The sequence below is a fragment of the Nocardia anaemiae NBRC 100462 genome (assembly GCF_001612725.1).
GTDB classification, from domain to species: domain Bacteria; phylum Actinomycetota; class Actinomycetes; order Mycobacteriales; family Mycobacteriaceae; genus Nocardia; species Nocardia anaemiae.
The window spans coordinates 55,940-100,579 of record NZ_BDAZ01000010.1 but is presented as its reverse complement, the minus strand read 5'-3'; the positions used below and the strand labels follow the sequence as shown (position 1 = coordinate 100,579).

Annotated in this window: 42 protein-coding genes (1 of these 42 running past the window's edge); 15 read left to right on the top strand and 27 right to left on the bottom strand. The window is 66.0% G+C overall.

Annotation, left to right across the window (positions count from 1 at the left end; genetic code table 11):
* Positions 1–83: 83 nt before the first annotated feature.
* Positions 84–1,373: an isocitrate lyase gene (aceA, locus tag NA5_RS08120; protein ID WP_062983610.1), complete on the bottom strand. Its 1,290-nt coding sequence runs from the start codon at positions 1,371–1,373 to the stop codon at positions 84–86.
* Positions 1,374–1,802: 429 nt separating this feature from the next.
* Here aceA and NA5_RS08115 point away from each other — a divergent pair, with 429 nt between their 5' ends.
* Positions 1,803–2,924, top strand: coding sequence for an alpha/beta hydrolase (locus NA5_RS08115; RefSeq protein WP_062983555.1), 1,122 nt, complete (start codon positions 1,803–1,805; stop codon positions 2,922–2,924).
* On the opposite strand, the gene puuE is transcribed toward NA5_RS08115, so the two are convergent.
* From puuE to uraD, 9 genes are all read right to left on the bottom strand, one after another.
* Positions 2,921–3,817, bottom strand: coding sequence for an allantoinase PuuE (gene puuE / locus NA5_RS08110; protein ID WP_371856381.1), 897 nt, complete (start codon positions 3,815–3,817; stop codon positions 2,921–2,923). The two genes, NA5_RS08115 and puuE, sit on opposite strands and share 4 nt — an antisense overlap.
* Positions 3,818–3,822: 5 nt before the next feature.
* Positions 3,823–4,806, bottom strand: coding sequence for an allantoicase (alc, locus tag NA5_RS08105; RefSeq protein WP_062983551.1), 984 nt, complete (start codon positions 4,804–4,806; stop codon positions 3,823–3,825).
* A 53-nt stretch (positions 4,807–4,859) separates the two neighbouring features.
* The gene (locus NA5_RS08100) at positions 4,860–6,047 is read right to left on the bottom strand and encodes a DUF6986 family protein (protein WP_062983608.1); all 1,188 of its coding nucleotides are present in this window, start codon (positions 6,045–6,047) and stop codon (positions 4,860–4,862) included.
* Between the two features lie 41 nt (positions 6,048–6,088).
* Positions 6,089–9,034: a molybdopterin-dependent oxidoreductase gene (locus NA5_RS08095; RefSeq protein WP_062983549.1), complete on the bottom strand. Its 2,946-nt coding sequence runs from the start codon at positions 9,032–9,034 to the stop codon at positions 6,089–6,091.
* Entirely contained in the window at positions 9,031–9,888 is an 858-nt protein-coding gene (locus NA5_RS08090; RefSeq protein ID WP_062983546.1) for an FAD binding domain-containing protein, read from the bottom strand. Before NA5_RS08090 ends, NA5_RS08095 begins: the two co-directional genes overlap by 4 nt.
* 464 nt (positions 9,889–10,352) lie before the next feature.
* Complete coding sequence (locus NA5_RS08085) at positions 10,353–11,714, bottom strand: 8-oxoguanine deaminase (RefSeq protein ID WP_062983540.1); 1,362 nt, start codon at positions 11,712–11,714, stop codon at positions 10,353–10,355.
* A gap of 5 nt (positions 11,715–11,719) precedes the next feature.
* The gene (gene pucL, locus NA5_RS08080; RefSeq protein ID WP_062983539.1) at positions 11,720–12,625 is read right to left on the bottom strand and encodes a factor-independent urate hydroxylase; all 906 of its coding nucleotides are present in this window, start codon (positions 12,623–12,625) and stop codon (positions 11,720–11,722) included.
* Positions 12,626–12,632: 7 nt separating this feature from the next.
* On the bottom strand, positions 12,633–12,950 hold the full coding sequence (uraH, locus tag NA5_RS08075; protein WP_062983538.1) for a hydroxyisourate hydrolase: 318 nt from the start codon (positions 12,948–12,950) through the stop codon (positions 12,633–12,635).
* The gene (uraD, locus tag NA5_RS08070) at positions 12,947–13,450 is read right to left on the bottom strand and encodes a 2-oxo-4-hydroxy-4-carboxy-5-ureidoimidazoline decarboxylase (protein ID WP_062983607.1); all 504 of its coding nucleotides are present in this window, start codon (positions 13,448–13,450) and stop codon (positions 12,947–12,949) included. Before uraD ends, uraH begins: the two co-directional genes overlap by 4 nt.
* A gap of 140 nt (positions 13,451–13,590) precedes the next feature.
* Between uraD and NA5_RS08065 the strand changes: the two genes are divergently transcribed.
* Entirely contained in the window at positions 13,591–14,178 is a 588-nt protein-coding gene (locus tag NA5_RS08065) for a nucleotidyltransferase family protein (protein WP_062983537.1), read from the top strand.
* 14 nt (positions 14,179–14,192) lie between these two features.
* Positions 14,193–15,230: an XdhC family protein gene (locus NA5_RS08060; RefSeq protein WP_063813253.1), complete on the top strand. Its 1,038-nt coding sequence runs from the start codon at positions 14,193–14,195 to the stop codon at positions 15,228–15,230.
* A 2-nt stretch (positions 15,231–15,232) separates the two neighbouring features.
* On the opposite strand, the gene NA5_RS08055 is transcribed toward NA5_RS08060, so the two are convergent.
* The 4 genes from NA5_RS08055 to NA5_RS08040 form a co-directional block, all read right to left on the bottom strand.
* Entirely contained in the window at positions 15,233–16,324 is a 1,092-nt protein-coding gene (locus tag NA5_RS08055; protein ID WP_062983532.1) for an ABC transporter substrate-binding protein, read from the bottom strand.
* Positions 16,325–16,401: 77 nt separating this feature from the next.
* On the bottom strand, positions 16,402–17,139 hold the full coding sequence (locus tag NA5_RS08050) for an ABC transporter permease (RefSeq protein WP_245672143.1): 738 nt from the start codon (positions 17,137–17,139) through the stop codon (positions 16,402–16,404).
* A gap of 175 nt (positions 17,140–17,314) precedes the next feature.
* On the bottom strand, positions 17,315–18,061 hold the full coding sequence (locus NA5_RS08045; RefSeq protein WP_062983531.1) for an ABC transporter permease: 747 nt from the start codon (positions 18,059–18,061) through the stop codon (positions 17,315–17,317).
* 49 nt (positions 18,062–18,110) lie between these two features.
* A complete protein-coding gene (locus tag NA5_RS08040; RefSeq protein WP_062983528.1) occupies positions 18,111–18,920 on the bottom strand; it encodes an ABC transporter ATP-binding protein in 810 nt (269 codons plus the stop codon).
* Between the two features lie 206 nt (positions 18,921–19,126).
* Between NA5_RS08040 and pnuC the strand changes: the two genes are divergently transcribed.
* From pnuC to NA5_RS08025, 3 genes are all read left to right on the top strand, one after another.
* Positions 19,127–19,810 (top strand): nicotinamide riboside transporter PnuC, encoded by a 684-nt coding sequence (pnuC, locus tag NA5_RS08035; protein ID WP_062983526.1) that lies wholly within the window; start codon positions 19,127–19,129, stop codon positions 19,808–19,810.
* Between the two features lie 75 nt (positions 19,811–19,885).
* Positions 19,886–21,400, top strand: coding sequence for an MFS transporter (locus NA5_RS08030; protein WP_245672142.1), 1,515 nt, complete (start codon positions 19,886–19,888; stop codon positions 21,398–21,400).
* Positions 21,397–22,401 carry a sigma-70 family RNA polymerase sigma factor gene (locus NA5_RS08025; protein ID WP_084483967.1) on the top strand — a complete coding sequence of 335 codons (1,005 nt, stop codon included), beginning with the start codon at positions 21,397–21,399 and terminating at the stop codon, positions 22,399–22,401. The genes NA5_RS08030 and NA5_RS08025 overlap by 4 nt, the downstream gene beginning before the upstream one ends.
* A gap of 62 nt (positions 22,402–22,463) precedes the next feature.
* Here NA5_RS08025 and NA5_RS08020 read toward each other — a convergent pair whose 3' ends face one another.
* Positions 22,464–23,612 carry an FAD-dependent monooxygenase gene (locus tag NA5_RS08020; protein WP_062983522.1) on the bottom strand — a complete coding sequence of 383 codons (1,149 nt, stop codon included), beginning with the start codon at positions 23,610–23,612 and terminating at the stop codon, positions 22,464–22,466.
* Positions 23,613–23,701: 89 nt separating this feature from the next.
* Between NA5_RS08020 and NA5_RS08015 the strand changes: the two genes are divergently transcribed.
* Both NA5_RS08015 and NA5_RS08010 read left to right on the top strand, forming a co-directional pair.
* Positions 23,702–24,277, top strand: a complete 576-nt coding sequence (locus tag NA5_RS08015) for a TetR/AcrR family transcriptional regulator (protein WP_062983520.1) — start codon at positions 23,702–23,704, stop codon at positions 24,275–24,277.
* A gap of 118 nt (positions 24,278–24,395) precedes the next feature.
* The gene (locus NA5_RS08010; RefSeq protein WP_062983518.1) at positions 24,396–25,187 is read left to right on the top strand and encodes a DeoR/GlpR family DNA-binding transcription regulator; all 792 of its coding nucleotides are present in this window, start codon (positions 24,396–24,398) and stop codon (positions 25,185–25,187) included.
* A gap of 6 nt (positions 25,188–25,193) precedes the next feature.
* Here NA5_RS08010 and NA5_RS08005 read toward each other — a convergent pair whose 3' ends face one another.
* From NA5_RS08005 to NA5_RS07985, 5 genes are read right to left on the bottom strand one after another with little or no spacing between them, the layout of a single operon-like run.
* Complete coding sequence (locus NA5_RS08005; protein ID WP_062983603.1) at positions 25,194–26,066, bottom strand: alpha/beta fold hydrolase; 873 nt, start codon at positions 26,064–26,066, stop codon at positions 25,194–25,196.
* Positions 26,067–26,111: 45 nt separating this feature from the next.
* The gene (locus tag NA5_RS08000; protein WP_062983516.1) at positions 26,112–26,765 is read right to left on the bottom strand and encodes a TetR/AcrR family transcriptional regulator; all 654 of its coding nucleotides are present in this window, start codon (positions 26,763–26,765) and stop codon (positions 26,112–26,114) included.
* 42 nt (positions 26,766–26,807) lie between these two features.
* Positions 26,808–27,713 (bottom strand): carbohydrate ABC transporter permease, encoded by a 906-nt coding sequence (locus tag NA5_RS07995; protein ID WP_084483965.1) that lies wholly within the window; start codon positions 27,711–27,713, stop codon positions 26,808–26,810.
* A complete protein-coding gene (locus NA5_RS07990) occupies positions 27,710–28,618 on the bottom strand; it encodes a carbohydrate ABC transporter permease (protein ID WP_062983514.1) in 909 nt (302 codons plus the stop codon). Before NA5_RS07990 ends, NA5_RS07995 begins: the two co-directional genes overlap by 4 nt.
* Before the next feature lies 1 nt (position 28,619).
* The gene (locus tag NA5_RS07985; RefSeq protein WP_063813246.1) at positions 28,620–29,870 is read right to left on the bottom strand and encodes an extracellular solute-binding protein; all 1,251 of its coding nucleotides are present in this window, start codon (positions 29,868–29,870) and stop codon (positions 28,620–28,622) included.
* Positions 29,871–30,028: 158 nt separating this feature from the next.
* Between NA5_RS07985 and NA5_RS07980 the strand changes: the two genes are divergently transcribed.
* The 6 genes from NA5_RS07980 (at position 30,029) to NA5_RS07955 (ending at position 36,474) form a co-directional block, all read left to right on the top strand.
* Entirely contained in the window at positions 30,029–30,943 is a 915-nt protein-coding gene (locus NA5_RS07980; RefSeq protein WP_062983506.1) for an SIS domain-containing protein, read from the top strand.
* A 30-nt stretch (positions 30,944–30,973) separates the two neighbouring features.
* Positions 30,974–32,011, top strand: coding sequence for an ROK family protein (locus tag NA5_RS07975; RefSeq protein WP_084483964.1), 1,038 nt, complete (start codon positions 30,974–30,976; stop codon positions 32,009–32,011).
* Positions 32,008–33,156: an N-acetylglucosamine-6-phosphate deacetylase gene (locus tag NA5_RS07970; RefSeq protein ID WP_062983504.1), complete on the top strand. Its 1,149-nt coding sequence runs from the start codon at positions 32,008–32,010 to the stop codon at positions 33,154–33,156. Before NA5_RS07975 ends, NA5_RS07970 begins: the two co-directional genes overlap by 4 nt.
* Positions 33,153–34,103: a 1-phosphofructokinase gene (locus NA5_RS07965; protein ID WP_063813244.1), complete on the top strand. Its 951-nt coding sequence runs from the start codon at positions 33,153–33,155 to the stop codon at positions 34,101–34,103. The genes NA5_RS07970 and NA5_RS07965 overlap by 4 nt, the downstream gene beginning before the upstream one ends.
* Positions 34,100–34,930: a class II fructose-bisphosphate aldolase gene (locus NA5_RS07960; protein WP_062983502.1), complete on the top strand. Its 831-nt coding sequence runs from the start codon at positions 34,100–34,102 to the stop codon at positions 34,928–34,930. The genes NA5_RS07965 and NA5_RS07960 overlap by 4 nt, the downstream gene beginning before the upstream one ends.
* A 128-nt stretch (positions 34,931–35,058) precedes the next feature.
* Entirely contained in the window at positions 35,059–36,474 is a 1,416-nt protein-coding gene (locus tag NA5_RS07955; protein ID WP_062983500.1) for a glycosyltransferase 87 family protein, read from the top strand.
* A gap of 103 nt (positions 36,475–36,577) precedes the next feature.
* On the opposite strand, the gene NA5_RS41615 is transcribed toward NA5_RS07955, so the two are convergent.
* From NA5_RS41615 to NA5_RS07925, 6 genes are all read right to left on the bottom strand, one after another.
* Positions 36,578–37,192, bottom strand: a complete 615-nt coding sequence (locus NA5_RS41615) for a hypothetical protein (protein WP_062983498.1) — start codon at positions 37,190–37,192, stop codon at positions 36,578–36,580.
* Between the two features lie 138 nt (positions 37,193–37,330).
* Positions 37,331–37,687, bottom strand: coding sequence for a DUF3349 domain-containing protein (locus NA5_RS07945; RefSeq protein ID WP_062983496.1), 357 nt, complete (start codon positions 37,685–37,687; stop codon positions 37,331–37,333).
* Between the two features lie 12 nt (positions 37,688–37,699).
* Positions 37,700–37,981 (bottom strand): hypothetical protein, encoded by a 282-nt coding sequence (locus NA5_RS07940; protein WP_062983494.1) that lies wholly within the window; start codon positions 37,979–37,981, stop codon positions 37,700–37,702.
* 11 nt (positions 37,982–37,992) lie between these two features.
* Positions 37,993–39,240 carry an inorganic phosphate transporter gene (locus NA5_RS07935; RefSeq protein ID WP_062983493.1) on the bottom strand — a complete coding sequence of 416 codons (1,248 nt, stop codon included), beginning with the start codon at positions 39,238–39,240 and terminating at the stop codon, positions 37,993–37,995.
* A 90-nt stretch (positions 39,241–39,330) separates the two neighbouring features.
* Positions 39,331–40,617: a lipase family protein gene (locus NA5_RS07930; RefSeq protein WP_245672141.1), complete on the bottom strand. Its 1,287-nt coding sequence runs from the start codon at positions 40,615–40,617 to the stop codon at positions 39,331–39,333.
* A gap of 173 nt (positions 40,618–40,790) precedes the next feature.
* Entirely contained in the window at positions 40,791–42,302 is a 1,512-nt protein-coding gene (locus NA5_RS07925) for an ATP-dependent DNA ligase (RefSeq protein WP_062983491.1), read from the bottom strand.
* A 93-nt stretch (positions 42,303–42,395) separates the two neighbouring features.
* Here NA5_RS07925 and ramB point away from each other — a divergent pair, with 93 nt between their 5' ends.
* Positions 42,396–43,802: an acetate metabolism transcriptional regulator RamB gene (gene ramB / locus NA5_RS07920; RefSeq protein WP_062983490.1), complete on the top strand. Its 1,407-nt coding sequence runs from the start codon at positions 42,396–42,398 to the stop codon at positions 43,800–43,802.
* A gap of 207 nt (positions 43,803–44,009) precedes the next feature.
* On the opposite strand, the gene NA5_RS07915 is transcribed toward ramB, so the two are convergent.
* A protein-coding gene (locus tag NA5_RS07915; RefSeq protein ID WP_062983489.1) for an MFS transporter crosses the window boundary here: on the bottom strand, positions 44,010–44,640 show its 3' portion. 602 nt of this gene lie beyond the right edge of the window; 631 of the gene's 1,233 nt are visible here — the last part of the coding sequence; its start codon lies beyond the right edge, outside the window; its stop codon occupies positions 44,010–44,012.

Here is a 44,640-nt window from a genome sequence, read left to right as displayed (position 1 = left end):
CCGGGGTCGGTTCAGCGGCGAACGCTGGTACACCCCGGTGTTCGACCGACTCCGACCGAGCGATGGCCATCGTTTGTGTCAGCTCAGTGGAACTGTCCCTCTTCGGTGGAACCCTTCAGGGCCGCCGTCGAGGTGTTCGGGTCCACGGTGGTTGCGATGGTGTCGAAGTATCCGGCACCGACCTCACGCTGGTGCTTGATGGCGGTGAAGCCACGCTCGGCGGCAGCCTTGAACTCGCGCTCCTGCAGGTCGACGAAGGCGGTCATACCCTCGCGGGCGTAGCCGTAGGCCAGGTCGAACATGCCGTAGTTGAGCGAGTGGAAGCCGGCCAGGGTGATGAACTGGAACTTGAAGCCCATCGCGCCGAGCTCACGCTGGAACTTCGCGATGGTCGCGTCGTCCAGGTGCGCCTTCCAGTTGAAGGACGGCGAGCAGTTGTAGGCCAGCAGCTGGTCCGGGAACTCGCCGCGGACGGACTCGGCGAACTTGCGCGCGACCTCGAGGTCCGGCACGCCGGTCTCCATCCAGATCAGGTCGGCGTAGGGGGCGTAGGCCTTGGCACGCGCGATGCAGGGCTCGATGCCGTTCTTCACACCGAAGAAGCCCTCGGCGGTACGGGTGCCGTCCAGGAACTCCCGGTCGCGCTCGTCCACGTCCGAGGTGATCAGGGTGGCGGCCTCGGCGTCGGTGCGGGCGATGATGACCGAAGGCACGTCGGCGACGTCGGCGGCCAGACGCGCGGAGGTCAGGGTGCGGATGTGCTGCTGGGTCGGGATCAGCACCTTGCCGCCCAGGTGGCCACACTTCTTCTCGGAGGCCAGCTGGTCCTCCCAGTGCACACCAGCGGCACCGGCGGCGATCATGGCCTTCTGCAGTTCGTAGGCGTTCAGCGCGCCACCGAAGCCCGCTTCGGCGTCGGCGACGATCGGGGCCAGCCAGTTGGACACCGAGGTGTCGCCCTCGACCTTGGCGATCTCATCGGCACGCAGCAGCGCGTTGTTGATCCGGCGGACCACGGACGGCACCGAGTTGGCCGGGTACAGCGACTGGTCCGGGTAGGTGTGGCCGGACAGGTTCGCGTCACCGGCGACCTGCCAACCGGACAGGTAGATGGCCTTCAGTCCGGCACGGACCTGCTGAACCGCCTGGTTACCGGTGAGGGCACCGAGGGAGTTGATGTAGTCCTCGTTGTTGACGAGATCCCAGAGGATCTCCGAGCCACGACGGGCGAGGGTGGCCTCTTCGACGACGGTGCCCTGCAGCTTCGACACCTGGTCGGCGGTGTAGTTGCGGGTGATGCCCTTCCAACGGGGGTTGGTGTCCCAATCCTGCTGGATCTCCGCAGCGGTCTTCGGGGTGCCGACGTTCGACATCTCTGACTCCACTTCTTCGTTTCGGTGCCCCACGGTCGAGCGTCGCTCGAACTGCTGTGGCGGCAATTTGCAGGCTTGCTAGGCCCATGGGGTGTACTTCCACACGATGGCACACCAGGAAATAGCCGTCTACCTGTTGCAAGTGTGAATCCGAGCTAGGTTTCGATCGGCGTTTGCCAACTTTGCGAAATTTGCCTGCGAATTGCGCGCATGCAACCTACCCGCCGGTAGCTCTGACGTGCGGTTTTAGCGTAACGCTCGTACTGTTTGCGATCGCCCCGCGGTCCGCCTCCGACGCGCCCGGAATTCCGGTGTGTGAGCACCTTCACAAGCGTTCGTGTGGCCTGCACCACCTCCAGATCGGTGTGATGGTTCGATTGACGGACCAGTCCATCGCGGACAGATATTCAGCGTCCGATAGGAGCTTTTATGCGGAAACTGTGGCTCACCGTTGCCGTCGTATGTGGTCTCGGCCTGCAGCTGCCCGCGGCGAGCGCCGATCCTGGCACGGTGGAATCCGTCGCGCCGCTGGCCGCGGTGGCGACGCCGCCCGGTGCGGTCGATTCCAGCCGCATCCTCTACACGACCTCCACCGCGAACGATGTGCCGACGGTAGCCAGCGCCGCGGTCTACTTCCCGCCCGGTGCGGCGCCCGCGGGCGGCTGGCCGGTGATCGCGTGGGCGCACGGCACGGTCGGACTGGGCGACGACTGCGCCTACAGCATCGCCGGGCCGAGTGCGGTCGAGCGGGACTGGGCGTATCTCAGCACCTGGCTACAGCAGGGGTACGCGATCGTGGCCGCGGATTACGCCGGACTCGGCTCGCCGGGCGAACATCCCTACGTCAACGGACGCGTGGAAGCGCACAATGTCGTGGACGCCGTCAAGGCCGCCACCGGGCAATACCCAACCCTGGCGAAGAAATGGGTGGTCGTGGGCCAGTCACAGGGCGGCGGAGCGGCCGTCTACACCGCGCGCTACGCGACCGAATTCGGCGGACCCGAACTCGACTACCGGGGTGCGGTCGCCACCGGTGCGCCCGCCTATATCGAGGATGTCGTGCCGCTGCTGGGGCCGCACGTGCCGCCGGTGAAGCTGTCGGATTACACCACCGCGTATGTGCTGTACATCCTCAATGGCCTGCGCACCACGTACCCGGAGCTGGACATCGAGTCGTACCTGAACGATTCGGGTCGCGACTGGCTCGTGCGGGCCCGCGAGGCCTGTGTCACCCCGCTGCGCGACGAACTCGCGGCCAACGGCGTGGTGGCCGGTGACCTGTTCGCGCGCCCGCTGCTGCAGATTCCGGATCTGCACGGACTGCTGACCCGCTATCTCGGCCTGCCCGAATCCGGTTACGACAAGCCACTTTTCCTGGGGCAGGGACTGTTCGACACCGATGTGGTCACACCGGAGACGCTGCGGTTCGCGGCGGTGCTCGCGGCCAATCGGCAGCCGGTCACGCTGCATGTCTATCCGGATGATCACAGCGGGGCGGTCAATGGTTCGCTGCCGGATTCGCTGCCGTTCGTGCGGAATCTTTTCGCCTAGCCGATCGCCGGATGCACCCGACGCCAGTGTTCGGCGATATCGATGCGACGCGCGACCCACACGTCGGCATGCGACTGGACGTGGTCGAGAAAGCGTTCCAGCGCGGCCATGCGCGCGGGGCGGCCGACCAGCCGACAGTGCAGACCGATCGACAGCATCTTCGGACTGCCCTCCGCGCCTTCGCGATAGAGCACGTCGAAGGCGTCGCGCAGGTGGGCGAAGAATTGCTCGCCGCTGGGGAAGCCCGCGGGCGAGGCGAAGCGCATGTCGTTGGTGTCGAGGGTGTACGGGACGACGAGGTGGTTGCGGCCGTGCACGGTGACCCAGTACGGGAGATCGTCGGCGTAGGAGTCCGAGTCGTAGACGAAACCGCCGTGTTCGACCACCAATTCCCTGGTGTGCGGGGAGTCGCGGCCGGTGTACCAGCCGAGCGGGGCCGCGCCGGTGAGTTCGGTGAGAATGCGCACGGCCTCGGCCATATGCTCGCGCTCGGTGTCGCGGTCGGTGAGCTGGTAGGACTGCCAGCGCAGGCCGTGGCCGGCGATTTCGTGACCGAGTTCCCGAAAGGCGGCCACCGCCTCCGGATTTCGCTGCATGGCGCGGGCGACGGCGAAGATGGTCAGCGGTAGGTCGCGGCGTTCGAAGGCGCGCAGGACACGCCACAGTCCGGCGCGGGAGCCGTATTCGTAGAGCGATTCCATGCTCATGTGACGGTTCGGAAAGGCCTGTGCCGGAGTCATTTCCGAGAGAAACGTCTCGGAGTGCGCATCGCCGTCGAGCACATTGTTCTCCGCGCCTTCCTCGTAATTGAGGACGAATTGGACCGCGATCTTCGCACTACCCGGCCACTGTGGATCCGGCGGCGTCGCGCCATAGCCCACGAAATCCCGCATCCCGCTCAGCCCCCGAGTTCGCCGTAGAGCCGCAGTCGTGCGAGCCCGCCGTCCGGGTAGATATCCAGGCGGACCTCCTCGACCGAGGCCGCCATCGGCGCGATCGCGAAGCGGTGCCTGGTATCGGGCAGCAATTCGGTGCGCGGCAGCAATTCGAGTTCGGTGCCGTCGGTGGTGCGACCGGTGAGCCGGGCCGAACCAGGGCTATTGCCGAGAAAGTAGGACGTATCGATCTCGGCGAGGCGGATGAGGCCGGGTCCGGCCAGCCGGATCTGCACCCAGTCGTTGCTGTCGTCGCGGCGGCGGGCGGTTTCCCAGCCGTCGCCCATTTTCCGCGCCAGCCCCGGATAGAGCAGCTGATTCGGCGAACTGTAGAAGCGGTTGGAGCAGTCGAGGACCAGGGCCCCGTTTTCCAGTGCGGCCAAGTCCAGGGGGCCGAGGCCGAGCAGCTTCGGGTCGGGCCTGCCCTCGCCGTGTACCCGCAGCCGGGCTACGCCACCGTCCGGGTGCATGGTGAGTTTCACGTGGGTCCAACGTTTTTCGTTCTCGATCGAGAACGGATTGCGGCTGTCGCCGGATACCGGGGCACGGTCGATCAGTGGCACCCAGTCGTCGCGCTCGGCAATGGTTTCCGCGGGCGGATAGCCGTCGATCTCCAGCGCGGAGACCGAAACCGCGGGCGGATAGTTGCCCTTGAACCAGGCGGTATCCACCACGATGCCGCGGATCACGCCGGGTACGCCGAGGCGCACGATGGCGGCATCGTCGCCGGGGCGGCCGCGATGCCTGCGGGTTTCCCAGCCGTCGTAGATCTGGCCCTTGTGTCCGAAGGTCGACGGTCGGTATTCCGACGGACCGGGATTGATCAAATTCTCCTTCTCGGCGAAGAATTCGTCATTCGCCCAGATGACCGAGCCGCCGAGCGGGCGGACCGCCAGATCCGGCAGCAGTGTGAAATCCGCTGCGTCGCGCCGACCATCGCTACTCATAACACCTCCTGCGTACCCGACCCCCCTCATGGAATCGCTACCCGAAGCTGCACTCATTTCGCCTCCTGCGGAATCGGCTCGCGCGCGACGAGCGCACGCAGCACCTCGGGAGTCAGTACCGGAGCGAGCGCACGCAATTCATCGGCGGTGCGTGCGCCGCAGTTCACGCCGCGTAAAACGGTGGCCGCCAAGGCTTCCGCGGTGGCGGGCTCGTCCATCACGCCACCGGAGCGCCGGTCGAGGTAGGCGACCAGGCGTGGCACCGCGACATCGATGGCTCGACGGAAGAATTCGTAGGTGGCCAGCCAGCGGGTGATCAGGTGGCCCGGATGCATATCCCAGCCCTGGTAGTAACCCAGGCGCAGCGCCCGGTCGACGAGCCGATGATGGTTGCGCAGTGCGGATTCCGGATCGCGGTCCGGCACGATCTGGGTGGAGCCGTCACAGATCCACACCCCCGTTTGGGCCGCGGCCACCTGCATCACCGACTTCGCATAGTCCGCCGCCGGATGGTCGAGCGCCTGATCGGGCGCGGCGATACCGCACGCGGCGGTGTAGTCATAGGTGCCGAAATGCAAAGCACTGCAACGTCCTTCGGACAGCCGGATCATCTTGGCGACCGGGGCGCTGCCGTCGGCGGCGATAATCGCCTGCGGGCTTTCGATCTGCAGTTCGAATCGCAGGGTGCCCGCATCGAGTCCGGACCCACGCTCGAGTCCGTCGCACAGCGCGACGAGCGCCGAAACTTGTTCGGCCGCACGAATTTTCGGGACGGTGAAGACGAAACCCGGCGGCACACCGCCCGCGGCATCCAAGACCAGCTCGAGGGTGCGCAGGGCGCGAGTGCGTTCGATACCCGCCAAGCCCTTCATCCGGATGCCGAGGCTGGTCGGCCCACCGGGTTGTTTCACCCAGTCGGAGAGTGCCGCGCCCGCATCGGCGGCGGCCCGGTCCTCCTCGGCGTCGGCGCGGAAACCGTAACCGTCCTCGAAGTCGATGCGCAGATCCTGGATGGGTCGCTGCTCGAGTTGTTCGCGCACGGCGGGCAGCGCGTCGGTGCCGTCGATTCCGGCGAGCAGGTCGTGGTGGCGATCGAGCAACTCGATCGCCACCGCACCCCATTCGGCAGGGGTCGTTGCGGTGGCCCGGTCGGCCGGAACGTAGGCGGTGTGGATCGGCTGGACCCGGCCGTCGGGGCCCGGGTACCGGGTCCGCAACTCGGCGTCGACGGTGTCGAGCATCGCGTCGATGCGAGCGCGGACATTCTCGGGTAGCCGTGTGCTCACCCCTGGTCTCCTTCCTGAAGGGCGCGCCAGATCCGGTCCGCCGTCATCGGCAAACCGGTCTGTCGTACCCCGACAGCATCGCGGATGGCATTCGCCAGCGCGGGGGCGACCGGGTTGTACGGGGATTCGCTCATCGACTTGGCGCCGAGCGGGCCCAGGTCATCGGCGGTTTCGGCGAAGTAGACCTCGGTATGCGGCAGGTCGGCGAGCTGCGGGATGTGATAGTGCCGCAGCGTCCGCGTGGTTACCTCGCCTCGCACGGAGCGCATGTTTTCGTAGAGCGCGGTGCCGATCGCCTGTGCGACGCCGCCGACCACCTGGCCGCGGCACTGCGCCGGATTCAGCACCGTGCCCGCGTCGGCGGCCTGGACGGATTGCAGGATGCGCACCAACCCGGTCTCGGGATGCACGGCGACCCGGAATGCCTGCACATTGAAGCTGACCGAGCGCGGGCTGCCCGCGTGTTCGCCGTATCCGGACAACTCACCGTCGGCCAGGAGTTCGGTGGCACCGATCAGTCGATCGCCGCAGCGGACGCCATCGGCCACCGGGACGCATTCCGCTTCGGCGCGACCGGTCAGCTTGGCGGCCCGGACCAGTATGTGCTCGCGCAGTGCCACCGCCGCGGCGTAGGTGGCGTTGCCCGCGACGGTGATGCCGGTGGATCCGAAGGCGCCGGTGTCGTGGCCGACGACGTCGGTGTCCGACTGGCGGATCACTATGCGGCGCACGTCGGTGTGTAACGCTGCCGCCGCGAGTTGGGCGTGCACCGTCGTGGTGCCATTGCCGAATTCGACTGTGCCGACGCGGAGTTCGTAGCGTCCGTCGGGAAGCAGGGTGACGGTCGCCTCGGAGCGGTGGCCGCGCGGCGGGATGGTGGCAATCATGGCCAGTGCCATACCGGTGCCGACCTGCCAATCCGGCCCTGGAGCGCGAACAACGTTGCCGCGCAGCAAAGCTCGTTCGGCGAGGTCGATACATTGATCGAGGCCGTAGCTGCCGAAGTCCAGGTCGCTGTCGCTCACTTGCGCACCGACGAATGCGTCGCCGGGGACGATGACATTGCGGCGGCGGAAATCGAACGGGTCGATATCGAGCGCACGCGCCAGTTCATCCATGGCCGATTCGACGCCGAATATGATCTGACCGAGGCCGTAGCCGCGAAATGCGCCGGAGGGAATGTTGTTGGTATACACCGTCTTCGCCTCGACGCGCTTATTGGCGCAGCGGTAGACCTCGATGGATTCGCCGACCCCGTGGAACAGCACACCCGCGCTGTGATTGCCGTAGGCACCGGCATCGGCGAGCACGTCGATCGACAGTGCGGTCAACAGGCCGTCGGCATTCGCGCCCGCGGTGACCGCCACCCGCATCGGATGACGACAAGTGGCGCTGGTGAATTCGTCGGAGCGGGTGAATTCGTACTGCACGGGTCGGCCGGTGCGCAATACCGCCAGAGCTATCAGGTCCTCGGCCAGCATCTCCTGTTTGGCGCCGAACCCGCCGCCGACGCGCTTGGCGAATACGCGCACGCGGTCACGCGGTAGCCCGAATATTTGACACAACTCGTCGCGCACCAGGAACGGCACCTGAGTGCTGCAGCGGATGACCAGCCTGCCGTCCGCGTCCAACCAGCCGATACCGCCGTGGGTTTCCAGGTGCACGTGCTGGCCCCGCGGCGAATGCCAGACCCCGCTGACCACCTGTGCCGCCGCGGCGAGGCCCGCCTCGAGGTCGCCGACCTCCCCGTTGATCTCGGCGATCAAGTTGCGTTCGGTATCGGCGATGCGAGCCGAAGCCGGTTTACCGCCGTGAAGTTTCGGCGCTTGCGGCAGTAATGCCTCGGCCGGATCGAATACCGCTGGCAGGATGTCGTATTCGACCTGTATCGCCCGGCAACCCGCGCGGGCGATATCCAGGCTTTCCGCGACTACGACGGCGACCCGCTGTCCGATGAATCGCATCGTGCGATCCAGCACGTAGGTGTCATCGGGATCGTCGGCCCGGATTTCATGGCGTGCGGTGGAAAAGGCGATATCGGGAGCGTCGGCGTAGGTGAGCACTGCGTGCACGCCCAGCAGTTTTTCGGCGGCGGAGGTGTCGATGGACGCGATTCGCGCGTGCGGGTGTGGGCTCGGTAGGACGGCGATATGTAGTGGGGCCGTGGGCGGCGCATCGGAAGCATCCGAGTCCATCGCGGTATCTCGCGGCAGGACGTCAAAGGTGAACGGCTCTGTGCCTGTGACGATGCGGAGACCGGCGGGCGCGCCGACCGAACTGCCTACCCGACCTGAGGACGCGTCTACACCCGGGCCGACGCTGGTCGCGATCCGCGGCCCGGCGACTGCACCTTCGCCGCCTGCCGACGCAGCACCCGAGTCGACGCATGGCGCCGAATCCGCGCCGTCTCCCGAGTCCACGCCATCCACCGAGACAGCGCCCCGCTCGAGGCCCGACGCCGGATCGCCGCCCGCCGATGGGCCGTCGACTACGACCTCCGGAGTCGTGCCATTCAGCGCATCGGAGATGACGCGGTAACCGGTGCAGCGGCACAGATTTCCCTTCATCAGCTCCGGTAGCGCCTCGGGATCCGGAGCGGCCGGGCCGCCACAACCGAGGCCCGCGGCGGTGACCACCATGCCCGCGGTGCAGAAGCCGCATTGGAAGGCAGCGGAGTCAAGAAAACGTTGCTGCACCGGGTGCGGCTCATCGGGGGTACCCAGTCCGGCGGCCGTGGTTATGGTGCGGTCGGCGGCACGGTAGGCGGGAATGATGCACGAGTGCACCGGGATTCCGTCGAGTTGCACGGTGCACGCACCGCAATCGCCCGCATCACAACCCTTCTTCACCGCGAAATGGCCATGCTCACGCAACAATGTGCGCAGGCATTGCCCAGGACGCGGCTCGGCTTGCACCGACCGACCGTCGACCTCGAATCTCATTGCCCGTCACCGACTTCGGCGCGTAGCTCGGCCGCCACCTCACCGGCGAGCACACCGGCGACATGCCGACGCCAGTCCGGCGCTCCGTGCGGATCGTCGAACCACAGCGACGGATCGATGTCCGCCACCGCACCCCGGACCTCGGCAGCACCGGGCATCGCATCGAAATCCAGCACCATCGGCTTGGTCGTCGCGGCGGTGATGGTCAGCGCACAGCGGCCGTCGACCTCACGCCGACCCATGACAACCGCACCGGAGCGACCTAGCGGAGCCAGCGCGATCTTCCGGAATGCGGTGCGCGCGAGCAGACTTCGAGTCGGAACGGTGATCGATCGCAACACCTCCCCCGAGCCGAGAACGTTGCTTCCGGGCCCGAGCACGAACTCCCGCAAGGGAATTCGCCGATCGGAACCATCCGGGGACCACACCAGCGCGACACCGTCCAATGCCACCAGCGCCCCCAACACCGCCCCGGCGGGCAACGACAGACACACATTCCCACCCACCGTCGCGGTCCGCCATATCTTGTGCGACGCCACCAGCGCCCGGCACGCCCGCGCGAACAACGCCGTCCCCGGCCACTGCGCCCGCAACACCTCCGCGCCCAACTCCTGCCCGACCCCGGCCCCCGCCAACTCCGCCAACGTGCAGGTAGCCGCGATCTCCAACCCCTGCGCCGTCTCCGTCAACGCGGGCCACCCGAGTGCGGTGATATCGACCAGCCGATCCAACTCCTGCTGCGGCTCCGAGAACAAGAACGTCCCCCCGGCGAGCACCCCGCACGCTCCGCCCAAAAGGCCGAGGTCACCCCGCCCCCGAGCCACCACCACATCCCGAATCGTGTCCAGATCCACGCCACACCTCGCTCCACTACCGCTGCCGCCACAGTAGAAGCTGTGGGTTGCCGCAATGTTGCGCAACACCCGCCCCAGGTTGCGCGGCCGTTACCCGCCGAATAGAGCACCCGTGCCCTCGGCCGCCGAGCCACGCAGTCCGAGACGTCTCTGTTCCAGTATCCAGCAATACCGTCTGATCAGGACCTTCGCAGCCACGGAGCGAATTCGATCGGCCTGTCCGGCTCTTGCGTTCGACGCTGGCTCCCATCACCACCGGATTCTGGTCCGTCATGCAGACTCGTGGTGCAGGCATCCCACACGCTCGGCGTGAAGACCTGCGCTGAGGCAGTCGGGTTCTCAGAGTCGAACGCCGTCGCTCAGCCAGGCGACTTCCACGCATTCCCCAGTCCACTGGCTGTAGCTGATCTCGAGCCACCGGCTGGCGCTTCGATGCCTCCTGGTCGAATCGCCGCGCGACGGCGCTACCCCGCCTTCGCTACCAGCGCCGCCTGTGCTCGAGCGACCTCGCCGCCGATTTTCTCCTCGTCGACAGTGCGCACCTCGCCATCCCGAACTATCGTGCGCCCGTTGACGAGCAATGCGGTCAGCGGCGGCGCGGAACCGAGAATCAATGCGGTCACGGGATCATCGATGCCCGCGTGTGCGGGTGTATCGAGCCGCCAGAGCGCGAGATCAGCGAGTTTGCCCGGTTCGATAGACCCGATTTCGGCCGCTCGCCCCAGCACCCGTGCGCCGCCGATGGTGGCCAGCTCCAAGGCTTTTCGAGTACTGATCGCGCGCGGTCCGCCCTTGGCCCTTGCGTAGAGCAGCGCATTGCGCGGCTCCTCGATCATCGAACTGGATTCATTGCTCGCCGCACCGTCCACACCGAGCCCCACCGGCACGCCCGCCGCAATCAGATCCGCCGTGCGCGCGGTGCCCGCCCCGATCCGGGCATTGGAAGTGGGGCAATGTGCCACTCCGGTACCGGTTTTCGCCATGGTGTCGATGGCGGCATCATCCAGGTGGATGCCATGTGCGTACCAGACATCCGAGCCGAGCCAGCCGAGCCGCTCCATGTACTGCGCGGGTGTGCAGCCGAATTTATCCGCACAGAACCGCGCTTCATCGATCGTCTCGGCCAGATGCGTATGCAGGCGAACGCCGAGGTCGCGTGCCAGCACGGCGGATTCGCGCAGCAATTCGGTGGTCACCGAGAACGGCGAACACGGCGCGAGCGCGATCCGCAGCATCGAATCGAACGACGGATCATGCCAGCGCGCAACGGCATCCGCGCTCGCGGCGAGAATGGCGTCGAGGGTCTCCACCACCTCGTCGGGCGGCAGCCCACCCGAACTCTGCCCGAGATCCATCGAGCCGCGGGTCGGATGGAATCGCAACCCGACCTCGGCGGCCGCGCTGATCTCCGCGCCGAGCAGGTCGCCGCCGTCGCGCGGGAATACGTAGTGATGGTCGGTGGACGTGGTGCAACCGGTGCGGGCCAGCGCGGTGAGCGCACCGGTCGCGGCCACCCGAACCGCCTCCTCATCGATGCCAGCCCAGATGGGATAAAGCGTGGTGAGCCATTCGAACAGGGTGTTATCCGCCGCAAGGCCCCGGGTGATCCACTGGTAGAGATGGTGATGGGTATTCACCAGCCCGGGCGTGAGCAGGCAGCCACGGCCATCGATGCGGTGCACGTCCGCGCCGAGATCGGGCGCATCACCGGCACCGACCGCGGTGATCCGATTGCCCCGCACCGTTACATACCCGCGGCGGTATTCGGTGCCGTTCGGATCGACGGTCGCCACGGCGCACCCGTCGATGACCGTCGTTGTCGTCATGGCACCTACGGTAGCCATGCGGGCCCGGCTTCCGGGGCGTCTTCCCGCCGCACTGTGGCATGGATGAGTCCGTACGGCCGGTCGTCGGCGTGAAAGACCTCGCCGTTGTTCTCGATGCCGAATCGAGCGAGGTCGTAGTCGAAATGATGCTTATTCGGCGCGATCAGCCGGATTTCGGCGAGCACAGGAAAGGCCTCGAGCGCGGCCTTGCCCATCTCGAACAGCGTCTGCTGCATAGCCTTCGAATGCAGCGTCGCGAAGACCTCGACCATCCGCTGCCGGACGCCCGCGTACACCGCATCCCAGTCCACGCCGGTCGTTGCGGCGAACCGCCACTGCGCCACCAGGGAGGTCGCGAGCATCCGGTCGTGCGTCGGCGCGAGCACGGTGAAATCATCGGTGAGGAAGTCGGCGAACTCCGAGCCGGTCGACTTGAGGATGACCAGATCCTTGACCCCGCCGATGACCCAGGCCTGCTGCCGTTCGCCCTTGCCCGCCACCGTGACGGTCGCGGTCCGTACCTCGGAACCCTGCCGCACCCAGGTGTGATCGTGCTCGCTGCCGTCGACGGTAAGGCGCTGCCAGGCATACTCCTCGACCTCGATGCGCGCACTGTCGACCGGCGCGATCTCGTCGACGAAATGCGCGGCGAGGGTGTGCGCGTAGTCCTCGATCGGTTGCAGCCCAGGCTTTTTCGCGTACGCGTAGGCAGTCTGCTTCTGGGTATCGGTGGGCAGCACCTTCGACTGGTCACCGGCGACATAGGCATCGGCGAAATCGCCACGCAGCACCGTGGATACGTTCACATCGCGGATCTCGTGGCGCGGCTGGTCCCGGTAGATCCGGACAATGCGGTTCTCCGCCTTTCCGTACCGGTTGTCGGACAGCACGATCGGCCCGGTCAGCTCCATGGATGGCTCAGCTCCCTCGGTAGGTGGAAAAGGCGAAGGGCGACAACAGCAATGGGACGTGGTAGTGCCGCTCTTCGATGACAACGAAGGTGACCGCGACCTCCGGATAGAACGATTCGACCGCGCGCTCGGCGAAGTATGCGCCGGTATCGAACACCAGCCGATACGTGCCGGGCGGCAATGCCGCGGCGAGCGAGGCGATCCGGCCGTCGTCATCGGTGGTTGCGGAACCGAGCACCTCGGTATCCCGATAGAGCACCACCGCGATACCTGCCGCGGGCGCACCCGCGACGGCATCGAGCACATGGGTACTGAGCGTGCTCATTCGCCGCCCCCGACCAGCCGGGCCAACCGAATCCGATTGATCTTCGCCAATTCCGTTCGCATAACCCGCCTTTCGGTCTCCGGATCGTTTCCGAGCCGGGCGGTCAGCAAATCCAGCAGCTCGTCGCCGGACTTACCGGTCGCGCACACCAGATAGATATGGCCGAACTTCTTCTCATAGGCCAGATTGCCCTCGGCCAGCCCCACCCGCACCGCATCCTCGGCCCCGGCTACCCCCGCCTGCTCACGTGCCGATGCCGCGGTATCGGGGCGGGCGCCGATGCGCGGATGCCCGTCGAGGGCGCGATCGATTTCCACCTCGGACAACTCGGCCAGCACCGCATCGGCCCTGTCGAATAGGGCATCGACATTCGCGTACGGCCGCGCGGCGGCGAGTGCCCGCGCCCATTCCGGCGAGGCGCAACACACGAGCAAGGCCGCATTCGCCTCGGCTTCGGACAACGCGTTGAATTCCGCGAGGCCCATCCCGTCGTATGTCATCGGACCAGCATCGAATACGACCGACCCGGTCGCCAGTCGAACGGGACAGATCACTTCCGGCGTGTCGTCGGCGTCCGACTGTCGACGTCAGAGCGCTTTTGCGTAACCCACTGGCTACGCGACCGGGCTACCGTCTTTTCATGGCGGCATCACCCGAACCGGTCTGCGCGGGCATTGTCCTGGCCGCGGGTGCCGGAACGCGCTACGGGATGCCCAAGGCATTGGCCGAGGGCGGCGCCTGGCTGCGTTCGGCGGTGGCGGCACTACGCGAGGGCGGCTGCGATCCGGTGATCGTGGTGCTCGGCGCGACCGGACCGTCACCGGCCGCGGTCGATCTACCCGACGGTGTCGATCATGTGTGGGCGGCCGACTGGGCCACCGGACTCGGGGCCTCAGTGCGGGCGGGTTTGCGAGCCGTCGCGCGAACGCCCGCCGAGTACGTCGCGATCATGCCGGTGGACACCCCCGATGTCGGGGCCGATGTGGTCGCACGGGTGCTCACCGCGGCCTTCGCGGCACCGACCGGCCTGGCGAGAGCTGTGTTCCACAACACACCAGGCCATCCGGTTGTGATGTCACATAAGCATTGGACCTCGGTGTATCAAGCCGCCGTTAGAGATTCCGGCGGGCGCACCTATTTAGCCGGTAATAACGATATGGTGTGCGTCACGTGCGACGATTTGGCGACAGGCGATGATCGTGACTTCCCGGCCACGCCGCACGCGTGAGCGGAGCTGAACAGATGCGGGACATCGTCGACGACCTATTGCGGGTGTGGCATTCGGGCCGGACGGGTGGACTGGCCACCGTCGTGCGAACTGTTGGTTCCGGACCGCTGCCGGTCGGCACATCGATCCTGGTAGATGCCAATGGTGCGGTCTATGGTTCGCTGCTCGGCGGCAGTGTCGAGACGACCGTGATCGAGGCGGCCGCCGATGCCGCGCGCAGCGGCCGACGCGGTCTGCACCGTATCGGCGTCCCACCCGGCGAGCCCGGATTGGACTCCGGCGGCATGGTCGATGTTTTCCTCGAGCCGTTCTCGCGGCGGGACTTTCCGGAGTTCCCCTCCATCGCCGCGGAAATCGCCGCGCACCGCAGGGTCACCCTCTTCACCGTGGTATGGAATCCGGATCCGGATCTGATCGGCCAGCATCTGATCACTCCGCAGCGGCATGCGACGGAATTGGTCGCGCTGCCCGAATCCGATGTATTCGTGGCCTCGTTCCCGCCGCCGCCGCGGCTGATCATCTTCGGCGCCAATGCCTTCGCCGCGGCGCTGACCGTTCAGGCCAAACTGCTCGGCTACCGCGTCACGATCTGCGATTCCCGCGACACCTTCGCAACGCCCGATGCCTTCCCGGGGGCCGAGGTGGTCGTCGACTGGCCGCACCGGTACCTGAACACCCTGTCGGCGGCGGGCGAAATCGATAGCAGCACGGCAATCGTCGTGCTCGGACACGATCCGACCTTCGAAATCCCGCTGCTCACCGTGGCACTGCGACTACCGGAACTGGGTTACCTCGCCGCGAACGGCTCCTGGTCCGCACATCTGAGACGCGTCGAAGATCTGAGAGCGGGCGGTTTCGACGATGCCACGCTCGCCCGCCTGCACTCCCCCGCCGGTCTCGACATCGGGGCACGCACCGCCGCCGAGGTCGCCGTCTCGATCGCCGCCGAACTGCTTGCCGCCCGGTCGGGAGCCGGCCGACAGCACACCGAAAACCGGAGCGCCGAACCGGAATTCAGGGAATTACCGGCCAACGCCCCGGTGGCACTCTAGCTCTACTTCAGGCCCGGATTCTCCGCGTACACCTCGCGCAGCACCGAGAGGTCGAACAGCTGATCGGCCTTGATATCGATCTTGGCATTGCGCAGCGCGGCGATATTCTGCTCGATCAACTGATCGGTCATGGTCAGCAAACCATTGGCGGTCGAATCAGCGGAGACGACGAGACCGTTCTGCGCGGTCGCCTCCTGGGTCTGTTCGTTCAGATCGAGTTTCTGATCCTTGCCGTATACCTCGACCGCGAGCCGCGCCGATTCGGCCGGATTCGCGACCGCGTCCTTCCAGCCCTTGATCTCGGCGATCAGGAAGGCCTTCAGTTTGTCGCGTTCCTTATCGATGGTGGACTGCTTGACCGTCAGGGTCTCGGCCACCAGCGGCAGGTTGTAGTCGGCGAAGAGGAAGTTGGTATTCGGGAACCCTTTGGCGGTCAACGTGATCGGCTCATTGGTGACATAGCTGACCCAGCCGTCCACCTCACCGTTGGCCAGCGGTGTCGGATCGTATTGCGCGGGCACAATGGTCACATCGCTCGGCTTCATGCCATTGGCGTTCAACAGTGCGTTGAAGATCAGCTGATTGGTGTCCTGGACGCCGATCTTGCGGCCCTTCATATCCTGCGGAGTCTTGATCGGCTTGGCGGCCGAGCTGACGATGCAGAACGGATTCTTCTGATAGGTGGTCGCGACGATCTTGGCCGGTAGTCCCTCCAGGATCGCGGGCGCCGTGGTCTGCGGGGCCGAGGTGCCGAGCCAGACCTTGCCGGTGTCCAGACCGGCCTCGACCGAGGTGCTCGCGGCGCCACCGGCGATCAGATTCACCGAACCGAATCCGGCCTCCCTGTAGTAGCCCTTGGCATCGGCGAAGTATTCGCCCGCGAATTCGATGTTCTTGAGCCAGGACAGTTGGATGGCGACGGAACCGTACTTGGATCCATCCGCCACCGACCCGCCCGACGAGTCTTTCGAATCATCGCCACATGCGGCCAACAGGCTGGCACCGCCCAATGCGGCACTGGCCAGCGCGGAGTAACGAAGCAGGGATCGCCGGTTCAGGTTCGGCCCGAACGTAGAGCGTTGTACGGGGTTCATGGGCCGAATCTAGGGGGATTCCGTTTCGATTTCTTTACTTTGACGTTCCGAGCATTGATTTGCGAAAAACTGACCGGTCAGCGGCGGCCCGCCTCGGGGCCGAATCGGGCGAGCACCAGATTTTCGATGACACCGACGATGGCGTACAGCAGCACCGAGACAATGGTGACGATCACGATCGAGGCCCACAGCTTGCTGTATTGGAAGGTCGGAATGGCGCGAATCAAACTGGCCCCCAACCCGGTTCCACTGCCCAGCCATTCACCGAGCAATGCGCCGATCAGCGCGCCGGGCACCGAGATCCGCGCCGCCGCGAAAACCGAGGGCAGGGCGGCGGGCACGGCGACCATGCGCAGTCCGGTCCAGCGGGAGCCGCCGTACGCGGCCACCAGATCCATCGCCTGCCGCGGTGCGTTGCGCAAACCGGCCATGATCATGACCAGTGCCGGGAAGAACACCACGATCGCCGCGAGCACCGTCACACCGGCCAGTCCGCGTCCGAATACCAGCACGATGATCGGGGTCAGCGCCACCAGGGGCACCGAACGCAACAGCATGGCGACCGGCATGAACGTCTGCTCCACCACCGAGAACGAGACGAACAGCGCCGCGACGACGAGTGCCGCCAGCATGCCGACCCCGAAGCCGATCGCGGCGTCGCGCAGGGTGATCTGCAGGTCGTCGAATATCGCCTGACGTGCCGTATGTGCGCCGGAGGAATTGAACAGGTACTTCCAGATATCGCTGGGCGTTTTGCCTACTCGCGGGCCGACTTGGGGGAAGGCCTTCAGGAAGACGTACCAGATCACCAGCATCAGCAGGAGCGCGGTGACCAGGGGGAACAGGAAGCGGCCGATCCTCGTCAGCACAGCGACTGTCCCCGCGGCGGCACCGCGCTGGGGTCGCGTGCTCTCCATGGCGGTCGGTTCGGGGGCAGTCACGTTGTCCACCGGCCCGAGTTCCTCAGTCATCGCACTCCTCCAGCGTGGCTCATCTCGACTCCTGCGCGGTCCATGGGGCGATCAGTCGGGCGGCCAGCGCGACAATCGCGTAGCCGAGGCCCGCGAGGGCGGCGGCGGCCAGTGCCATCCCCCAGGTGCGCGGCACGTTATAGGCGGTCTGCGCGGCGGTCAGCGCCACACCGATCCCACTGTCCACGCCACCGAGATACTCGCCGATGATCGCACCGAGCACGGCCGACGGTGCGGCGATCTTCAACGCCGCGAACAGATTCGGCAGTGCCGCGATGGCCTGCACCCGGTAGAGCTGCTGCCAGCGACCGCCGCCATAGGCGCGGATCAGGTCGAGGCTGGTGACATCGGCCGAGCGCAATCCGGTGACCGTGCCGACCATGGTGGTGAAGAAGCAGTACATCGCCGCGAGGAATACCGTCGGGGTGCGCCCGCCGAACACCACCAGGATGATCGGACCGAGGGCGAGCAGCGGGATGCAGTAACTGAGAATAGCGAGTTGGGTCGCCAGCGGTTCGATCCACGGAATCAGCACGATCAGCATCGCCAGCGCGATGGCCAGCGCATTGCCCCAGATGAAGCCCTTCAGCGCGCCGAGCGCGGTGATCCGGAAGTTGGGGCCGTACAGATCCCAGCCGTCGGTGTACATGGTGTGCAGGACGGTCCACGGACTCGGAATCGTGCCGCCCGCGACCTCCAGCGCGGCAAGCAGCCACCAGATCGCGATCAATCCGAGAACGCCGACCAGTCCACCGATTCGTTTCATGCCGCACCCCCCGGGTGGTCACGGACCGATGCGGTCCAATCGCGATCGCTCATGCGACACCGCCCTTGCCGGACTTCCCGAATAGCAGCTCGGACAGGTAGTCGTGCAACTTGTGGAACTCCGGCGTGCGCATCATCTCGGGCGTGCGCGGGCGCGGCAGATCGATCTTCACCAACTCCAGCACCCGGCCCGGCCGCGGACTCATCACCGCGACGACATCGGAGAGGAATACCGCCTCGGCGATGCCGTGCGTGACCATCAGGGTGGTCGCGGGCTTCTCGGTCCAGATCCGCAGCAGTTCCAGATTCAGCCGCTGCCTGGTCATATCGTCGAGCGCGCCGAACGGTTCGTCGAGCAGCAGCACGGTCGGCTTCACGACCAGGGCGCGTGCGATCGAAACACGTTGGCGCATACCGCCGGACAGCTGCGCCGGTTTGGCCTTCTCGAAGCCTTCGAGGCCGACCAGCCGGACCAGATCCGCGATCAGTCCCGGATCCGGCGAAATGCCCGCGACCTGCAGCGGCAGCTTGATATTGGATTCCACCGAACGCCACGGCAGCAGCGCGGAATCCTGGAAGGCGATGCCCAGTTCGTGGCGGCTGCGCAATTGGGCGGGCGTCTCACCGTCGATGAGCGCCTTGCCCGCGGTCGGTGTCTCTAGTCCGGCCAGGATGCGCAGCACCGTCGATTTGCCACAGCCCGATGGGCCGAGCAGGGACAGGAATGCGCCCTGTTCGGTATGCAGCTCCACATCGTCGAGCGCCTGCACCGTCTTCCGGCCGACCCGGAATGTCTTCGTCAAACCGCTGATGTGGATGCCCGTCCCGCCGATGGGCTCCTCGGTACCGCTCGCCGTCATGACCAAAACACTAGGAGCAGGTCGTTGCACGGATATTGCGAATCGCGATCCCAGATTGCGCAATCGTTACGCGGCACACCTCGCAGACCTTTCTCAGACCTCGCACACCGGCTCGCCGCGCGAAACGCCGTCGCCGGAACGCGAAGGTATGCGTGAAGGGCAGTGGCTTCGGGATGAGAAGTTGGGGTGGGCGGGTTGTAGCGGGGGTGAGCCCTTTGGTTGCGTTGCTCGACGCCAAGTTGGATGTCGGGGGGTCGGAGATTCTTTGGCGGGAGGTCATCGGCAATGGGTTCGGGCTGGCGTCCGCGGTGGGCGGTATGCGGCGGCGGGTGTGGGCGTGGCCGATCGGGATCGCGGGCAATGCGCTGTTGTTCACCGTTTTCGTCGGTGGGATCTTCAACACGCCACAGCATTTGAATATGGCCGGACAGGCCGGGCGTCAGCTGATGTTCATCGCGGTCAGCGTGTACGGCTGGTGGAGTTGGTATCGGCATGCGCGCGCCGAAACCGGACTCGAGCACCGCGGTGTCGCGCCGCGCTGGGCGAGTGGGCGTGAACGGCTGGTGCTGGTGGCTGCCATGTTGGTCGGTACGGCCGCATTCGCTCGATTGTTCGCGCTGATCGGTTCCTACGGGCCGTGGGCGGAGGCCTGGATCTTCACCGGGTCGGTGCTAGCGACCTACGGGATGGCGCGCGGGCTCGCCGAATTCTGGCTGATCTGGATAGCTGTCGACCTCGTCGGCGTGCCATTGCTACTGAAGGCGGGGTATTACCCGTCGGCGACGCTGTATCTGATCTATGCGGGCTTTGTCGCGTGGGGGTTCGCCGTCTGGGTGCGCACCCTGCGCAAAGCCCCTGTCGTCGCTGATCTAGCGCCTTCGCGTCCCTAGAGACTTTTTTCGCAACCTCCGATGAATCGGCGCCGCGGCGCCGGTATGTACCCGCACAACCCATCGGAGGAAGCAATGAAGATGACTAACGGGCAGCGCTGGGTGCTGGCGCTGACATCACTGGCAGGCTTGATGATCGTGCTCGACGCACTGGTCGTCACGACCGCTATGCATGCGATCCAGCTCGATCTGCACGCATCGATCGGCGAGCTGGAATGGACCATCAACGCCTACAACCTGAGTTTCGCGGTGCTGTTGATGGCGGGCGCGGCGCTCGGTGACCGCTACGGCCGCAGGCGGGTGCTCGTCGGCGGGCTGGCATTGTTCAGCGCGGCGTCGGCCGGATGTGCGCTGGCACCGAATCTGGGTCTGCTGATCGCCGCAAGGACGGCACAGGGCATCGGTGCCGCCGCCATCATGCCCGTCGCGGTGGCCTTGCTTTCGGCGGCATTCCAGCCGGAGCAGCGGACCAAGGCGCTCGGATTATTCGCGGCGGCAACCGGATTGGCCACCCTCGGCGGCCCACTCGTCGGCGGTGCGGTTGTGCAAGGACTGGCCTGGCAGTGGATCTTCTGGTTGAACCTGCCGATCGGTGCGGTGCTGATACCGCTGGTGCGCACGCGGCTGGCCGAAAGTATCGGCGAGGCGCGCAAATTGGACTTTCGCGGGATCGCATTGGTGAGCGTCGCCGCGTTCGGCATTGTCTGGGGACTGATTCGAGGCAATGAATCGGGTTGGACCAGTGCCGAAGTCGTGGCCGCCTTCGTTGCGGGGGCGGTGGCACTGATCGGATTCGTGCGCTGGGAACTGCGCACCACCGCGCCGCTGATTCCGATGCGCTTCTTTGCCTCGCGCGCCTTCTCCGCGGGCAATGCGGTCGGATTCCTACTGGCCGCCTCGATTTTCAGTGGTGCGTTCTTCTTCGCCCAATTCCTGCAGATCGTGCAGCAGCAGGGTCCACTCGGCGCCGGACTGCGATTGGCGCCGTGGACGGTGACGCTGTTCCTGGTGGCACCGATCGCGGGCAAGCAGGTCAACCGGTTCGGTGAACGTCCGCTGGTTATCACCGGCTTGCTCATGCAGGCGGTCGGCTACGGGTGGATCGCCGTCACCGCAGGACCGGACCTGTCGTACGCCGCGATGATCGCGCCCTTCGTCATCTCCGGTGTCGGTGTTTCGATGGCGATTCCGGCCGCGCAGGGTGCGGTACTGCGGGCCGTTCCGATGCCCGCCGTCGGGGCCGCATCCGGGACCTACAACACCCTGCGCCAACTCGGCGGCGCATTCGGAATCGCCGTTCCCGCAGCTGTTTTCGCGGCCGTGGGCTCCTTCGCAAGCCCGCGGGCCTTCAGTGCCGGTTTCGCCGCCGCCATCGGGACCGCGGCTCTGCTCGCGCTCCTCGGTGCTGCGATCGGCCTGCTGATTCCGGCCGGTGCGCCCGTACCCGGGCCGAACACCACCGAGCCGGTTTCGACCGACCCCGCGGAACCACCCAGCGACTGGTTGGCCTCCGCCCCCGCGGTCACACCGAGCGACGGGTTGACCGCCGACTCGGCAGGTCGCGATGACCGCACCGGGGTGCAGGCATGACCAGCGCCACAGATTCCTCGGTAAGTTGTGCACCCATGACGGTCAGTGCGGATTTCGCGGCGCGCACCGCGCCCTACCGGCCCGAACTGCTCGCGCACTGCTATCGGATGCTCGGCTCGATCCACGATGCCGAGGATCTGGTACAGGAGACGATGCTGCGGGCCTGGCGCTCGGCCGACCGTTATGACGAGGACCGGGCGTCGCTGCGCACCTGGCTGTATCGGATCGCCACCAACGCCTGCCTGACCGCGCTCGAACAGCGCGGCAGGCGGGCGCTGCCCAGCGGACTTGTCGGGCCGAGCGATACCGTGGTCACCAAACCGCAGCGTCATCCCGAAATCCCTTGGCTGGAACCGATTCCCGACGCACTGCTCGGCACCGCGTCCGACGATCCGGCAACCGTGGTCGCGGCCCGCAGCGGCATCCGGCTCGCATTCATCGCGGCCCTGCAATACCTACCCGCCCGCCAGCGCGCGGTATTGATCCTGCGCGACGTACTCGCCTGGTCCGCGGCCGAAGTCGCCGACCTGCTCGAAACTTCCACCGCCGCAGTCAATAGCGCACTGCAACGCGCCCACGCCCAATTGGAGAAAGACGCCCCCATGCTCGACCGCATATCGGAATCGTTGAGCCCGGTCGAACGCGCGATGATCGACCGATACGTCACCACCTTCGGCAACGCCGACATGGCTGCTTTCGCCGAGCTCCTGCGTGACGATGTGGTCCTCGAAATGCCACCCGCCCTGCTCTGGTTCGCCGGACGCGCCCACGTACTCGCCTTCTTCACCGACAAATGCGGTTCCACCCCCGACCTCTGGCGCGCAATCCCGACCTCCGCCAACACCCAACCCGCCATCGCCTACTACCGCCGCGACGAAACCGACACCTACCAGGCACATTCCATCCACCTACTCACCCTGCGCGACACCGCGATCGACCGAATCACCGTCTTCCTCGACGCCACCCTCTTCCCGGGCTTCGGGCTCCCCACCTCCCTCTGAACAGGGACGCGAAGAACTGAGGGGTAAGCGGGTGCGAAATTCGTGGTGGCAAACGGTGACCGTCAAGCGGTGCATCTCGCACGGTCGCGAAGCGCCGTAACAGCAGGATGGATGCGAGTCGCGGTATTGCGCAGCGCGATTCCCGCCTTCGTCGCCGGAATGAGCATCGATGCCGCGGTGGCAACGCCGTTGAGTTTGGGGTCGACCAGTACGCGGTGCCGCGTCTCGTAGCGCTGGAACGCCGTTTCGTGGTCCTCGGGTGTAGCCGCCAGTTCCTCCGCCAACGTGTACGCCCCCGCGATCGCGAGGGTGGAGCCGTCGCCGAACAGTGAGACACAGGATGCGGCGTCACCGAGCAGCGCGATGCGTCCGTCCGACCAGCTCGGCAGTTCGCCCTTGCTGACAGAGTCGAAGAACAAGTCGTCGGTATCGCGCACGCGGTCCAGCAATTCGGGAACCCGCCAGCCCTGGTCGGTGAAGGCCTCGATGACCAGGCGCTTGTGCAGTTCGGTGTCGCGATGGTCGAAACCGGGAACGCCGTTGTGGCGGAACATGAATGCCGCGAGGGCGCGACCCTTCGTCGGGTGCACCGACAGTGCCCGTCCCGGCGTGTTGTAGATGAGGACTTCGCTGTTGCTGCCGAATGGTGCATCGATCCGAATGGTGGCGATGTAGATGCCCATATGCCGGACGAATTCGGATTCATCGCCGAAGGTCAGGCGGCGCACGACGGAATGCAGTCCGTCCGCGCCGATCACGAAGTCGAAGCTGCGCGGATCGGCGTGTTCGAAGGCGACGTCGACGCCGTCGGCGTGCTGGCTCAGGCCGGTAATGGTGTCGCCCCACAGGAATTCGGCGCTGTCGCGGCTGGCGTCGAGCAGGATCGCGGCGAGATCGGCTCGGGGGATCTCGACCTCGCGGTCGCCCGCCGATCCCTGGAAGGCCTTCAGATCGACCCGCGCGACGCGGCGGCCGCTGGCGTTGACGAAATTAATCTGGGACACAGCGGAATTCGCGGCGCGCAGCTGCGGCATGATGCCCATGCGCTCGACCACATCGATGGCAGGTCCCTTCACGTCGACCGGGTTTCCGCTGGAGCGTTGGTCCCTCGCCCGCTCGACCACCGTGACTCGGAAGCCGCGGTCGGCCAGCCAGTACGCCAGGGTCGCACCGCCGATGCCCGCGCCGGAGATCAGCACCGTCTTGTTCATGACAACACCTTTCGACTAAGTGGACGAATTTCGTCCGGTTAAGCGGAGAGTACAGTAACCGGAAGGATTTCGTCCACTTAACTTTGGAGGTGAGGACGACGACCGGTCCGAAGAGGGCTGATGCCAGGAACAACCGGGATCAGATCATTGCCGCGACGCTGGTGACCTTCCGCGAGCAAGGTGTCGATGTGCCGATGAAGGAGATCGCGGATCGGGCCGGTGTGGGTGTCGGCACGCTGTATCGGCACTTCCCGGATCGGGATGCATTGATCGCCGAAACTGCCCAGTCCTACCTCGCCGAGCTGGCTCAGTTGGCGGCGACCGCATTGGCGCAGGAGGGGGCGGCGTGGCCCGCGCTTTCGCGTTTTCTGCACGAGTGTGCGCAGCGGCGGGTCGGAGCGCTGGCATCGGCGATCGAGCCGAATCTGCATGCCGAGATTCAGGCCGATCCACGGTTGCACGAGGTGCGGGGGCGGATTGTCGAATCGGTCTCGCGAATGACCATGCAGGCGCAGCAGGCCGGTGTCATGCGCGCCGATATCGAGCCGGGCGAGGTGGCCGCGCTGATGACCCTGCAGATCTATGCCCGGACCGGTGAGTCGTACGCGGACGCGGTCCGCCGGGTGGTCGATCTGGTGCTCGATGGATTGCGGGCACGGCGATGAAGGTGTCCGACTTGGTAATACGGCGGCCGAATCTCTACGGTCGGGCACGTGCCTGTGCTCAGATTGTTCGCGTGCATGGAAAAACAGCAGGTCGCTCGCGTGGACGGGAAGGTTTGACATGACCGCACCGACGGACCGGCCGCAGCGATGGAACCGACTGCTGGAACTGCTCGCCGACACCGGGCGGCTTTCGGTGGAGGAGGCCGCCGAACGCCTCGGGGTTTCCCCGGCGACGGTGCGCCGCGACTTCACCGCACTCGCCGAACAGCAATTGGCGACCAGGACACACGGCGGTGTGGTCGCGACTTCGGTCGCCTACGACCTGCCCGCGCGCTACCGGCAGGGCGCGGATGAGCCCAAGCAACGGATCGCCGAACACGCTGCGGGACTTATCGAACCGAGTGCGGTAGTCGGAATGAACGGTGGCACAACGACGACCGCCGTCGCACGCGCATTGGCCGGGCGAACCGATCTGGCCACTGCCGCCGGTGACCCACTGACCATCGTCACCAACGCGCTCAATATCGCGGGCGAGATGGTGTTGCGGCCACATATGCGCACCATCGTGCTCGGCGGAGTGGCGCGCCGGGAGTCCTATGAGTTGCATGGACCGTTGGCCGAGCGCGCGCTGGCCGAATTGCGTTTGGACGCACTGATCCTCGGCGTCAATGCGATATCCGCCGAGGGCGGCGCGCAGTGTCGGCATATCGACGAAGCCGGGGTGACCACCGAGATGGTCCGGCGGTCCGGTCAGGTGATGGTCGTCGCCACCGCGGACAAACTGGAGCGCTCAGCACTGGCCCGAATCTGCGGGATCGAGCAGGTCGATGTACTGGTGACGGATTCGGATGCGGATCCGAGTGCGGTGGCGACGATTCGGGCGGCCGGGGTTCGGGTGGACGTGGTTTAGCGCATATCAGAGGAACGCCAGAAGGTGGCGAGCGGTCTCCTCCGGGGCTTCCTCCGGTAGGAAATGTCCGACGTCGAGCGGTCCACCACGGACATCGTCCGCCCAGCGGCGCCATACCTCCAGCGGCCGATGCCAACTGCCGACAGCGCCTGTGGCACTCCACAATACGAGAACCGGACAGGCGATCCGCCGCTGCCCCCGGTCGGCTTCGTCATGCGCGTAATCGAGGGTCGCGGCGGCCCGATATTCCTCGCAGATCGCATGCACGGTATCCGGGTCGCGGAATTTCTCGATGTATTCCGCACGGATGTCATCCGAGAACACGCTGGGATCCTCGGCCCAGCTATCGAGCATATGGTTCACGAGAATCGCCGGGTCACCGGCAATGAGCTGTTCCGGAATCGGTTCCGGTGCGGCGAGGAACGACCACACCCAGAATCCGAGGCTGAAGTCCATATCCGCCGCACGGAAGCTGTCCGCGGTCGGCACGATATCCAAAACCGCCAACCGCGTGATGCTTTCCGGATGATCCAGCGCCATGCGATACGCGCACCGCGCGCCACGATCATGACCGGCCACGCTGAACCGATCATGGCCGAGGCTCGCCATCACCTCGACCTGTTCGGCGGCGATGGCTCGCATGCTGTGTGGACTGTGGTCCGGCCGACTCCGCGGCGAGGCGCTGTCGCCGAACCCCCGCAGATCCGTTGCCACGACGGTGAACCGCTCGGCCAACCGCGATGCGACCTTATGCCACATGAGGTGCGTCTCGGGTATCCCGTGCAGTAGCAGGACGGGCGGCCCGTCACCACCGCGGCGCCCATGCACGCGACCTTCGGCGGTCTCGATATCGAACTCGACGAATCCCTCGAACATCATCTCTGCCACCATAGCGTTTGGGCCCGAACCATTTCGGTTCGCCGGTTAGGTCAACGCAAGTCCAGAATTCACGAAATATGCGATCTCCTTGCATATTTCGTCGAGGGACACCTCGGTATCGGGATGGGTGGTCCGCACCAACTCCTGGGCCAGCGAATTCACCGCGCCGATCACCGCGAGCGCGAACAGATCGAACCGCCGCGGTTTGGTCTCGCCGCGCTCGACGGCTCGCTCCGCCTCACTGATCAACAGCGATGAGAGCAGGCGGCGCTGCTGACGGCGCCAATCCTCCACCGCCGGACTGACCCCGACCAGTTCGACGTAACACACTCGCGCCGAACGATGATCGGCACAGGTCACCTCGAGATAGGCACGGAAAGCATCGACCACCCGGGTGGAAAGCGGTTGCCCTGCGGTCTTCGCCATACTTTCCAGCGCACGTTCGACCGCGTGCGAGGTAATGCGATTGACCAGTGCAATCAACAATGCCTCGCGGCTGCCCATATCCTCGTAGAAACTGCGCGTGGAAACATTCGCGACGGTACACAGCCGTTCGATCGATGTGGCCGAATAGCCCTGGGTGCCGAATAATTCGAGTGCGGCATCGATGAGTCGTGTCTGCCGCTGGGCTACCCGCTGTTGCTTGGACAGCCCGCCGTAACTGCGGCCCTCCTTGGTTTCGTCATCCTGCCGTGCCACGGATTCGATGCTACCGGTCGGAAGCGCCTGCCCCGAGGCCGATTACTTGACGCTGCCCGCGGTAAGCCCCGCGACCAGACGCTTCTCGATGAATGCGAACAGGATGACCACCGGAACTATGCCGACCGTCGAGATCGCGAAGACGTACTGCCATGCAGTGTCGTACTGCCCGACAAATTTGGTCAGCGCCACCGACAGCGGCTGATTCTCCGGGGTGGTCAGCACCACCAGGCTCGCCGCAAATTCGTTCCAGCAGGCCACCACCACGAAAATCGTCGCGGTGACGATGCCCGGCCAGACCAGCGGCAGACTCACCCGGACCAGGATCTGCCAGCGACTCAGACCGTCGAGCTGCGCGGCCTCCTCGATCTCCACCGGAATGGCGGCGAAGAAGCTGTGCAGAATCCACACCGCGAACGAGAGGTTGAACGCGGCGTTCACCAGGATCATGGCCAGCCAGGTGTCATTGATGCCGAGGGTGAAGAACTCCCGGATCAGGCCGGTCACCAATACCGTCGGCTGCAACATCTGGGTAACCAGCACCAGCGCGAGGAATATCGCGCGACCCGGAAACTTGTGCCGCGCCGTGTAATACGCGGCCGGAATGGCCACGAAAAGCACAAGCAAGGTGGCACACACCGAGATGATGATCGTGCTCGCCAGATTGAACGACAGTGGCGTCTCCGGGGTGTCCCACATGGTGGCGTAGTTGTCCGGATGCCAGGTCTCGGGCAGATATGTCGGTGGGATGCGCAGGATTTCGGCGCGGCTCTTCAGCGAGCCGAGCACCATCACCACGAACGGGGTCAGGAAGATAACGGCGAGCACCACGCCCACCGCGGTGAGTTCCCAACGCCGCCGCCGCGGTCGCCTGCTCGGGGGCTCGGCAACCGTGGTGTCCGGCGGGATTTGCACACCTTCGATGAGAATTTCGGCCTGCGTCGTCATGCGTCCACCTGCTGGGTCGGCTTGATGACCTTCACATAGATCGCGATGATGACCACGATCAGCGCGAAGTTCAACACGCTCATCGCGGCCGCGGTATCGAGCTGCTGATTCTGCCGAATCAGCTTGAACGTCAAGGTCGTCGTCGTATCCGCACCGAAGCCCGCGATACCGCCGGTGATCACCTGCAGAATGGGCAGTGAGTTGAATACATTGATGATGTTGATGATCGTGGCCACCGCGATCGCCGGACGCAATTGCGGCAGTGTGAGATATCGATAGCGCTGCCACGCACTGGCGCCGTCGACCCGGCCCGCCTCCTCTATCTCGGCCGGAATCGATTGCAGCCCGGCCAGAATCGTGTAGGTGGTGAACGGGATCGAGACGAAGACCGCGACGCCGATCGCCACCAGGAAGGCGGGCGTCGGCTGTTTGGTGAAACCGTAGCCCCGATCCAGCAGCCCGATATCGACCAGGAACCGGTTGGCGATGCCGACATCGGGATCGAGCATGTAATAGAAGATGGTCGTCGTCATCACCACCGAGGCCGCCCACGGCACCAGAATCGCCATGCGCACCGCGGTGCGTCCCGGGAAATCCTTGTTCAGGAACTGTGCGAGACCCGCCGAGAGCACCAGGGTGATCAGCACGACGGTGACCACCCAGACCACGGTGTGCGCCAGTACCGATCCCAATTCGCTGATATCGAACAGGTTTCGGTAATTGGCCAGTCCGGCGGGACCGCGGTCCTGGCCGTAGGCGCTCAGGTCCCGGGTGCTGGTCCAGACCATATAGCCGACCGGGAACGCGACGATGGCCGCGATCAGCACCAGGGACGGCCCGATCCAGGGGACGGCCCGCAGTGTCGAATTCTTCCCCGCGAGTACCCGGGAACCTGGACGCCCCACGCTACTTCGCTGCTTCCTGAATCCGCTGCAACACCTGAGCCGGGTCCGCGCCCTGCGCGATGGTGCCCATCTGCTGATGCATGGCACCCTGCGCCGCGGCCCATTTCGGGTTGTTGCTCGGGTAGAACTTGGCCACCGGCAGGGTCGCCGCGAACGCCTTGGTCACCGGATCGTCGGCGAGCACCGCGGTGGCACTGGTCGTGATCGGGATGAAGTGCTCGTTCTTGACGAAGTTCGCGTACACATTGGCCGAGTAGAAGAAGTCGAGGAACTTCTTGATCGTCTCGGCCTTCTTGCCGTCCTTCTTGAATGCCATCAGATGATCGGCCACCCCGAGCGTGACGGGCGCACCGTCCTTGGTCGGCGAGGGCGCGGTGGCGTACTTCAGGCCCGGATTCTTATCGGCGATCTGGGCGATGGTGGGCGGCAGCCCTTCGATCATCCCGATCTTGCCCTGGATGAACGAATTGATGACGTCCTTGCGGTTGGTCGCACCCGGATTCGGCTGGGTGACACCGGCGTCGAAGATCTCCCGCATGGCCTTGACCCCCTCCAGGTTCTGCGGGGTATCCACGGTGATCTTGTCGCCATCGGACCAGTTGCCGCCCGCGCCGAAGGTCCACAGCGACGTCTCGGCCTGCGATTCCTCACTGCCGAGCGGCAGACCGTAGCCGGAGACACCGCCGCCGAGCGCCTGTATCTTCTTGGCGGCATCGGTCAGCTCCGCCCAGGTCTTGGGCGGCGTACTCACCCCGGCCTTCGCGAAGAGGTCGGTGTTGTAGAACAGGGTGCGGGTGGAGGCGAACAGCGGCATCGCATACTGCGTGCCGTTCAGCGAAGCGTTCTTGGCGAAGCCGGGCTGCACGTCCGCCAGCACATTCGGGGAGACGACCTCGGACACCGGATAGAGCATGCCGTCACCGGCGAAGCTGGCGTAGGCGTCGATATTCAGCAGATCCGGGGTGGTGGACTTGGACTGCAGTTTGGTCTTCACCACATCGTTGATCGACTCCCAGGACTCCATCTGCAGGTTGACCTTGTAGTCCGGATTCTGCTTCTGGAAGTCGTCGATGATGCGATCCCACAGCGCCTTCGTGCCATTGGCACCGTCGCTGTAGGTGGGGGCCAGGAAGTTGATCGTCTTATCGGAGTCGGCTGAATCCTTGGAGCCGAAACCACATGACGAGACGGCGAGCGCGAGGCCGGTGACCAGCGCGATCCCCGCGAGGACGCCGTGCAGGGGTCTTTTCACGAGCAGAACCTTTCAAATTTTCGCTCCGAGCGCTACCGCAGCGCCGATGATGGAGCGAACGAATCGCTTGACCAACAGGCTAGACCCAATCTTGATCATATGTGACTGATTCGCTCGTAAATTTGACATGAACGATCACATCGGGTGATTCTGTTGTTGTGCCCATCTCCGCTCACTCCACCCCCGTGACTCATCTGGCCGCCGAAGTCGCCACCCAGCCGGACGACTGGGTACGCGCCGAGACCACCGCCGCCGAACACCGCGCCGTACTGCCCCAACCGGGTGAGCGTGTCGCCGTTATCGGTTGCGGCACGTCACTGTTCATGTCCCGCGCCGTCGCGGCACTACGCGAGAGTTCGGGTCAGGGCATTACCGACGCCTGGCCTGCCAGCGAGGTTCGCAGCCGTCGCGATTACGACCGCTACCTCGTCATCTGTCGCTCCGGCACCACCACCGAGGTGGTCGACGCCATGCGGGCGATACCGGCACACATTCCGCGCACCGTCATCTGCAGCAGTCCGGGCACCCCGGTACTCGAGCTGGGCGATCCGATCCTGATCGACGAGGTCGACGAACAGTCGGTGGTGCAGACCCGCTTCGCCACCACCGCGCTGGCGATCCTGCGCTGGCATCTGGGCGAGCAGCTGCGTCCGGCGATCGAGCAGGCCAGGGCCGTACTCGCCGAAGACCCGGCGACGGCACTGGCCGCTGTGCGTCGTGCCGAGCAGATCAGCTTCGTCGGGATGGGATTCGCGGCCGCGATCGCCGAGGAGGCGGGGCTCAAGCTGCGCGAATCCTGCCAATCCTGGACCGAGTCGTATCTGCAGACCGAATACCGGCACGGTCCGATCAGCATCTCCACCCCCGGCCGCGCCGTGTGGGCCTTCGGAGCGCTGGTCCCCAATTTCGCGGAGGATGTGGCCGTCACCGGCGCGCATTTCGAACACCGCGATATCGATCCGATGGCCGATCTGGTCCGCGTGCACCGGCTCTGTGTGCTGCGCGCCGCCGACCAAGGACTCGACCCGGACCATCCGCGCAACCTGAACCGTTCCGTCGTTCTGGATCGGTGACCGGTCACTACCAGGAACTACTGTGCGGATATGGGAACCGAACAGCCCCCGACCACCGTGCACCGCGACGATCTCGCGGCACGTATGGACCCGGCGGTGCCGGACGCCGCGGCGGCGCCGGGGCCGGTTGCCCAGCAGCCGGTCACGGCGTTGACCGACGACCTGCTGGTGCTCGGCCTCGATGTCGGCGGCACCACGATGAAGGGCGAGGTCACCGATGCCGCGGGCACGGTGCTCGCCGCGGGTGTGGTGGCCACCCCGCAGGGTGAGGCGGCCTTCGAAACGATGGGGGCACTCGGTGATCAGCTACTCGCCGAGTTGACCGATGACCAGCGCGACCGCGTCGCACGCGCGGCCGTCGTGCTGCCGGGCATTGTCGATCCGGTCCGTTCGATCGCGGTATTCAGCAGCAATGTCGGTTGGCGCGATGTGCACATCGGCGATCGGTTCGCCCCTCGCTGGGGTATGCCGGTGCTGATCGAGCACGATGTCGCGGTGGCGGGCTGGGCCGAATGGCGCTTCGGCGCCGGGCGCGGCCACGATGACGTCTGTGTGGTCATTCTGGGCACCGGCATCAGCGGCACCCTTTCCGTCGGTGGCCGTCTGATGCGCAGCGCCTATGGGCAGACCGGCGAATACGGACATATCCCGGTTCGGCACGCGGACGGATTGCGTTGCCCCTGCGGCAATATCGGCTGTGTGGAGACGGTGGCATCGGGTGCGTCCATCGCCCGCGCCTACGCGAAGCGAACCGGTCACGAAACGGCCAGCGCGGCGGATGTTTTCGCGATACTCGATACCGATTCGGACGCCAAAGCCGTTGTGGACGAGGCGATCAGCGCGCTCGCCGACGGACTGCTCGGACTCATCCACGCGGCCTGCCCCGAACTGATCATTCTCGGCGGCGGCCTGGCCGGTGCCGGTTCCGCGCTCACCGAACCCCTGCACCACACCATTGCCGAACGTCTGCGCGTGGTGCCCGCACCGCGGGTGGTGCTCGGCGAATTCGGTGCCCGCGCCGGACTCATAGGCGCGGCCCTGTTCGCCAGACAGGGAGCGCTGATATGAGTCGCGAGATTCGCGGACGGATCGTTTCGGCGACATCCGAATTCGACGACGGCGTCGTGTCCATCCGCGCGGGTCGGATCGATCGAGTGCGGTCACTCGCGGACTGGGTTGCCGCACATCCGGATTCGACCGTGCCCCCGTTCTCCGGCACCGTGCTGCCCGGACTCGTCGATATCCACAACCACGGCGGATGCGGCCACCGGTTCGACACCGTCGACGGTGACGAGGCGCGCGCGGCCGCCGAGTTCCATCACACACACGGCTCCACCACCGTGCTGGCCAGCGTTGTCACCGGCGCTGCGACCGACATGCTCGCGCAGGTCGAGACGCTGCGCGCGTTGGCCGCGGAAGGCACCATCGCCGGAATCCATGCCGAGGGACCATTTCTGGCCGCCGCACGCTGCGGTGCGCAGGATCCCCGATATCTGCGCGATCCCGACCTAGAGCTGACCGAACGCCTGCTCGCCGCCGCCGACGGCCATCTTCGGGTCATGACGCTCGCCCCGGAGCTGCCGGGATTCGACAAGGTCGCCCAACGTCTTTCCGACAGCGATGTGGTGGTGTCACTCGGCCACAGCGATACCGATTTCACTGGGTTCGGACAGTCCTTGCGCCCCAAAGGTTTCGCCAGTCTGGTTACCCACTTGGCGAACGGAATGCCACCGCTGCATCACCGAACACCCGGTCCGGTGGCCGCCGCTCTCGTCGCCGCGGCGCAGCGGCAGGTCTTCGTCGAGCTGATCGGTGACGGAGTACACGTCGACTCCGGCTTCGGCGCATTGGTTTTCGCGACCGCGCCCGGACAGGTCGCGCTGATCACCGATGCGATGCAGGCCGCGGGCATGCCCGACGGCGAATATCAGCTCGGTCCGCAAGTCGTCCATGTCGCCGATGGCGTGGCCCGGATATCCAATGGATCCATCGCGGGCGGCACCGCCCACCTGCTGCGCTGCCTCGCCTGGGCGGTTAACGAATGCGGTGTGCCCTTGCGCGAGGCCGTGCTCGCCGCCACTTCGGTACCCGCCGCGGCGGCCGGACTGACCGATGTGGGCGACCTCAGGACCGACCATTTCGCCGACCTGCTGATAGTCGATGACAATCTACAGTTGCGCCGAGTGCTCAGACGTGGACAGTTGTTGACGTGATCCTCACCGTGACAATGAATCCCGCCTACGACATGACCTACCGGGTAGAACATTTCGAGCGCGGCCAGGCCCATCGGGTCCGTTCGGTCGAGCAGCGCATCGGCGGCAAGGGCATCAATGTGACGCGGGTGCTCAATCAGATCGGAAAGTACGCCAGGGCAACCGGTTTCTCCGACCATGCCTTCGCCGCCGCCGCCGAGCTGGAGATGCCGGTCGACTTCGTGCACGCACTGCCCTGGGTCCGACGCACGGTGGTGATCAGCGAATCCGGTGACGGTACCGCCACCGCGCTGTGGGAGCCCGGCGCGCGGATCTCGAATCCCCATGCCGCCGAGCAACTCTCGGTTCGCGTCGCGGGCATGCTGCCCGATATCAACGGCCTGGTCATCTCCGGATCGCTGCCAGGCGGTATCGCCCACGGCCTGCCCGCCGATATCGCGCGCACCGCCATCGCCGCCGGTGTCCCGACCATCTGCGATGTCGACGGCGAGGCACTGCGGCTGGCCGCACAGGTTCCCGGCATCGTGCTGATGCCGAATACCGAAGAGCTGGAACGGCTCACCGGACGCGTCCCGGTGACCCCGGACGAAGTGGTCACGGCCGCACGACCGCTCATCGAACGCGGCGTGCGCGCCGTCATCGCCACTCGGGGCGCCGAGGGCATGGTCGTAGTCACCGCCGATGGCGCGTGGTCGGCGGTGCTGCCCGAACCACTCGCCGGAAACCCCACCGGCGCGGGCGATTCCGCGACCGCCGCGGTCATCGCCGCATTGTCGGATGCGAAGGACACCCCGGACTGGCCCGCCGTGCTGGTCGACGCCGTCGCCACCTCCGCCGCCGCGGTCGTCATCCCCGTCGCCGGTGAAATCGACCGCCGCGTACGCACCCAAATCGCACCGACGGTGATCGTCGACCGACTAGCCACCCCGCAGGAGACCTCCCCATGAGCTCGAGACCCGTCGCGGACCTGATTGCGGCCGCCCGCCCGGGCGGTCTGGGCGCCTTCAATGTGATCACCATCGAACACGCTGAGTCGATCGCCGCGGCCGCCGAGGCGGCGAAATGCCCGGTGCTACTTCAGATTTCGCAGAATACGGTGCATTACCACGGCGGCAGGCTGGCCCCGATCGCGCTGGCCTGCTTGCGCATTGCCGCCGACAGCAGCGCCGATATCGCGGTGCACCTGGACCATGCCACCTCGTTCGAACTCATCCGCTCCGCGGTCGACCTCGGCATCGGCTCGGTCATGTACGACGGTTCCACCCTCGACTACACCGAAAATGTCGCCGCCACCGCAGATATCGTGCGCTGGTGCCACGAGCGCGAGGTCTTCGTCGAAGCCGAACTCGGCGAAGTGGGCGGCAAGGACGGTGCGCACGCCCCCGGCGTTCGCACCGATCCGGACGAGGCCGTCGAATTCGTCGCGACGACCGGCGTGGACGCCCTCGCCGTGGCCGTCGGCTCCTCGCACGCCATGCAAACCCGTACGGCCGAACTCGATAACGACCTGATTGCCCGACTATCCGCGAAAGTTCCTGTCCCCCTTGTACTGCACGGCTCCTCCGGCGTCCCCGATGCGGGCCTGCGCGCCGCCGTCGCGCACGGCATGACCAAAATCAACATCGCCACCAGGCTGAATGTCCTTGCCACCGAGGCGATCCGGACCGTGCTCGCGGACAGTCCCACCATTGCCGATCCACGCAGGTACCTGGCGCCCGCACGGGACGCGATCCGCGCCGAGGTCGAACATCTGCTGCACGTGCTCGCCGAATAGCTTCGCCAGCCCGGAAAAGCTTTGGGCAGCCGACGGTGAGCAGCGATGATACGATGGATTGCCTTTAGTTTAGCTAAGGATTTGCTGTCCGCTCGAGCTGTATCACCTGATGAAGGAATAACAACTCCATGGCTGTCATCCTGCAAACAGGAGAACAGCGCGCTGCCGGTGCGGGGACGCAGCCCAAGGTCTCGCACAAATTAACGCTCAGTGCCGCAATCGTATTCGCCTCCATGTCCATCGGCGCCTGGCTGCTATTTCTGCGGCCCAACTGGCAGATGTACTGGCACCAAGTCGATCTACAGGTCTATATGTGGGGCGGTGCGGCCGCAGCGACCCATCCCGCGCTGCTGTACGACGGCCGCGGGCCGCTCGGCCTGCCCTTCCTCTACCCCGTCTTCGCCGCGTGGATCTGCGCCGAACTGTCGCGCTTCCCGATCAACTACATCGGGACGGGCGTCACGGTGCTCACCATGGTGTCGCTGTTCGTGAGCGTCTGGAGCGCCGCAAGGCTGCAGCGAATCCGCCGCGGCACGGGTTTGCTGGCATTGAGCATCGCCGTCACCGGCGCCGCGATCTGGTTGGAACCCGTCCAGCAGACCTTCCGGTTCGGTCAGCTCAGCGCGATCCTGATGGCATTGGTCCTGGCGGATCTGGCCATGCCCAAGGAAAGCCGCTATCGGGGCATCCTCATCGGCATCGCGACCGGACTGAAGCTGACCCCGGCGGTCTTCATCGTCTATCTGCTCATCACCCGCCAGTTCCGCGCCGCCGCGACGGCCGCCGCGACCTTCGGCGCCACGGTGGCGATCGGCTTCTGGTACCGGCCGACCCAGGCGCTGCAGTTCTGGACCACGACCACCACCTCGCAGAACCGAATCGGCTTCGCCTATGTGCAGAATCAGTCGATCAACGGCATGTTCGGCCGCCTGGAATGGTCGACCTGGAACGACACCACATCCTCGTTCGTCTGCGCCGGATTGCTCGGACTCGCCGGAATGGCGGCGGCGCGGATCGCCCACGCGCGCGGTGACGAATTGCTGGGCGCACTGCTCGCCGCAACGGTAATGCTGCTGGTCTCGCCGATTTCCTGGACTCACTACTGGGTGTGGATCGCGCCAGCGCTGCTGTGGGCGATCCACGTGCTGCGCCAGCGACCGCTGGCCGTCCGGATAGCCGTACCCGGGCTCATCTATCTGTTCGTATTCGCCTGGCCGCTGCGGGCCGACCGTTTCGGCGCATGGGATCCGGATCTGCCACTACTGCCGCAGGGCCTGATCTGGCAGGTACCGCAGACCGAGGGCCGCGAATTCCGTTGGACGCTATGGCAGTTCCTGCTCGGTGATTCGTATACCCTGCTCGCCACCATCGCACTGATCGCCGCGATCGTCTGGTTGATTCCGCTCCGGCCGACCGCCGCGCAGCTGCCCGACGAGGGGTTCGCGGACCGGCGGCGCGAGCGAGGGGTGGGCGCCGCCGGTCGGCGGGAAGACGGTCCGAGCAGTGAACCGCCGGGGTCGAGCGAATTGGAAGCCGTGGGGTAGGCCCCATTGCACTGGAAGCCGCTTCTCGTTCGCCGACAACCTCATCCTGCTCCGGTCACCTCGAGAACGCTGGCAATCCAGCTGTGAATCGGCTGGGAACCGCTCAGCCCGCACTGCCGGTGGACGGGCGGACCTGCCGCCGCCGGTCACACTCCGCGTGGTCGGCGTCCGGACGGTCGTCGCCGGTCAGTCTGCAACCCTGTTGGTCGTATCCGGATGCGTCACGGCCGGACCGGTTGTAGCCCCAGAGGTCATAGCCGTCGCGGTCGTACCCGAACTTGTCACGACCGGCGTGGTCGTAGCCCCCTGCGTCGTAACCGCTGTGGTCGTAGCCGAACCGGTCGCGGCCCCAGCGGTCGTAACCCGAATGGTCGTAACCGGAGCTGTCGTAGCCGCCGCGGTCGTATCCGAAGCGATCGCGGCCGAAGCGGTCGAAGCCGTCGGGACCGTATCCGTCCGGGCCGTAGATGTCGGGCGGGGTCGGACTCTGGGTCGGTGGGGGTGTCGGGACCTGCGTGGGCGGCGTGGGAGCGGGTGTGGGGATCGGCGTGGGAGCAGGTGTCGGGATCGGGGCTTGGGTGGGGGTTGGCGTCCCGGTGTCCGGGATAGCCAATGCGGGTGCGACAACCGCCGCGGGGGCGAGTGCCAGTGTCGCGGCCACAACGGTTTTCGCCAGCGTCCGTCGTACCGTGTGCGAACTCGTCGTCCACAGCGTCATGATCGACCTCCTTCTCGAAACGAAGCGCCGCGTCGCGCTCCGATCGGACTATCGGTCGGTCGACCAGGATCGGTACAGGAAGAGATCTTCGCCACAGCGAATGCCGTTCCGTCCGAACGGAATTCGGGTGGACCTGCGCTAATCGGCTGTCGGATCAGCGGATTCGGGATCGTTCAGTGGAGTCGCCAGCGGCCAGCCACCGGCCGCCAGATGTGAAGCGACCCTGGCGATATCGTGCGCGTCCGGCTGCTCCTTGGCCATCCGGGCGATCGCCGCCTCGATATCGGCGTGGCTGATCTCGCTGTCCGGATTGGAGTCGACCAACTCCTCGGCGATCGCCACCACCTCGTAGTCGGTCAGATGGCGGTGCAGCACCGCGAACAGGGCGACGTAGTCAGACCGCGGAATCCCCTGTGGATAACCGGCCCGCAGCCAGCCGATGACCCGGCCGAGCAGATTCGGCCGGACCTGAGCGGATTTCGCTGGATCAGTCACGGGTCACCTTTCTCACGCTCCGAACAGATGAATACCGAATCTAGCGGCCAGGAATGCCTTCGCTGTGTAAACAATTCCCGTAACAATCGCGGCGATGATCAGCGCGAAGCAGGCGTACGCACCGGCAAGTGCCAGGTAATTGCGGTGGACGCGACCGCCTTCCGCTGGCATGGTGTCGGCGATCGACCAGAGCCGGACGCCCACGGCGAAGACGATCGGCAGCCCGGCCCCGAGCAGCAGACCGGCGACAGTCACCTGCCACAGCGCATTCAGATTCGTGACGAGTGTGTGCACGGCGCGCCTCCTCAGACCTGGGCCGAACGACTGTTGGTTCCCGGCGCGGACGATCCGTTGGGCGGAACCCCGTCCTCCACGACCGGTGTGGCGTCCTTCGCAACCTCGGTACCCGCGTCCGGCGTGTCGCCGGGCCACTCGTTGACATTGCTGGTGTCCACCGGATCGCGCCGCGACCGCAGATACATCACCGATGACAGCGCGATCAGCAGCGCGAATACCACCAGCACACCGGGCAATCCACCGATGAGGTGCGCGATGGCCCAGCAGATCGCCCCGGCCACACCCGCGAGCGGCAGCGTCAACAGCCAGGCGACCGTCATCCGGCCCATCACACCCCAGCGCACCTCCACACCCTTGCCGAGTCCGGTGCCGAGGATGGATCCGGTCGCGGTCTGCGTGGTCGAAAGCGGCAGCCCGAAATGGGCCGAGGTGAGGATGATCGCGGCGGAGGAGGATTCGGCGGCCAGCCCCTGCGGCGAGTCGATCTCGACCAGCCCCTTGCCGAGGGTGCGGATGATCCGCCAACCGCCGAGGTAGGTGCCTGCCGCGATGGCGACGGCACAGGCCGCCATTACCCACAGCGGCATTTCGTCGTTCTTGGTCAATGTGCCGTGCGCGACCAGTGCCAGGAAGATCACGCCCATGGTCTTCTGCGCGTCATTGGTGCCGTGCGCCAGCGAAACCAGTGACGCCGAACCGACCTGACCCCAGCGGAAGCCCGCGTTCACCTTGTCGGGATCGGACTTTCCGGTGATCCGATAGACGGCCCAGGTGCCGATGGCGGAGACCAGTGCGGCCACGATCGGCGCGAGCAGGGCGGGCAGCACGATCTTGGTCAGCACACCGTCCGCGCCGTGCGCCCAGATCACCCCGCCCCAGCCGAGGGCGGCGATGGTGGCGCCGATCAAGCCGCCGAACAGTGCGTGCGACGAACTCGACGGCAGGCCGAACAGCCAGGTCAGCAGATTCCACAGAATGCCGCCGACCAGACCCGCGAACACGATGATGAGCAGCGCCTCGCCGCGCACGGCGTCGAGCCGGACGATGCCCTTGGCCACCGTCGCGGCGACCGCGACCGACAGGAAGGCGCCGAGCAGATTCAGAACCGCGGACACCGCGACGGCGACCCGTGGCCGCAGCGCGCCGGTGGCGATCGAGGTCGCCATGGCATTGGCGGTGTCGTGGAAGCCGTTGGTGAAATCGAATGCGAGTGCCGTGACGATGACGATCAGGAGTACCAATAGGTCCGCGGTCACCCCTCCAGTGTGCGGCACTCGCGATCCGGATTGCCATGCGGTTGCCGCTTGTCGGGACGCATTTCCGATCGGTTACCGTGGATCTTCGCTCTACCTGTTGATCTTCGTGCAGCCGCCCGGTGCGGGCGTGCCCGCCAAGCGTTGATCGATCCAGGAGTTGGCGGCCGAAACCCCGGCGACGCTGGCGATCAGATGCTCGCCGAGGTAGGCCTCGAAGCGCACAGGAACGCCCAACCGGCACCAGTCGTCGTAGAGATGTTCGGCTCCGGCGAAGGGCAGCCAGAACTCGTTGATGCCGTGATAGAGGAAGACCGGTATCCGCGGCGCGGCGGTGCCGAGGCGGTTCTCGGCCAGGATCTCCCTGATCATTGGCAGCTTCGTCGGGTGGGCCACATCGGTGAGCGTCTGCACCGGTATGGGCGCGAGCGCGCCGAGCAGCGCCGCGTCCAGAAAGCAGAGATCCTTCGCGAATTGCGATAGCCGCCAGCCGTTGTCATTGAACAGCCCCATCATCTCCGGGTACTCCCTGGCCAGCCCGAGAGTCGCGGCCAGGAATACCCCGGACGCGGCATTGGCGCCGTTCATCGTGTTGATCAGCATGCCGAAGTCGGCAGGAACGCCACCGACCACCGCACCGACGAGGTTCAACTCTCCCGCGTATTCCGGTGCGAGTTGCGCCGCCCAGCCAGAAGCGATGGCACCGCCGGAGTAGCCGGACACGACAGTGGGCGCATCGGGCGATAGACCCAACTCGGGCGTCCGCACGGCGGCGCGTATCGAATCCAGCACGGCATGTCCGGCCATGCGACCGGCCGCGTATGCCTGCCGCGGGCCCTGGTGATCGGGCACGATCACCGCGTAGTTCTTCGACAGCGGCACCTGCACCGAGCGGAGACCGGCCGACAGACCCAGCTTGAGCTGCTGCGACGGCGCACAGAGATTGCCGAGTGAATCGATCGCCACGTTGTAGGCGACGAGGGGTCGCGATCCCGAACCCTGCCACGGCGCGATGGGCACGAGCAGGGTGGCGACCACCGGCACCGGACGGCCCTTGGCATCGGTCGATCGGATCAGCAGTTCGGTGGCGGTGACCGGTGTCGGCTCCAGCCCGATATCGACGGCACGGGCCGCGACCACCGCACCCGGACGCAGATTCTCGAAACCCCGCGGCGGTGTATAGAAGGGGTCGTCGAGCGGCGTCGGCATGACGGCGGCGGGATCACGCGCGGGGTGCAGGATATCGGCGGCCGGATTCGGATCCGCCGCAACCGTTCCCGGCACCGCCGCACCGACCGACGCCATCACCCCGAGACAGGTCACCGCACCGAGCACCGCCGCTTTCCGCATCGGCCGACCGATGGCCGACCACGATCCCATCCCTCGTTTTCCTGCCGTACCGAGCAACGCCGAGTCCCCGTTTCCGCGCGTGTACCGGACCGAACCGGAGTCAGTCTGGTCTATGACCAGCACATATGCCGGGAGCAGCACCGTTCGACCCGCATAACGATTCGGTCGTCCTCGCGGCTGTCATGGCAGCACGGACCGCCTGATCACGGCAGCAGCGCACGGACCGTTTCGATGGTGTCGGCATCGGCGGCGGACTTATCGGGTCGATAGCGCACCACCCGTGCGAAGCGCAGCGCGACACCGCCCGGATAGCGCGGGCTGATCTGAACGCCGTCGAGCGCGATCTCGACCACCAGTTCCGGCCAGAGGTAGACGGTGTACTCGTCGCGGGCGCGCTCGTGCCGCGGGAATTCCGCGGTCTGCCACTGCAGCAGCGCATCGGTGAGGCCCTTGAAGGTCTTGCCGACCATTACCGAGTCACCGGTTTCCGGATCCCGCGCGCCGAGATGCAGGTTCGACAGATATCCGGTGCGGCGGCCGTAACCCCATTCCGCGCCGAGCACCAGCAGGTCCAGGGTGTGCGTCGGCTTGATCTTCTGCCAGGACCGCCCGCGGCGGCCTGCGGCGTACGGCGCGGTCAACGACTTGACCATGACGCCCTCGTGCCCCGCGGCCAACGCGCCGTCGAAGTACTCCGCGGCCGCCTCGGCATCGGGACGGATCAGGGCTGGAATGCTGTGCGCGGCCGCCACCTTGGTCAGTGCCGCGCGACGCTCGTGCAGCGGGGCGTCGAGCAGATCCGCGCCGTCGAGATGCAGACAGTCGAAGAAGTACGGGTGCAGCAGCAATTCCCTGGTCGAGCTGACCTCGGCGAAGCGGCTCATCGTCTCCTGGAACGGACGCGGCCGTCCGGAATCGGTGAGCGCCAACGTTTCTCCGTCCAGCACCACACTCGTGCAGTCGAGTTGGGCGACCAGATCGACCAGTTCCGGCACACCGGCGGTGATATCGCGCAGCGTCCTGGTGAATACCCAGACCCGGGAACCGTCGCGGTGCACCTGGATCCGCGCGCCGTCCAGTTTGTGCTCGACGCTCACCTCATCACCGAATTCGGCCATCGCCTCATCCAGCGTCGCGCCGGGCGAGGCGAGCATGGGTTGAATCGGGCGACCGACCTCTAGCCGGAATTCGCTCAGCGCCTCGGCCCCACCGGTCAGCGCGGCGACGGCCGTGACCGGCAGCTGCCCGGAAAGCATGTACGCCCGCCGGACCAGCTCGACCGGCACCGCCGCGGCCACCGCGACCGCCTCGGCGACGATCGCGGTGAGCGCGCCCTGACGCAACTCGCCACCGAGTAGGCGCATCAGGAAGGCCTGCTGGTCGGCGGTCGCGGCGGTCCACAATCCGCGCAGCAATTCCCTGCGCCGGTTGGTCGAGCCGGGGCCGGAGGTGGTGGCCAATTCGCTGAGCGTGTTGTCCACCGACGAAACCGACAGCGTCGCAAGCTCACTCGGCTCGCATTCGAGTGCGGTCAGGGTGCGCCAGCCGGTGCCGATGCGCCCCTGGCGCAGTTCACCGGAGACCCATGCGACCACCGGCTCCAGTTCATCCAGGGCGGCCGCGGACAACAGCGCGGCCAGGGTCGCGATCTTCGTCTTGCGGGAGCGGGTCGCACGGACGGTCTCCGAGGCCTGCACGACATCCGAGAACAGCATCACTCGACGGTAACCCGCCCCTGTGACATATCGCTCAGCTCTGCTGCTAATTACCCGTTGGCAGGTTTGCGAATCCGCCCATAAACTGGACATATGGCCAAGACTTACGTCGGGGCGCGGCTTCGTCAGCTGCGGACCGAACGAGGGCTGAGCCAGGTCTCACTCGCCCAGAAGCTGGAGATCTCGGCGAGTTACCTCAACCAGATCGAACACGATGTGCGCCCGCTCACCGTACCGGTACTGCTGCGCATCAGCGAAGTGTTCGGCGTCGACGCGACCTTTTTCTCCTCCCAGGACGACACCCGGCTCATCGCCGAACTGCAAGAGGTCGTGATGGACCAGGAGCTCGGCATCGAGGCCGATACCCAGGAGATCGCGGATATGGTCTCCGCGCATCCGAGCATGGCGCGCGCACTGGTCAATATGCACAACCGGTACCGCAATACCTCCGCGCAGCTGGCCGCCGCCACCGAGGACCGCTTCGCCGACGGCTCCGGCAGCGCGACGATCAGCAAACCGCACGAGGAAGTGCGCGACTTCTTCTACCAGCGGCAGAACTACATCCACGAATTGGATACTGCGGCAGAGGAGCTCACCGCCCGCATCCGCTTCCACGGCGGCGATGTGAACAGCGAGATCGCCCGCCTGCTGCGCGCGCACGATGTGAGCATTGTCGAGCGCATCGATCTCGGCGAGGGCGTGTTGCACCGCTACGATCCGCAGACCCAGCGGCTCGAGATCGCGCCACATCTGTCCGGTGGCCAGCGCACCTTCAAACTCGCCGCCGAACTCGCCTACTTCGAATGCGGCGATCTGCTCGAAAAGCTGGTCGAGGAGGGCAATTTCGCTTCCGAGGACACCCGCAAGCTGGCCATGCTCGGCCTAGCGAACTACTTCGCCGCGGCAACCGTATTGCCCTACACGCACTTTCACGAGGTCGCCGAGGATTTCCGCTATGACATCGAGCGACTGTCGGCCTTCTTCACCCAGAGTTACGAGACGATCTGCCATCGCCTCTCGACTCTGCAGCGACCCAAGCTGCGTGGCGTCCCGTTCTCCTTCGTGCGCGTGGACCGCGCGGGCAATATGTCGAAACGCCAGTCCGCCACCGGTTTCCACTTCTCCTCGAGCGGCGGCACCTGTCCGCTGTGGAATGTCTACGAGACCTTCGCCTATCCGGGCAAGATCATGACGCAGATCGCCCAGATGCCCGACGGCCGCAAATACCTGTGGGTCGCCCGCACCGTCGAACGCCGCGCGACCCGATATGGCCAGGCCAGCAAGACCTTCGCAATCGGTCTCGGTTGCGAACTGCGGCACGCCGGTCGCGTCGTCTACGCCGATGGCATCGATCTCGACGAGGCCAAGGCCACGCCGATCGGTGCGGGCTGCCGGGTCTGCGAGCGCGCCAATTGCCCACAGCGCGCATTCCCGCCCCTGGGCAAGGTGCTCGATATCAGCGAACACCGAAGCTCGGTTTCCCCGTATGTCCTCAAGTGATGCGGTGCCCCTGCGCCGCCAGGGAACGCTCGCGGTCGGCGGAGGCGTCGCGCGCGGAGTTCTTCATGATCTCCGATTGTCGGGTGTGCACACGCAGACACTGGGCGCTTACCTCCGCCGCGCGTCGTTCGCAAGCTCTCTGCGGCCGCTTGCATCATATGCGCCAGGCCGACATCGGCGATTCCGATGTCGGCCTGGCGCTTTCGGCTAAGCCGGTAGCGACGACCGCTGGATCCGCACCCCGAGCAGGGTCAGACCGAGCGCGGTTACCAGCAGGATGGCCAGCGTCCAGGCCAGCACCGAAAAGCCGTGCGGGGCGGCGACCGCGGCCACCAGTGGCCCGGCGGTGGCGCCGACATAGAAGCTGAACATGGCGACCGAGGATGCGGCAGCGCGAGCCTCACCACCCAACTCCCCTGCGGTTTGCAGGACCGCGGGCGCGATGACGCCGAGCCCGCCGACCAGCACGGCGAGCAGGATGGTCAGCACCGCGAGGTGGGTGCCCTCGAAGGTGGCGATCACCATGGCCGTCGCGGCCACCAGCACGCCAAGCACCATCTGTCCCGGCTTGGTCAGGCGGGACAGCGGGATGGCCAGCAGCGGCAGTGCGAACATGACCGGCAGCGCACCCGCACGCAGCGCGAGCAGTTCACCGGAACCCTTGACCAGACCGGTGATTTCGATGCCGGTGTACACCCCGACCATCACCGCCATGGCCAGCGCGCCCGCGGCCAGCATCGGCAGCAGCGCCTTGATGCGCAGCACCGCCGGAATCGCGGCGTAGCTGTGCACGAGTGGCTTGTCGCGACCGGTGGGCGCGTCATCGAGCATGACCGCA

What these genes read in the sequence shown, in the direction of transcription:
- uraD (WP_062983607.1), bottom strand. Translation starts at nt 13,450, where the DNA reads ATGACATACGACGGGATGGGCCTCGCGGAATTCAACGCGTTGTCCGAA.
- NA5_RS08115 (WP_062983555.1), top strand. Translation starts at nt 1,803, where the DNA reads ATGCGGAAACTGTGGCTCACCGTTGCCGTCGTATGTGGTCTCGGCCTG.
- NA5_RS07955 (WP_062983500.1), top strand. Translation starts at nt 35,059, where the DNA reads ATGGCTGTCATCCTGCAAACAGGAGAACAGCGCGCTGCCGGTGCGGGG.
- pucL (WP_062983539.1), bottom strand. Translation starts at nt 12,625, where the DNA reads ATGGAGCTGACCGGGCCGATCGTGCTGTCCGACAACCGGTACGGAAAG.
- NA5_RS07960 (WP_062983502.1), top strand. Translation starts at nt 34,100, where the DNA reads ATGAGCTCGAGACCCGTCGCGGACCTGATTGCGGCCGCCCGCCCGGGC.
- NA5_RS08065 (WP_062983537.1), top strand. Translation starts at nt 13,591, where the DNA reads ATGGCGGCATCACCCGAACCGGTCTGCGCGGGCATTGTCCTGGCCGCG.
- puuE (WP_371856381.1), bottom strand. Translation starts at nt 3,817, where the DNA reads ATGCGGGATTTCGTGGGCTATGGCGCGACGCCGCCGGATCCACAGTGG.
- NA5_RS08030 (WP_245672142.1), top strand. Translation starts at nt 19,886, where the DNA reads ATGAAGATGACTAACGGGCAGCGCTGGGTGCTGGCGCTGACATCACTG.
- NA5_RS08055 (WP_062983532.1), bottom strand. Translation starts at nt 16,324, where the DNA reads ATGAACCCCGTACAACGCTCTACGTTCGGGCCGAACCTGAACCGGCGA.
- NA5_RS07930 (WP_245672141.1), bottom strand. Translation starts at nt 40,617, where the DNA reads ATGGGATCGTGGTCGGCCATCGGTCGGCCGATGCGGAAAGCGGCGGTG.
- NA5_RS08025 (WP_084483967.1), top strand. Translation starts at nt 21,397, where the DNA reads ATGACCAGCGCCACAGATTCCTCGGTAAGTTGTGCACCCATGACGGTC.
- NA5_RS41615 (WP_062983498.1), bottom strand. Translation starts at nt 37,192, where the DNA reads ATGACGCTGTGGACGACGAGTTCGCACACGGTACGACGGACGCTGGCG.
- NA5_RS08040 (WP_062983528.1), bottom strand. Translation starts at nt 18,920, where the DNA reads ATGACGGCGAGCGGTACCGAGGAGCCCATCGGCGGGACGGGCATCCAC.
- NA5_RS08050 (WP_245672143.1), bottom strand. Translation starts at nt 17,139, where the DNA reads ATGCTGGTGATCTGGTACGTCTTCCTGAAGGCCTTCCCCCAAGTCGGC.
- ramB (WP_062983490.1), top strand. Translation starts at nt 42,396, where the DNA reads ATGGCCAAGACTTACGTCGGGGCGCGGCTTCGTCAGCTGCGGACCGAA.
- NA5_RS07995 (WP_084483965.1), bottom strand. Translation starts at nt 27,713, where the DNA reads ATGACGACGCAGGCCGAAATTCTCATCGAAGGTGTGCAAATCCCGCCG.
- NA5_RS08045 (WP_062983531.1), bottom strand. Translation starts at nt 18,061, where the DNA reads ATGAAACGAATCGGTGGACTGGTCGGCGTTCTCGGATTGATCGCGATC.
- NA5_RS08010 (WP_062983518.1), top strand. Translation starts at nt 24,396, where the DNA reads ATGACCGCACCGACGGACCGGCCGCAGCGATGGAACCGACTGCTGGAA.
- NA5_RS08060 (WP_063813253.1), top strand. Translation starts at nt 14,193, where the DNA reads ATGCGGGACATCGTCGACGACCTATTGCGGGTGTGGCATTCGGGCCGG.
- NA5_RS07970 (WP_062983504.1), top strand. Translation starts at nt 32,008, where the DNA reads ATGAGTCGCGAGATTCGCGGACGGATCGTTTCGGCGACATCCGAATTC.
- NA5_RS07975 (WP_084483964.1), top strand. Translation starts at nt 30,974, where the DNA reads ATGGGAACCGAACAGCCCCCGACCACCGTGCACCGCGACGATCTCGCG.
- alc (WP_062983551.1), bottom strand. Translation starts at nt 4,806, where the DNA reads ATGAGTAGCGATGGTCGGCGCGACGCAGCGGATTTCACACTGCTGCCG.
- NA5_RS08020 (WP_062983522.1), bottom strand. Translation starts at nt 23,612, where the DNA reads ATGAACAAGACGGTGCTGATCTCCGGCGCGGGCATCGGCGGTGCGACC.
- uraH (WP_062983538.1), bottom strand. Translation starts at nt 12,950, where the DNA reads ATGAGCACGCTCAGTACCCATGTGCTCGATGCCGTCGCGGGTGCGCCC.
- aceA (WP_062983610.1), bottom strand. Translation starts at nt 1,373, where the DNA reads ATGTCGAACGTCGGCACCCCGAAGACCGCTGCGGAGATCCAGCAGGAT.
- NA5_RS08095 (WP_062983549.1), bottom strand. Translation starts at nt 9,034, where the DNA reads ATGAGATTCGAGGTCGACGGTCGGTCGGTGCAAGCCGAGCCGCGTCCT.
- NA5_RS08085 (WP_062983540.1), bottom strand. Translation starts at nt 11,714, where the DNA reads ATGACGACAACGACGGTCATCGACGGGTGCGCCGTGGCGACCGTCGAT.
- NA5_RS08005 (WP_062983603.1), bottom strand. Translation starts at nt 26,066, where the DNA reads ATGATGTTCGAGGGATTCGTCGAGTTCGATATCGAGACCGCCGAAGGT.
- NA5_RS08100 (WP_062983608.1), bottom strand. Translation starts at nt 6,047, where the DNA reads ATGCTCGACACCGTCGACGCCGAGTTGCGGACCCGGTACCCGGGCCCC.
- NA5_RS07925 (WP_062983491.1), bottom strand. Translation starts at nt 42,302, where the DNA reads ATGCTGTTCTCGGATGTCGTGCAGGCCTCGGAGACCGTCCGTGCGACC.